Source organism: Ruoffia sp. FAM 24228 (genome assembly GCF_045528575.1).
In the GTDB taxonomy this organism is placed as follows: Bacteria; Bacillota; Bacilli; order Lactobacillales; family Aerococcaceae; genus Ruoffia; species Ruoffia halotolerans.
Genome location: NZ_JBGQQZ010000008.1, coordinates 1 through 55613 on the forward strand (window position 1 = coordinate 1; position 55613 = coordinate 55613).

Here is a 55613-nt window from a genome sequence, read left to right on the forward strand (position 1 = left end):
GTGTCATCGATTGCACACAAACGGAACACGATTCCACGGAAATCCTTACACTACCGAACACCGTTGGAAGTATTTTTGAGTTACTTAGATGAAGCAGTTTTGTCTAGCTTAATTTGACAAATCAAATTCTTAAAAATTAATAGATTACTATACGTATCTAAAGTATAATTAAAGTAAGAATTTAATAATATAGAGGTGTTTCTGTGAAAGTGAAGAAATTTTACCGAACCCAACGGGAAGTTGCAGCTGTTATTAATAAAATAGTTGATGAATATTGGTAGATAATCTAACAGATGAAGAGTTAGAAGAAAATATAATCATGATTTATAAAAATAACCAACGAAAATTAATAAAAAATGATGATTTTACCACAATACTTAAGCAACAATGCGGTAAAAATCGTTTAACAGTTGTAGCAAATATAATTACTAATTAAAAACAAAGGAGGTGGCTTCTTGAAAGAAAATAATAACTTATCGCTCTCAGATTTAAATGACTCAGCTATTTTAAGAGAAAATGAATCTCTATTAAGTTTACTGCTTAAGGATCATACCACTGGTAAGAATATAAAATGGGACACAGATAGCTATATTAATCATGGTTATTCATTCCGTAATCATTAAAAGATTTAAATTAATTTAATTAGCGGTTGGTACGAAAAAATTTATTCGGCCAAGTATAAATAAAGAAATAGATATTTAACTATAATGAGAAGACATACAAATAAAAAAGTATAATTTTTGATAGTAAGATAATGGAGTGAAAGTAAATCATGGTAAAGATATCTAAACCTGTGATACATGAAATAGATTATACAGTAGATGGATTAAAAAAGTTTAGTGAAAGTGCAGTTAATTTTAAGAAAAAAAGTAGAAAATACTTATTGGACTACCCTACAGTATATATCATTAATAACGAAGCAAGAGAAAATACATATAATGTGTATATCGGTGAAACTTCTAATATTAAAGCTAGGACTAATCAACATTTACTTACAAATGATATTAATAGGGAATTATCTAGATTACCTACTACTAATTCAGCCTCAATGTTTGTAATCGGACATGAATATTTTAATAAATCTTTAACTTTAGATATTGAAAACAAATTAATGCATTATTTATCCACTGTTGACCAAGTTGATACAGTTTATAATAGACGTACAAACCAGCAAAATAAATATTATACTTCAGAATATTTTGAAGAGATATTTTCTAAGGTGTGGCAAGAATTAAGGAAAAAAAATAAAATACTTTTCCCTTTAAAAAGCATCATTGAAGACTCGGCTTTGTTTAAAGCTTCACCTTTCCATAAATTAACACGTGAACAGATAGATGCAAAAGATAAAATTTATACTAAAGTAATTAATTCTTTAGAAAGTGATAAAGTGGGAGAACTAATTTTAGTTGCAGGGGAAGCTGGATCAGGTAAAACTGTATTAATGAGTAGTTTATTTTATGATTTAAAAAAAGAATTAGCTAGGGAAGTGGAAAGTAAAAAGGAATTAAAAGTTCATATGATTGTTAACCATGATGCTCAACTAACTGTTTATAAACAAATTGCAGAAAAATTAGGATTGACCTCAAAAAATAATTTAGAAGCTGTATTGAAACCAACTCGCTTTATTAATAATATAACCAATGAAGATCCAGTAGACGTTGTTATTATTGATGAAGCTCATTTGTTGTGGACACAAGGAAAACAAGCTTATCGAGGGAAAAATCAGCTACATGATCTTTTAGAAAGAGCCAAGGTAGTGATAGCAGTATTTGACGTGAATCAAATTTTAACAACAGAACAGTATTGGGAAGAAGATGAACTTGAAAAAATTAAAGCAATGTCTAAAAAAAATGACAACTATATATTCTTAACCAATCAAATGAGAATAGATGCTGAAGAACAAACAATCGATTGGATCAGAAATTTAGTTGATAATCAGATAGTATTAAATATTCCGAATGATGATAAGGGTTATGAAATTAAAATATTTGATGATGCAGAAAAAATGCATAATGCGATTAAAGAGAAATCAAAGAATCAAGAAAAAGGAATTTCAAGAGTAGTGGCAACATTTGACTGGAAATATGTAGATAAACGTAAACCAGAAAATGAAGAATATTGGATGGTAAAGGATAATGATTTTAAAATTCCTTGGAACTATCAATTAAAACCAAAAAATAAAAGTGTTAAATATAAAGATGTATCTTGGGCAGAACAGCCACATACTATTAATGAAGCAGGATCTACTTATACAGTACAAGGATTTGATTTAAATTATGTAGGAGTAGTAATCGGACCATCTGTAAAATACAGGAATGGCAAAATCGTGTTTGATAAAGAAGAGAGCGAAAATAGGAAAGCAAAGCAACGTAGAACTCTAAAAGATGGGAGTAAGGAGTATTTATCGGACTTCTTATTAAAAAATGAATTGAATGTATTATTAACAAGAGGAATACACGGATTATTTTTATATGCGGTAGATGATCAATTGCAAGAAGCTTTATTAAAAGCTCAGAAAGGTGAGATAAAAATTGGATGAACTGATAAAAAAAGTTAATGACTTTAGAGATGAGAGAGATTGGAGACAATTTCATAATGAAAAAGACTTAGCAATTTCTATTTCTCTTGAGGCATCAGAATTACTCGAGTTATTTCAATGGAGTTCTAGTAATGAAACTATCCAAAAAAAGCAAGCGGGATTAGAAGACGAATTAGCAGATGTTTTGATTTATTCTATTATGCTAGCGTCTGATCTTAAAGTGGATATTGAAGAAATTATTAATAACAAACTAAAGAAAAATGAAATAAAATATCCTGTTAAGAAAAGCAAAGGAAATAAGAGTAAATATACAGACTTATGATGTTATAATATGAATATATCAAGGGAGGTAATAAAATGAATAATAAAATAGATAAAGAAAAGACTGAAGAGACGGTAGCAGTAGTGAAAAACCAAGAGGGAAAAATTGTAGGTTACTTAAGACCAGAACACGAAGAAAAAGGGCTAGATATTGAATTAGACATGGCTGGCTACACGATTGAATCAATATAAGATACTCACGTAAGTATAAATGGTTAGTAAATTTTAATGTGCAAAGAGCCTTTAAAAAATCCGAAAGGCTCTTTGGCTTAAATACTACATCTACTTACCGTTAAACAATAATTTAAATTATAGTGTTTGTTAATTTATTCTGTTTAACATAAAAAAACAACTGAAAATTTATAGATAAATAATGTAAACGATTTCTACGGATAGGGTTTTTATAATTTTTTAGAATCAAGTTATAAGTGTATATGTTTTATTAGATTACTTTATTTAATAATTTTCAACAAAAATTCTAAATAGCAGGTTACTTTGAAGAGACCGAAGAGAATATTTATGACTATATTCCACCTCAAAATACCAACCAGATTTATACGCCTAAATGGGTTGTTCAAAAGATGGTACAACAATTAGAAGATGAAAATCCAGGCATTTATAATGATTCATCTAAGACCTTTATTGATCTTTATATGAAGTCGGGTTTATATATCACTGAAGTCGTTAAAAGATTGTATAACAGCGAAATAATCAAGTCTGAGATACCAAACGATCATGAGCGATTGAAACATATACTTGAGAATCAAGTGTATGGGTTAGCTCCTACAGAAATCATTTACAGAATTGCGACGAGTTTTATCTTTAGTGAATTAACTGAAGGTATTAGCCAAAAGAACTTTGCACAATTGGATGCTTATCCATATGCAGAAGCGGGAACATTAGAAGAAAAACTAGATGAAGTATTTAAATAACCTTAAAATCAGTGAGCCATACGGTTTTGTATGGCTTTTCTTCTATATATTTATAGGGGGGCTTAATAATTGAATAAAGATTGGAACAATTTAAAAAAGTCGGCTAGTGGCATACCTACTTGGGATTCCTTTATTCCTTATGTGTTAGAAGTTATAAAGAATGGTGAGGAAACAACAAGGGTGTTATTGTAAAACGTATATTAGAATACTTAGATATCCCTGAAGAAATGAGGGGTATAGAATACGATAATAGTGAGAAATCTCAATCTATTTTATATAATCGTATAGGCTTTGCATTGGCTGATTTGTATAAAGCAAAAGCAATTATACGAACAAAAAGAGCCGTTTATAAAATAACTGACGATGGACTTTCATTACTAAACGAATATGGCGATCAATTAACTACGGACATACTTCAAGAACAAACCGAGTACGTTGCGTACATGAAAGAACTCGAATCAAGAAATATAAAATCAGATAAAGATTCTGAAGATATATTGCAAGGCAATTTAAATATGAATAATTTGGAAGAACAAGAAGATCCTCAAGAAACTGTGGAGAGATTAATCAATAAAAGAAATAACGAAGTAGAAATAGAGTTATTAAATAAATTACGGGAAACTGATCCGATTTTCTTTGAGAAATTAGTTATAAAATTACTAAACACTATGGGATATAGCGGAAATAATGGGAATGTGCATGTGACAACTCAGTCAAATGATGGGGGAATCGATGGAATCATCAACCAAGACCCTTTAGGTACGAGTAGAGTTTATTTGCAAGTGAAAAGATATGCTGAAAAATGCAGTCGGACGCCCGGCCATTCAAGGCTTTTATGATGCGCTTGCTAGTGTTAACGCAGATAGAGGCGTGTTTATAACAACTTCAAGTTTCTCAAAAGCAGCTGAAGAATTTGCAAAAAAACAAGGTATTGTATTAATTGATGGTATTCAACTAACTCAATTAATGCTTGAATATAAAGTTGGCGTAGGAAAGGCACAAGAGTACACGGTCTATCAGATTAATTATGATGATTTTGAATCTGAAGATTAAATAAACTAATGTTTTTAATGCAAGTACTTTTTATTTACATATTTTTATAGACTTAATCAATAGCTCCTGTATTAGCACATATATAAAAACTTTAGAGTAGGTATTGATACATAAATTATATAGTAGTAGACACATTAGGTTTTATTGTCGTTTAGAAAATACTATCAGTAAAAAAACTTGTCAAAGGAAGCGATAGAATGAAAATAAGTGAGATATTTAATTTGAATAAGTCACAACATGAACTTGATTTTGTAGATATCGATACCTCTAATGATACGCCGTTATTTTTAGATCCTTATTTTTTATCACTAAGAAATGACAGATGGTCCGTAGATGCTCATAGAACCTTAGAAAATTATTTTCAATTTATATTGCATTTATTTGAAACTAACCATAAGGAAGAAGCACGTAGAAATTTTAAATTTACTGAGCCAAAAGAAACATGTTTAGGACTATCAAAATCAGGTACCAAAGGTAAGAGTTTAGGAGATAATGATGCAACAAAATTATTCGAATATATCCTTAATAGTAGAGTAGTTGAGTCAGGATTAGTTAATCACGTTAATGATATGAAAATTTTCGTTGATAACATTTCACATGATAAAATATCTGATTTAACAACTAATGTAATTAGGAAACCTTTAATCAAATATACACAAAACCAATGTAAGTTACATGGTTTAAAATTGACGAAAGGTGTGCCAACTAGAGAATATTGGGATACTATTACAAGAAGTTGGATTAGTACATATGAAGATATGCTGGTAATAGAAGACGAGCCAGTATTACTTGTTCCTAAATCCATTGTTATCAGGAAACAGGCATATTATTATGATTCTTCAATGTATGCTAGACATCATGTTTTAAACTTCTTGGTAACGGAAGAGTTAAGGCTTAATACTAGTTTAGTCAGAACAAAAACTTTAAAGAACGGAGAGAAACGAAAATCAGTAAATAAAGAAGAGACAGCAAAAAAATATGGAGCCTATAAAAAAGAGTTCTTAAGGAATTTTACTATAGAACACCCAGAGTTTTATGAAGATTTTAAAAATATAGCAAGTAAAAATATTGAAACACTTTCTAACGAAGTAATATTGGATGAATATAGCTATGAATTTTACTTGGCAATCATTGATAAATTAATTTCAGGGTTCCAAAATATCAATCCAGGTGCTGCGCAAGCAAATGAATATCACGACCACGTAATTGCCACAATGACGTTTTTATTTTGCCCTGACTTGATTAATCCTGTAAAAGAACAGGAGATAAATTCTGGGAGAAAGAGAATTGACTTAGTTTATGATAATGCAGCTGAAGATGGATACTTTTTCAATTTATCAACAGTAAAAGATATTCCATCTAGTTATATTTTCGTAGAATGTAAGAACTACAATAAAACTTTATCTAATCCCGATTTTGATCAACTAAATGGGAGGTTTTCAATAAATCGAGGTAAAATGGGGTTTCTAGTGTTTAGAAAAAGTGATGATGAAGAGTCATTAATTAAAAGATGTTCAGATTATTATAAGGATAATAAAAATCTGATTATACCTCTTCAAGATAGTGACTTTATAGAAATTTTGAAACAGTTGCAAAATGAAGAATTTAGCTATGGAAAAATACCACAACAAAACTTGCTGCAAAGATTAACAAGAAAAATTATTTTATCTTAATTAATAATTGTCAAATCTAAAGTTACACAATAAAAAGACGAAGATTTAATTTAAGTAGCGATAAAACATAACCAGGGGGATATAATGAATATATCTGAAATTTCTAAAAGAGATATTGTAGATTTATTGAGTGAAGGATTATACGAAGGAGAGTTTGACTATGCTGGGAGATTTGATGAAACTAGCTTTTTAAATCAACTTGTAAATTTGAATGATCTTCCTTCAGAGGACAGTAGATTTAAAACCATGTCACAAGACATCTGGCAACATACAATTAACAACGATGATTGGGATATAGACTGGGTTTTTTATGATAAAAGGTTAAACCTTCTACACAATGATGATTTATTCACTAAATTTGTTGAACAAATATTTCATCCTATAGTTAGAGATAATGATTCAAATTGGAAAGAATATTTTGACAAGATCAATGAAGTACTAGAATTTGATAAATTACATTTAATAGCTACTGAAGAAATAAGTGGCAGAGCTGTATTTACCATCGAGTCGATTAAAAATTCGGAATTAATAGCAAATTACAGTGAACAAATAAAAACTAAATTTAGCTCAGAGTATATAGATTCTCAAGTATCCATAATGTTAGAAAATATAGAAAAAAATCCAAATATTTCAATTGGGAAATCAAAAGAATTATTAGAATCATGTGCAAAGACGATTCTAAAGGAGTTAGATGTGGAGTACGATGAAACAATGAAATTTGCTCCACTATTAAGATTAGTAATGGAAAAATTAGGTTTATCTGCGAATGATCAAAATAAGGAAAATGAAGCGGGGAAAATCTCTGCAAAAATTTTAGGTAATTTAGGGGCTGTTCCACAAAGTATGGCGGAGCTTAGAAATTTATTTGGTGACGGACATGGCAAGTCAAGTACTTTTGTCTCTCTCCCACCAAGATATGCAAGGTTAGCAGTAGGCACTTCGGTAACAATAGTGTATTTTTTATGGGAAACATATCAGGATAGAAATTCTAGTTTTTGAGAGGTACAAATTTTTCTATCATGGATTTTCAAGATTAGCTATATAATGCTTGACATAAAGGAAATCTAATTAAATTAAGAATTTATCAAAGGAATGATATATAATGAACTTTCAAGACTATGAGATTTATATAGTTGAAATACAAAATTTGTTTTTACACGAATGCTTTAAAATCAATAATACTTTTATAATGTCTACAATGGATGATTATCTTGGGAAAATAAACATTTATTCTGATACCATTAACAAATGGGAAAGAGAAATGTTAGATGAGTTAACTATGAAATTTTATAGTCAGCATAAAAAAATATATAATAGATTTGAGATTTATGCATCGAGTTATGCCATATTTTTTACTAATAAAGACCACCTTAGATTTAATCAAAAAGAAGCTACATCTATCAACTATAAAAATTATTTAATTAAACTTATTTCCGATCAAGTTAATAAGGAAATTGATTATTTTCGCATGAAAGATATTGATTATAGGAGCTTAAGTCATCTACCTGGGTTACCGGGTATACCAATTTATTCTATTCAAGGTGAAACGCCTATAATGGAAGCATTTGTTTATAACCATGAAGATGATAATTGGTATCATTTAATGGGTGATATTGCAACTCAGTATTCAGTAGGTATTGGAAGCCAGTATGAAAAAGAAGATCTAAATAATAAAACGAGTGATATAGAATACCAAGTAATTACTTCCAATCGTTCAGATGAAATGTACTTGTCTTTAAGAAGTGCTATAAGAAGAATAAATGAGTCATTTTATTTTAATAACTATTCATCAATATTTATCTATTTAATGACGACTATTGAAGCATTAGCCTACAAAGAGTATAGAGGATTTAAAGAAGTCAGAATAATTATTCAACATATTATTGCCAAAGATAGACAAGATTATGATAAACTTGCCGACTATTTTAAAGAATTGAGTAAGGTATATCGTACTGAGGTAGTGCATAATGGGAAAGATCTTAATGATTTCTTTAATGATGAAGAAGAGATACAATCATTTTTAACTAAATTGCTAGATATTATAAAAGAATACATAATAAAAGTTTATGAAATGAATATTAAGTCCTTCGATGATTTATACATAGCAAAAAACAAAAGAAATAAAGAATTACATGGTTAATTTAGAAGTTATTAAGAATTGTTAAGCTCCATAAAATATAGGCGTATGCGTGAAATTTTAGTACAAATCATTACCAAAACCATTACTATCTAACTATAAACGTTGCTGTGAAGGGGAATGGACGAGCCCCCTCATCTCCACCTTAACTTTCCCGATAATTCTGAAAAAATGCTTTTAACACAAGATTTTAAAAAGAGTAAAACACTTCATAGTCTTGTGTTTTTTATACCCCAAGAAACAAAAAAGAGATGCAAACATTGCATCTCTTTTAGTCATATAATTAATTAAACACTCCAAAGATATCTCTCATGAAGTTAGTAATCGCATTGTCACGGTTGTTTTCAATTGGGGTACTATCTTCTGTCGCTGGATTTTCTTGGGCTGCTTCTTCCACTAATTCCTCAGCAGGCTCTTGTGCTTTGAGGTTAGTAGGTAGGTCAAGGTCGACCACTTCTGGATGATCTAATAAGCCATCTAACAGGATTTCGATTTCCCAGTATGAGCTCATACCTTCACCAAAAGTTCCCATCGCTACCGCAATAAAGTCACGGTCTGCTTGATTACCTGTTGCCACAAAGTTCAAGCCAGCAGCATCAGTGAAACCAGACTTCAAGCCAGTAATACCAGAACGACCATAACTACCACCTTCAAGTAATTGGTTAGAGTTATATAATACTTGTTGCTCGTCAGTTCCTTCCATATAGACATACTCACGAGTAGAAGAAATATCTAAGATTTGTGGATACTCTTCAATCGTATGTTGAGCAACAAGAGCCACGTCAGCGGCTGACATCACGTTCTCACTCATTTCGTTTGAACCAGGCATCCACCATGATTCTGGCACTTCGATGTTTGGAGCACCTGAAGTTGAGTACATCTGAGCATTCGTGATTCCCCACTCGGTAAGTTGATCTTGCATTGCTTGTACAGCGGCTTGTTCGCTACCGTAGATCTCCCACATTAATGCAGAAGTAGCATCATTAGCAGATTGTAACATGACTGCATACATTAAATCCTCAACGGGGTAAGTAATCCCTTCTACCAACCAGACGTTTGATAATTCCACATTAGATGAGATATCTTCTACTATTTCTGTTGGAATCTCGATCTCTTGGTCAAGTTTCAAAGTCCCTTCATCTAAGGCTTGATAGATTAAGTACATTGATAATACTTTCGTCATTGAAGCAATTGGGTAAGGAACATTCCCTTCACGATTGGCAAGAATTTTGTTTGTTGCTTGATCAATCACGACATACGAACGAGCGTCCATATTACTATCGTACCATTCTTGCAATTCACTAGGGTAATCTTCTGGCATTTCAACTGGTTCTGAAGGTTCTAACAATACATTGTCAGAGTTAAAGATAGGTGTTTTACTTACAGCTTGGGCTGTAGTTGGATATAGATTGGCATAACACATGCTTGATAAAGAAAGCACGGTAAGCCACTTTATTGTTCGTTTATTGAACAAAGTGATGACCTCCTCAAATTTAATACCAATTAATTATAGCGAACTATTTACGCATTTCAAATAGCCTTGGAATATTTTTACTTTATTACATATCTTTTCACACAAAATTCAAACTTTGTTTATGCATTTTCTTGAATTAGTATTATTAAAAAGTAATAAAGTAGACTATAATGTAAATAATCACATTGAGGGGGATGAGAAATGAAATCGGCTTGGAAAAAATATATTCGGCCAAATTTGTTTTATATTGTTTCTATTGCCATATTACTACCTATTTATCTTCACGCTGTTGTACTATTGCTTGCGATTACCTACTTAATATGGCAGAAACGTAGTTTAACAATGCGAACGTTTATTAAAAACAAATGGTTGAGCATATTTATACTTTATGTTCTAATCGTTTCATTAATTAATCGAAACTACATTGGTGTTTTAATCACCTTAGTCTTTTTCTTATTTGTGATTTACTTTAGTAGTTACTTGAAGTGGGTCACAGTAGAAAGATACTTGAAGACGTTGAATATATTCGTACTGGGAAGTATTCCTGTCGCTATCTATGCACTCCTTGTCTATGTCTCTTATGTATTCCGTGAAGGTTACACTTTACTCTATGTATTCCAATATGCGAATGTTCAGACGAGGGCAGAGTCGACCTTCTTTAATCCGAATTATTACGGCTTATATTGTATCTTTGCGATTAATATTGGTATGTATCTACTATTAAAGAGTGATTATGCTAAGAGATTTAAAGCCTACTATTATCTTTCATTTGTCCTGAATATCATGAGTATCTTACTAACGGCTTCGCGGATGGTGCTCCCTACAGTCGCGGTGGCGATTGTTTGGTTTGTCTTTTGGACGAAGCGGTCATATGTATGGTATATGTTGGGACTGGCAGCAGTTGGAGGGATTGCTTTATTCGTCAATCCAGACTTAATCCCTAGGTTTAGCTCGATTGCTTACGCTTTTCAGGATCGGTTTGCGCTATGGGATGTTGGTTGGCAGATTTTTATGAGTAATCCGCTGTTTGGTCGTGGGGCCATGAGTTATATGAATTTATATTACTTATATACTGACAAAGCAGATATGCATGCACATCAGTTAGGGATTAATACCTTAGCTGATTACGGTGTTATTGGGGTCATTATCTTAGGCTTTATGATGAAGGATTACTTAAAGTCTATAGTCAGATTAGCGAAGCAGATGGAGTACCGTAAGGAATTTGCTTTAATTTCAACGATGCTCGTGACTGTGATCGTCCATGGATTAATGGATGTATCAATCCTTTGGACACAAACGGGGTACATTTTCCTGGCAGTTATCATGCCAATACAACAATTAACAGAAAAAACAAAATAAATTTAAAAAAACATTGCACTTCGATAATCTATGTGGTACTATGTGTTAGTTGAGAAAACAAGTAGAAACGAGCCGTTTCTCGCCAAAGTGAATTTGGCAAATACATAGTCTGCCACTAGGAGTGGTGTGTCTATATTTAACGGCGAGTTTATATTTATTTTATAAACTTGCTTTTTTATTGTTACTTGTTTCTCAAAATACATGGAGGTGGAGATCATAAAAGAATTACCTATCAATGATGGCATTCGTGCACGTGAGGTACGTGTTATTGGAGATCAAGGCGAACAGATTGGCGTTAAGTCTCTTCAGGATGCTCTCACTATTGCCGAGTCGTTTGAATTAGATTTAGTGCTTGTGTCTCCTAACGCAAAACCCCCTGTCGCTCGAATCATGGATTACGGTAAATATCGTTATGAGCAACAGAAGAGAGAGAAAGAGCAACGTAAGAATCAAAAAACTGTCAGCTTAAAAGAAATTCGTTTAAGCCCAGGGATTGAAGACCATGACTACCAAACAAAATTACGTCAAGCAATTAAATTCCTTGAAAAAGGAGACAAAGTTAAAGTTTCAATTCGTTTCCGCGGCCGTGCAATTACACATAAAGACTTAGGACGCGACGTTATCATGGATTTCCTTGATGACGCGAATGCAGTTTCAACTGTTGAAACAAAACCTAAAATGGATGGGCGTAGCATGTTCGCAATTCTTGCTCCAATAAGTAGCGAAGAATAGAACATTATTATTTAAAACATAGGAGGATTTATCATGCCAAAACAAAAAACACATCGTGGATTAGCAAAGCGTGTTAAAAAGACAGGTTCAGGGAAATTAAAACGCTCTAGAGCCTTTACTTCTCACCGTTTCCACGGTAAAACTAAGAAACAACGTCGTCAATTACGTAAAGCAGCGTTAGTATCTAGTTCAGATTTCAAACGCATCAAACAACAAATTTCACAACTATAATATCAACGAACTAAAAGGAGGAATTCACAATGGCACGTGTTAAAGGTGGATACGTTACTCGTCAACGTCGTAAACGTACAATTAAATTAGCAAAAGGTTATTACGGAGCAAAAAGTATTTCATTCAAGATGGCTAAACAACAAGTCATGAAATCTCATACTTACGCTTACCGTGACCGTCGTCAGAAAAAACGCAACTTCCGTCGTTTATGGATTACGCGTATTAACGCAGCAGCTCGTATGAACGGAATGAGCTATAGTGTATTAATGAATGGTCTAAAAAAAGCAGGTATCGAAATGAACCGTAAAATGTTAGCTGACTTAGCAGTTAACGATGAAGCAGCTTTCTCAGCTTTAGTAGAGCAAGCAAAAGCAGCTTTAGCTTAATCTAAGATTTGAGTCTCAGTAATGAGACTCCTTTTTTATTGTTAAAAATACCAAAAAAATGAAATTTTACATCTGTATTTATTGCCATAATAAATACGGATGTTTAAGATAGAACTTAGACAAAGGAGGAATCATATGAATTATATTTGGCGTTATATTAAGAATTATCCCGGACTGCTTGCATTAGATGTGTTCGGAAGCCTTTTTTTTGTATTAGTAAACTTAGGCTTACCTACAGTGCTATCAATTATGATTGACCAAGCAATTATTCCAGGGGATCAAAGTTTATTATTTACCCTAGCTATGGTGATGTTAGGGATTATTATATTGGGTGCACTTGGACGTATTCTATTATCCTATGCCTCAAGTAAATTAACCAATATTATGATCCGAGATATGCGTAATGACATCTTCGATTATACGCAAAAGTTCTCACATGAAGAATTTGAAAAGATTGGTGTTCCATCTTTAGTAACGCGTGTAACAAACGATGCGTTCGTGTTAATGCAGTTCGCTGAGATGTCACTGCGTTTAGGTGTGAATACACCGTTAATGTTCTTCGGAAGTATTGTGATGATCATTATAACCAGTCCGTCATTGGCTTGGATTGTAGCTGCGTCAATGCCGTTTCTGTTAGTTGCGATTTATGTCATTGCTAAGAAATCTAGACCGTTATCTGAAGCGCAACAAACGTCTCTAGATACAATTAACCAATATGCGAGAGAGAATTTAACAGGACTACGTGTGATTCGTTCTTTTGCTCGTGAGAAGTATCAAGAAGATCGTTTCAATAAAGAAAGTCGTCATTATTCAAATATCGCCACGCGTTTATTCAAATTAATGGCAGCAGCAAACCCAATCTTCATGCATATCCTCGTTTGGATGATTGTTCTTATTATGGGACTATCGCTACAACCTTTAGCAGTTGGAGAATTACAAGTAGGTAACTTGGTTGCTTTTGTGGAATATGCCTTTCACGCTTTATTTTCAGTGATGATGTTCTCACAATTATTCATTATGTATCCAAGAATGAACGTTTCTTCGAATCGTTTACAGGAAATAATGAATACCGAGATTTCGATCTCTGTGAATGAAGACGGTATAACTCAAACTGAAACACATGGTTACGTAACTTTTGATAATGTGACATTCGCTTATCCAGGAGAAACTGAGAATCCAGTCCTTCATAATATTAGTTTTGAAGCGAAACCTGGAGAAATGGTTGCCTTTATCGGAAGTACCGGAAGTGGTAAGTCGACTTTAGTTCAACTTATTCCGCGTTTCTTCGATGTTACTTTAGGACGTATCATAATCGATGGTGTGGATGTACGTGATTATAACTTAAAAGCTTTACGTCAAAAGATTGGTTTCATTCCTCAGAAAGCATTGTTATTCACTGGAACGATTGGAGAAAACTTACGTTACGGGAAATACAATGCAACGGAAAACGAATTAGAACGTGCCAGTGATGTGGCGCAAGCAAGTGACTTTATCCATAAGACTCAAGAACGTTACCACTCATTCTTAGCTGAAGGTGGAACAAACTTATCTGGTGGACAAAAGCAACGACTATCGATTGCGCGTGCAGTTGTGAAACAGCCCGATGTATATATCTTTGATGATAGTTTCTCTGCACTGGATTATAAGACTGACGCGGAATTACGTCGTCGCTTGAAAGAAGTGACAACAAATTCAACGGTATTAGTCGTTGCTCAACGTGTAAGCTCAATTATGAACGCTGATCAAATCATCGTTTTAAACGAAGGTGAGATTATCGGACGCGGAACGCATGAAGAATTAATGGTTGAGAATGAGATTTACCGTGATATTGCAAATTCACAAATGAAAAATCCAACCATAGAAGAGTAAAGGAGTGAGCTAGATGAAAGAAATAAAAACATTTGGAAACTTATGGAAATACTTAAAAACATATAATAAACAACTAATCCTAGCCCTCGCACTCTTAATCATTAACGTTTTAATGACAGTGGTTGAGCCGTTCGTATTAGGATTAGCTATTACGGAAATTACTCAAAACGTCGTGGATATCGCCCGTGGAGCTGAAGGAGCGGCAATCAATTATGAATATATTATTACCATTCTAATTGTTTATGTCATTCGTGGATTCATAGTTCAAGGGACAAATTATGGATCGAACGTCTACATTACAATTGCGGTTCAGAACATGACCCGTGATTTACGTGATGATATCATCCGTAAGATTCACCGTCTCCCCGTGGCTTATTTTGACCGTAACCAATTTGGAGATATCTTAGGACGTATTACTAGTGACGTTGAGACAGTTTCCAACTCACTGCAACAAGGAATAATTCAAGTGACAACGGCATTCTTTTCGATTATCTTTGTCACGATTATGATGTTGACTTTGAATTGGCAATTAGCGCTCATTGTCTTTATTAGTATGCCGATATCTTACTTTGTTGCTCAAAGTGTAGTGAAGATTTCTCAACAACACTTCAAGAAACAAGCGGATGTCTTAGGTAGAATGAACGGTTTCGTTCAAGAGAACTTTACTGGGTTTAATATTATTCGTTTATATGGGCGTGAAGATAGTTCTGTAGAGGAGTTCCGTACGATTACGGGAGAGTTAGCAGATATCGGCTTTAAAGCAAGCTTCTTATCAAGTTTAATGATGCCCTTAGTATCCGTCGTATCTCACTTAGCTTACTTAGTTGTTGCGGTGGTCGGTGGTATGTTCACGATTGCAGGACGCCTAACAGTTGGTAACTTACAAGCCTTTACTCAATATGTATGGCAAATTAACCAACCGATTCAAATGGTGACTCAAATTACGGGGTTATTACAAGCGGCTGTTGCTGCAACGCAACGTATTTGGGAAGTATTAGACCAAGAAGAAGAATTGAACGAAGTAACGGAAGAAATACCTTCACCTGTTACAGGGCAAGTGACTTTCGATGATGTTTCTTTCCAATACACTCCAACAAAACCATTAATTAGAGATTTCTCTGTAAAGGTTAAACCGGGTGAAACGATTGCGATTGTTGGTCCAACAGGTGCAGGTAAGACAACGATGATTAACTTACTGATGCGCTTTTATGATGTGGATAAAGGGTCGATTCGATTGGACGGCGTAGACAACCGAGCCGTTTCAAGACAAAAATATCGCGAGCAATTCGGGATGGTATTACAAGATGCTTGGTTGTTCGAAGGAACGATTAAAGAAAATTTACGTTTCGGTAATTTAGATGCGACAGACGAGCAAATTGTTGAAGCTGCCAAAGCGGCTAACGTAGATCATTTTATCCGTACGTTACCAGGTGGTTATGAGAATCGTATGAACCAAGAGTCGAGTAACATTTCTCTCGGTCAAAAACAATTACTAACGATTGCACGTGCTTTATTATCTGATCCTAAAATCTTGATTCTAGACGAGGCGACAAGTTCGGTGGATACTCGACTAGAGCAGTTGATTCAAAAAGCGATGGAACGCTTGATGGAAGGGCGTACGAGTTTCGTTATTGCCCACCGCCTTTCAACCATCCAAGATGCCGATCGTATCTTAGTGATGAAAGATGGTCAAATCATTGAACATGGTAACCATGAGCAATTATTAAAACAAAAAGGCTTCTACTATGACTTATATCAAAGCCAATTTAATACTTAATATATAAAGATTGAATGTAACCTTTCATTTAATGCTAATTTCGATTACAATATTAGCAATAGTTAATGGAAAGTGACATTGAATACAATAAACCCACAGTCACTCATCAGAGCAATCTGAGTGACTGTGGATTTTTATTTTTGGGGGAATTTGGATGCGTATAGGATATCAAGGTATTGCCGGTTCTTATAGTGAGGCAACGTTACAAGATTATATAAAGACATTGACTGATACAACGACAGAGGCCATACCAGTACCTTATGGAGATTTTAAATCGGTCGTGAATGATTTATTAGATGACAAGTTGGATTTAATTGTCGTCCCAGTTGAGAACTCAACGACCGGCATCATTGCTCGTGTCACAGATTTACTGCGTTATAAGCCTGTCATGGCGATTGCAGAGGCTTACCAACCTGTTCGACATACTTTATGGGGAGTGGAAGGAAGTCGCTTAGAAGACATTCAGATGGTATATTCACATCCTGAAGCCTTGTCGCAATGTCAGGTGTTCTTTAATTCGTATCCACTGATTGAAAGCAAGGTATATGAAGACACTGCCAAAGCTGCGTCATATATTCAATCTTTAAATCGACGGGATATTGCTGCAATTGCGAGTCCTCGAGCAGGGGAGTTACATCATTTAGTTCCATTAATGGAGAATGTGCAAGACGAATCAACAAACACGACCCGTTTCTATGTGATTGAAAAGATTCAAGAAAGAGAATATACCGGGACTTGCTTAAGTCTATATGTTGAGACTCGTCACGAATCGGGTGCTTTATCTAAGTTGCTTCAAGTATTTGATATTTTCAATTGCAACTTACAAAACTTAAGCGCCAGACCGATTGAGAATCAGCCATTTACTTATGGATTCTTTATAGAAGTGTCGATTAAAGAGATGAGTTCACCCGTGAACATATTGATTCAGACTTTATATCAAGTATCAGAATACCTTCAAATCATGGGGCAATATGATCAAGTGTCAAAAAGTATTTATTTAGACGTTTAGGAAGGGGATAAAAATGCAAAAGATTGCAATTGTTGGTTTAGGTGTCATCGGAGGTTCCTTTGCGAAAGCATTTAAGGCTTCGGATAGTTCGAATTATTATGTGATGGGAATTGATAGAAACCAAGCGACACTCGACAAAGCCCTGGAAGCCGGTGTGATTGCAGAAGGTGAAGTTGAGAATGAAACGATTCTACAACGTGCTGATATCGTTATTATTGCCCTATACCCTGAGAATATTAAAGAATTTATCCTACAAAACTCAGACGCTTTCAAAGAGGGTGCCATCCTAACTGAAACGACAGGGATTAAACAATATGTGATTGACAGTATCTTGCCAATTTTACCTAAACAAGTCGACTTTATCTTTGGACACCCAATGGCAGGGCGAGAATCACAAGGCTTTGAATACTCAGACCACACAGCCTTTATAGGAGCGAATTATATATTAACACCACTCGCTTCGAATAAGTCAGAGAACCTGGAAGTATTTAAAGCCCTTCTTAAGAAAATTGGCTTCCAAAGATTAACCCAAGTAACGCCAATCGTTCATGACGAATTAATCGCTTATACGAGCCAATTATGCCATTGTATTGCAGCGGCGTTAATTAATAGTGATCAACCTGAACGTAATACGGTTCAATTCATCGGTGACAGTTACCGAGATTTAACTCGAATTGCGAAACTAAATGAGAATCTGTGGTCAGAATTGATGTTAAATAATAAGGATGTGCTTGTTCAAGTTATTAGCGAATTTGAAGCAGAAATGACAAAAATTAAAGAATCGCTCTTAACGAATAATAAACGTGAATTAGAAGAAGTCTTTATTGAAGCCACTCGCCGCCGTGAAGATTTTGAAAAGAATGACTTAATGATTTAATTTCAATTTAAAGTATTAAATTCCTTGCAATTAGAATCTAAGTGAGTTATATTATAATCACATTAAAAATAAATGATAAAAGAGGTTATCTTATGTTTACCCATTTCAACAATATTATTATTGTCATTCAAAGACCGGACTTGTTAAATTGATTTTATAATCAGTTTAAAAAGTCCTATTCGTCTTGAATGAATGGGAACAGATAACAAACCCCCATTCTAGTAATCTAGAGTGGGGGTTTTTATTATTCAAAGGAGTGGTAAAACGATGAGTGACATTGAAAGCGACGTCCATATTTATCAAATTACACAGAAAACAATAGGAGGATTCATCCATGAATTTATTTAAACAATTTAATAGCGCTTTTACAAGTAACCTGTCAATGTTCGTAGTATTAACGGCTTTATTAGCCTTAATGTTCCCAAGTTTTTTCACACCTTTAAGTGGTTATGTGAGTGTATTACTTCAAATCATTATGTTCACCATGGGCTTGACATTGAAAGCATCTGACTTTTCTCATGTTCTTAAAAACCCAACGAGCGTGATTATGGTTTCTGCCATCCAATACTTATTTATGCCACTGAGCGCTTTTGCAATTGCGAAATTATTCGGTCTATCAGGTGATGTGGCTTTAGGTTTAATCATAGTTGGATCAGTTCCTGGAGGGACCGCATCGAACATTATGGCTCTCTTAGCTAATGGGAATGTGCCACTTTCAGTGAGTGCTACAACGGTGTCTACATTATTATCCCCATTCGTTACACCACTTCTGATCGCGACTTATGGCGGAGCATTTATTGAAATTTCTTTTTGGCCAATGTTCTTATCCATCACACAAATCGTCTTAGTGCCAATTGTCTTAGGATTAGTTGTGTCTCATCTCTTAGGGGACAAGTCAGAAAAGATCAAGACAGCGATGCCATCATTCTCATCGATGGCGGTACTGTTAGTTCTCGCTGGAACAGTATCAGTGAACCGTGAGAATTTACTAACCGGTGGTCTAACGGTTGTCCTAGCAGTATTAGTTCATCATTTATTAGCTTATGCAATTGTTTACTTTATCTATGGGTTATTCAATGCTTCTGCGATAACAAAACGTACGTGTGCGATTGAAGTTGCGGCACAAAATACAGGACTATCCGCAAGTTTAGGTTTAACGCATTTTTCACCAGAAGCAGCCTTAGCGGGTGCAGCTGGAACGATCGTCCATACACTTGTTGGAATGATGTTTGGTAGTTTATGTGCTAAGAAAGATGTGAAAGAAGCCGAGGGAGGAAAAGCTACAGTACGAGCAAGTCGTGCTAGAGCGACTGCGTTACAAAGACCAAATTAAGTTAGGAAAGTATTTTGAAAGTGAATTGGTGGAGGAATAACACACACCCACTCAAACAAAAAGGCTCAGCAAGCATGGTGATTTTTGACCACAGTTGTTGAGCCTCTTGTTATGCGCATAAAAAAGAGGGGCGATACGTCAGCCCCTGTTAAATTAAGTTTTATAGAAGTCGTAATGTTGCCACATTCGCACCTGATTCTTCATGATTAGTGCCATCACATATTAAAGCATCAATCTCATCTAAGATTGTTTCTAAAGTTATTGGATAGCCTTCTAATAACCTTGCTTCGCCTGTGACGTATTCATAAATAACTAGAGAAGGGGTAGATTCAACTGACATATCGATGGCAGTCTTTTGGTCTTTTAAGAACAAATGTTTAACAAAATCCGACTGCATATCTTGTTGAAATATCTCGACATCTAGTCCAACGTCATTGGCAAGATCAATTGCGAATTCTTCACTAAATTTAGAAATATCGCCATTGATTGTCTCCTGAAGGCGCATTAAGAAATAACGACCTAATCGTTTCCCTTGCATACATGCTGCTTTATATGCGAGAGATGCCCGGTATACCGATTGAAAGATGTAATTTCTCTCCTGCAAGTTTGTTTTTTTGATACCAAGTTGTTGCATATAGTCTTCAACTAAACGTTGATTATGAAAAGGTAGGATGTGCAAATCTATGTTTGACGTTACTAAATCAATTAATTTTAAAACTTCATGTTGACAAGTGTAACAATTTTTCCCTAATGGATTAACGAATAAAAATAATTCAAATACACTTGGAACGCCATTGTGTCTATATTCGATTTGATATTGACTCATTTAGAAATTCCTCCTCCTTTCTTATATTTGGTATAGTTAATATTAACAATAAAGTAAACTATTAGCGAATGATAGGCTTGTTCATTTATTCATTTGTAGAGTATCGATGTGCGCGTGATAACTTCGTTTCTGCTTGTTTGTAAGATATATCAACACTCGCTAACAGTGAATTAAATTGTTCTAAAGCAACTTCAATATCTTGAGATTCAAGTTCCAATTCGTAATCTTCAGCTTGCGGATATTGAGTATAGTCTAACGCATATAATCCATAAGGAACGTCGATATTATAACGTTCTGTAATGAGACTCATTGTTCTTTTAATATCAGTCCAGACGATATTTCTTGAAGCAATAAACTCTTGGATATCCGCTGAATAAATAATGTCTTCATTCAATGATTGTGGCACGTCTATCACTTTCTCTCGATTGAATTGAGTAAGTTCAATCGATTCAAGTTCAGACACTCTCTCTTTAATTGTCCATTCACTCGAACCATTATCAAACACTCTTAATCTCAGCGCTGAATTATTTTGCTTGAAAATTTCATCTGCTGTATCATAATAGTAATTGGATTGAATGATTTTTGGTTGATTTTGTAAATTAAAATAAGTATAAAGCTTTTCATACTCAGCTTTACTTAGTAGTGTTTTTAATTCTCTTTCAATTGAAGATACCATGTATATATCCTTTCTTAGCTAAATTATGTACAATGTAATATATACAAAAAATAAAAAAACTGTATGTCCATTACAGTCCGTCATATATCCTATAATAATTCATTACTATAAGCAAATAAATATACTTATACAAAAATAAGAAAGTCGGTGACTAAATTGATAGAAGATAATTTTATCGAGAATTGGGACTTATTCTTAGCTCCTTATGAACAAGCTGTAGAAGAATTAAAGCTGAAACTAAAGAATATTCGAAAAGAATACCGAACTTTACACCGCCATACGCCGATAGAGTTCGTTACAGGACGTGTGAAGACACGCGAGAGTATTCTCGAGAAGATGGAAATGCGAGAAATCGAACCTGAAGATATGTTAATTGGTGTTCAAGATATTGCTGGAATCCGTATCATGTGTCAATTTGTTGAGGATATCTATGAAGTAGCCGAATTAATAAAAGAGCGGACGGATTTCAAAGTATTATTGATTCGTGACTACATTCACCACCATAAGCCCAGTGGCTACCGATCATATCACATGGTTATTGAATATCCTGTACAACGCGCAAAGAATGTGGATACCGTCATTGTAGAGGTTCAAATAAGAACATTAGCAATGAATTTCTGGGCGACAATCGAGCATTCGCTGAACTATAAGTATCAAGGAGAGTATCCAAAGCACATTCTTGAACGACTGGAAAGAGCTTCAGAAGCAGCATTTATGCTGGATCAAGAAATGTCAGAGATTCGAGAAGAGATTCGCGAAGCGACACAATTCTTCGAACAAAGATATGAGGACCCCGATACAGCAATAAATAAAGGGAATTATGAGGTAAATCAATGAAACCAACGGTACTAATTTATTCAAATACAAAACCTCAATCTCAATCTATTAAAACAGAGCTCACAAACAAATTAAATAAACACCAGATTGAAATTGTGGATGAACGTGAACAACCAGACTTTATTATATCAATTGGAGGAGACGGAACCTTCTTATCTGCCTTTCATCATTTCGAACAATATATTGAACATTCGAGATTCGTCGGAATTCATACTGGCCATCTAGGCTTCTATACGGATTGGCTTAGCAATGAAGTGGATGCGGTTGTGGATGGATTATTAAATGCATCCGATCAATCGGTGTCTTATCCTTTACTCAATGTCGAAATTTATTTAGAAGATGGGCGGTGCAAGAAGATGTTAGCCTTAAATGAATTCTCCATCCGTTCAACGATGGGAACCATGGTGAGTGACGTCTATATTAAAGACCACTTCTTCGAGACTTTCCGAGGAGATGGCATTAATATTTCAACACCAACCGGATCAACAGGCTTGAATAAATCATTAGGGGGAGCAGTCATCCATCCGCGCCTAGATGCGATTCAAATGACTGAGATGGCTTCAATAAATAATCGAGTGTATCGTACCTTAAGTTCTCCAATTATTATCCCTTCTGATGAATGGTTTACTTTGAAACCAGAGAATACGCAATCTGCGATTCTTTCCGTGGATAATCAAAGTTGGTTGAATTATGAAGTATCCAGAGTGACTTGTCAGGTTGCTAAACAACGGATCCATTTCGGAAGCTTCAAACATACCCACTTTTGGGATCGGGTTGAAAATGCGTTTATTGGGAGAAAACAATCACTTTAAAGGAGAATATTATAAATGCAGCGGATTTTGAAAGTTATAGGTCTAGTCATGACGGTTGGTTTGGTAGTGGCTTGTAGTAGCCAGAGCGATGAGTTTGAATATACCGCACTCGCCGGAGTTGAGCGAATCAACGCACCAGTTACTATTTCAGAAGATACGACGTTCTTAACAATGAATGAGGACGCAAAAGGCAAGATCTATGATTCTCTAGATAAGATAGGGACATTTGCCGAAGGAACGCAATCTCCAGTGGATTATTCACAGATTGAAGCGGTTCAAACAGAAGCAGATTATATTGAGTTTCTGCAAGAGACGAGTGACCAAGCGAAGTTATTATATATTGGCTTTGATGAATGCCCTTGGTGTAAAGCTTTATCACCTAAGATTAACCAAATTGCTAGTGAATTAAACGTTCCAATCTATTACTATAATACTCGATTACACGAACACGATGCGACCTTCCAAGGAGCCATGCAAACATTTGGTGTCGAGACTGTTCCGTATGTCTTTGTGATGGAAGATGGCGAAGCAAAAGAGCGAATCAGTCATGAGTCATCAATGGAACAAATTGAACAATTCTTCACGCTCTATACTGAAGAATACCAATAGAAAATTTTAACAAGTTAGGAAGATAATGTGATTTTAACATGGGAGTATCAAGATACTTTAGAACAAACGATTAAACACTTTTTACACTTTGAAGGGATACCAAGAAATTTTGTAAAAGCGGTGAAGCACAACGGTGGGCAGATCTTACTTAATCAAGAAGAAGTGACCGTGAGAGCAACTTTAAACCAAGGTGATGTATTAACACTCATTGCACCGGATGAACACGGACATGAAACGGTAGCACCGTCAGATATCCCGATTGATGTCGTTTACGAAGACCGTGATTTCTTGATTGTGAACAAACCGAGTGCTTCGGTTTCCATTCCTTCAAAGCAAAATCCAGATAGCTCGATGGCAAATCGTATTAAAGGTTATTATGTAAGAGAAGAATATAAAGACCAAGTGATTCATATCGTCACTCGTTTAGACCGTGATACGACCGGGTTGATGTTGATTGCTAAACACCGTCTTGCCCATGCATACATGGACCGGATGATCCAAAGCAAAGGTTTAACTAAAATCTATTATGGTTTGTCACATAAAGTGGATTGGGATAAACATGGTTATATCGATGCACCGATTGGCCGTAATCCAGAATCAATTATCAGTCGAATAGTGGATCCAGCAGGGCAAGCTGCTTTAACTGAGTATTGGTTAAAAGAACAAGTAGAAGAGGCAAGTTTACTAAGAATGCAGCTTCACACAGGACGTACACATCAAATCAGAGTTCACTTAGCCCACAAGGGTGGGCCTTTAGTTGGCGATGATTTATATGGCGGAGTAAAAGATTCCGTGATATCAAGACAAGCCTTGCATTGTGGTGAGTTACAGTTTGTTCATCCATTTACAGGAGAAGACATCCACATCAAACAAGCCATACCAGAAGATATGCACACGTGGTTAAATATCAGAAAAGAGGAGATAGAAAATGGAAATATTTGAAAGATCTCTTGAAGAGAGTATCGAAACGTTTAAAAAATTATTGAACGAAAACCGAATGACTCGATTTAGAACCGAGTATCTAGCCTTACATAATTATGAGCAAAGTATGATATTTGCGAATTTGGAAAAAGAGGATCGTGAAAAGATTTATCAATATTTATCTCCTTCAGAATTAGCAGATGTCTTCGACATGCTCGAATCGCAAGACGAGACGATTGATATCTACTTTGAAGAGATGTCTCCACCTTATGCTGCGTCAGTTCTAGGCGAGATGTATGCCGATAATGCGGTTGATGTGTTGAATAGCTTAAAAAACCGTGAACGTATTAATCTCTATATGAACCTAATGCCTGCAGAAAGTGCTCGTGAAATCAGCTCGCTGATTAATTATTTAGACGAGACAGCTGGGGCGATTATGACGACTGAATTTATCTCTGTTCAAGAAGGCTTAACTCTAGGTGCCGCTTATCACAGACTGAGAGAGCAAGCGATTAAAGCTGAGACAATTTACTATGTATATGTTGTAGATGAAAATGATCGTCTCGTTGGTGTAATCTCATTAAAGGATTTAATTATTAATGATGAAGATAAGCTGATTCATGACGTGATGAATACGCGTGTGATTTCGGTTCAAGTAAATGATAACCAAGAAGAAGTAGCCAAGATGGTTCAAGATTATGACCTATTAGCGCTTCCTGTTGTTGGTTTTGACCGTGAATTACTCGGTGTCATTACGGTTGATGATGTCTTAGATGTTATACAAGATGAGGCAGATAGTGACTACTCTGGTTTAGCGGCGGTTGACGTTAGAGAGAGTCATGACACGCCACTATCAGCGGCAAGAAGTCGTCTTCCTTGGTTGGTCACTTTACTATTCTTAGGAATGGGAACAGCGACTTTAATTAGTCAGTATGATGCGCTAATTTCTGAAGCAAGTGTCTTATCTGCTTTTGTTACTTTAATTACTGGTACAGCCGGAAATGCTGGGACACAGTCATTGGCCGTAGCTGTAAGGAAATTGACAAATAAATACGATGACGAGAACTTCTTTACTTCATTAATGTTTGAATTAATTACTGGCGCGATTACTGGACTCATTGTCGGAATTACAGTGATGTTAATCATCTTAGTCTGGCAACAAAATCTTGTTCTAGGTGCAGTGATTGGAATAGCGATGATGGCTGCAATTATTGTAGCAAATCTTGCAGGTTCATTTATACCGAAGATTATGGACAGACTTGGTTTTGACCCTGCAGTTGCGAGTGGACCATTTATCTCAACGCTGAGTGACTTAACATCAGTATTTATCTACTTTAGTATTGCTCAATTATTCTTATCAGCTATTATTTAAAGCAATACATAACGAACGACCCTTTGACTATTTTAAAACAGTCAAAGGGTCGTTTTTTAATTGAGTTGTTTTTCCATGTCATGATGAGGGATGTTGGCATCCAAATAGCCTTTTTCATTAGTGATTCTGTAATTTAGTTTCTCATAGAAGGGGATGGCTGAATCTTGAGCAGATAAGCTGAGTACTTCGATGGGAGGGTTGTTTTTTTTAGCCCATCTTTCAATTTCCTCCATTAATTCAAAACCTAAGCCCTGCCCTCTATGTTCTTTGATGACAGCCACACGTTGGATTTTAGCTTTAGTTTTAGTATCATTAAGATTGATGCGTGCGGTTGCGACGGGACGATTGTCAATATATCCGATAAGGTGAATTAGTTGTTGATCCAAACCATCTAATTCAATTCCCGGATCAACATTTTGTTCGTAAATAAAGACTTTCTTACGAATATCGAATGCATCCTTTAGAATCGAAGTGTCTCCATCTAATACCCAAGTAAATTTCATTTAAAACCCTCCACGATTTCATGTATAATTAATTTCAGTGACATTATTGACGTTATTTTACTATAATAGAGAATATAAATACAATGAGCAAAGGGTGTTTTTTATGACAGAAATAAAAGAAGTATCAAAAAAACGATTAGAAAATGTAAAAAACTTAACGACAATTCCATCACCAACGGGCTATACAGCAGATATTATCCAATATATTTGTGGTTTGTTTGATGAGATGGGTGTCAGTTATGAAGTGACGCCCAAGGGCGGGTTACTTGTAAGTATCGATGGTAAGAATAAAGAAAGTCACCGCTTTGTGACAGCTCATGTGGATACTTTGGGTGGAATGGTTCGAGCGGTTAAACCGAATGGACGCTTAAAACTGGATTTGATTGGTGGCTTTACTTTTAACGCGATTGAAGGAGAGTACTGTACCGTTCATTCTAGTTTAAAAGATAAAAAATATAACGGAACAATCCTCATGCACCAAACGAGTGTTCACGTCTATAAGGACGCGCGTACAGCCGAACGGAATCAAGATAATATGGAAATTCGCTTAGATTATAAAGTGAAGAACCAAGAAGATGTTGAAAAACTTGGTATTCAAGTGGGTGATTTTATCTCATTTGACCCAAGAGCTACAATTACGGACGAAGGCTTTATTAAATCCCGTCATTTAGATGATAAAGTCAGTGTCGCTTTATTAATTGAATTGGTTGAGAATATTCACCGTAATCAAATTGAGTTAGCACATACGACGCACTTCTATATCTCAACCAACGAAGAGATTGGTTACGGAGGGAATTCTAATATTGCTTCTGAAGTCAAAGAATATCTTGCGGTAGATATGGGAGCTATGGGAGATGACCAACGAACGGATGAATATAGTGTCTCGATTTGTGCTAAAGACGGATCAGGTCCATATCACTTAGGCTTGCGTAATCAGTTCGTTAATATTTGTAAAGCAAAGGATATTCCATATCAATTAGATATTTATCCATTCTATTCAAGTGATGCATCCGCAGCTATGAGAGCTGGAGCAGATGTTCGCCACGGTTTAATCGGTGCTGGAATAGATTCTAGTCATGCATATGAACGTACACACTACGAATCAGTAGATGCGACATATGAGTTAATTGCAAGATATTTAGAATCAGAAATGATTGATTAAATTAATAGGTAAAAAGAACGTGTAAAATGCTTTAAAATTTGCTACTATAAGAAGTACATAACAGTGAGTGAGTTAGAGTGTAGAGGAGTGATATGAGTGGTAGATATACCGAAAAGTTTATTTGGCTATAACACGAGTCAAGTAGATTCGATGATGAGTCAACAGAAAAGTAAAATTGACGAGTTGGAAAAGAAGATTGAAAGCTTAGAAAGCCAACTTGCAACCTATATTGAATTAGAGTCAGCCTTAAAAGAAGGTATCGTTGATGCTAGACAAAAAGGTTCACAAATAGTCGAAGAATCAGCTGGACAAGCGGAGCAAATCATTAATAAAGCGAATGAACAAGCAGCTCAATTAAAAGAGGAAACAATCAATCGCGGGAATGATTTATTGAACGGTGGGAATGCTTTAAGAGATCGCTTAACATTCATGAAAGATGAGATGCGTGAAATGGTTGATCAAGTATCAGAGTTTATTGATGGCACAGATTTTGAATCACTATTCCCCAAAAGTGAAGTGGATCAATATACGATGCAGATTAGCGAATTTTCAGACGGCAAAGTCGAAAAACGCAAAGAAAACGAAGAAGTGTCAGTATCTGAGAGTACATTAACCGATGAAGAGAAACGTGAATTAGAAAAATTAATTCATGAAGTGATTGCCAATGATGCAGCTTCAAAAGAGACTCAAGGTCCTGAGCGTAATATCGAGAAAAAATTAATCGAGTTGAGAACACTCAACGGATAATTTTTATGTTATGAACAATGCAATGATGAACTCAATCACATTGCATTGTTCCATTTTTTTGAAACGGACAATAACGAAAGGAAGTAACTATTTGGTAAATAATTTAGAGCAAGAAGTCAAAAGAAGACGTACGTTTGCAATTATCTCCCATCCGGATGCGGGTAAGACAACCATTACCGAAGCGATGCTGTTATACAGTGGAGCCATTCGTGAAGCAGGAACAGTTAAGGCAAAGGGTAAAAAATCAAACAAATTCGCAAAATCTGACTGGATGGAAATCGAGAAACAAAGAGGGATCTCTGTGACCAGTTCGGTAATGCAAGTAGACTATGACGGACATCAAGTCAATATTGTCGATACGCCGGGACATGAGGATTTCTCAGAGGATACGTATCGTACATTAATGGCCGTGGATGCGGCAGTCATGGTCGTTGACTCTGGTAAAGGGATTGAGCCACAGACGAAACGATTATTCGAAGTTGTTAGTCACCGTGGAATTCCAATCTTCACCTTTATTAACAAATTAGACCGTGATGGTCGTGAGCCCTTAGAGTTAGTGGCTGAATTGGAAGAAGTCTTAGGTATTGATGCGTATCCAATGAATTGGCCGATGGGTATGGGACGTAACTTAATCGGTCTTTATGATTTATATAATGAACGTGTTGAATTAAGAGGGAATGATGAGGAAGAGGTTGATATCTTTATTCCATTAGATGAAGACGGAGAAGCTCAAGGTGAGCATTCGTTTAAAGAATCATCAATCTATTCTCAAGCTTTAGAAGATGCACAATTATTGCATGAAGCAGGAAACGAATTTGATTTAGACAAGATTGCTAACGGTAAGTTAACGCCCGTCTTCTTCGGATCAGCTTTAACTGGTTTTGGTGTTCAAACATTCTTAGATGCTTTCGTAGAGTTAGCTCCAGCACCGAAAGCGATTGAACTTGAAAGTGGCGATGAAGTCGATCCAGTTGAAGATGACTTCACAGGCTTTGTCTTCAAGATTCAAGCAAACATGAACCCGGCACACCGAGATCGTATTGCCTTTATTCGGATTGCTTCTGGGCAGTTTGAACCGGGAATGAATGTGACCTTAAATCGTACACAAAAGAAAATTCGCATGGCACATACGACTCAATTCATGGCAGATACTCGTGAAGAAGTGAGTACAGCCGTTGCTGGTGATATTATTGGTCTGTATGATACTGGAAATCTGCAAATTGGAGATACTTTGTATTCAGGAAAGAAGGCTGTCGCTTTCCCACCTTTACCACAATTTACGCCTGAGATGTTCATGAAGGTCAGCCCTAGAAATGTTATGAAACAAAAATCATTCCATAAAGGAATTGAACAATTAGTTCAAGAAGGTGCGATTCAGTTATACAAAACATATCATACGGAAGAATATATTATCGGTGCCGTTGGACAACTTCAATTCGAAGTCTTCCAATACCGCTTATTAAATGAATATAATGCTGAAGTTGATATGACTCCAATGGGGAGTAAAATTGCGCGTTGGATTAAAGAGGAAGATTTGGATCCAAGTATGTCTTCAAGTCGTAACTTACTAGTTCGTGACCGCTTTGGAGCTCCAGTGTTCTTATTTGAGAATCAATTTGCTGAGCGTTGGTTCCAAGATAAATATCCAGATATTGAGTTAGAACAACTATTATAAACACAGTTAGCCGTTGCTAACTTATACATTAAAGGCATCTTTAAACATTAAAGTTTATAAATCGATAGGTTTATATTGTTGAAACGCTTAAAAAATGGTATTCTTATATATGTAAGAGTTTTATTTATTGAAACTCATATTAAAATTTCATTTATAAAGGAGATTTTTCGAATGGAAAAGAAAGAATTTAACGTAATTGCTGAGACTGGGATTCACGCACGTCCCGCGACATTATTGGTGCAAACGGCAAGTAAATTTGCTTCAGACATTAACTTAGAGTATAAAGGTAAATCAGTTAACCTTAAGTCTATCATGGGGGTTATGTCTTTAGGTGTTGGGCAAGGTGCTGATGTTGTAATCACTGCTGAAGGTGACGACGAAAAAGAAGCCATTGAAGCTGTTGCAGAGACGTTGAAAAACGAAGGATTATCTGCATAATGACAAAAATCGAAGTTACTGGGATTGCTGCTAGTGATGGTATTGCAATTGCGCCAGTGTATCTATTAACAGAACCAGATTTAACTTTTGATCGTACTACAGTGGAAGATGCTGAAGCAGAAGCAGTTCGCTTTGATACAGCGGTTGAACAAGCGACAGCTGAAATCACACAAATTCGCTCAATTGCTGAAAAATCATTAGGTGAAGAAGAAGCACAAGTCTTCGATGCTCACTTAATGTTCTTATCTGACCCAGAATTTACTGGACAAGTAAGAGAAAAAGTTTCGAGCGAAGGAATCAACGCTGAAGCTGCATTAGGCGACGTGAGTGATATGTTCATTCAAATGTTTAGTGCAATGGAAGATAACGCTTATATGCAAGAACGTGCTGCAGACGTTAAAGACGTTTCAACACGTATTCTTGCTGCATTATTAGGTGTTAAATTACCTAGCCCAGCGACAATTAGCGAAGAAGTTGTTATTATTGCCCATGATTTAACACCAAGTGATACTGCTCAATTAAACAAGCAGTTTGTGAAAGCGTTCGTTACAAATATTGGTGGACGTACTTCTCACTCGGCAATCATGGCGCGTTCTTTAGAGATTCCAGCAATTGTTGGTACAAACTCAATTGTATCTCAAGTTAAAGATGGCGATTTAGTTATCGTTGACGCAATGGAAGGTCACATTATTGTTGATCCGACAGAAGAACAAGTGAAAGAATACGAAGAAAAAGCACAAGCTTTTGAAGAACAAAAAGCAGAATGGGCTAAACTTGTGGATTCGCCATCAGAAACTAAAGATGGCCACGCAGTTGAACTCGCTGCCAACATTGGTACTCCTAAAGACGTGACGGCTGTTCTTGAGAATGGTGCCGAAGCGATTGGTTTATACCGTACTGAGTTCTTATATATGGATTCTTCTGACTTCCCAACTGAAGACGAACAATACGACGCATACCGTGAAGTGCTAGAAGCAATGGATGGTAAAGCAGTTGTTGTTCGTACGATGGATATTGGTGGAGACAAAGAGTTACCATATTTAGAATTGCCAGAAGAGATGAACCCATTCTTAGGATACCGAGCAATTCGTATCTCGTTAGACAAGAAAGACATGTTCAAAACTCAATTACGTGCTTTATTACGTGCATCTGTACATGGTAAGTTACGTATTATGTTCCCGATGATTGCTACTTTACAAGAATTCCGTGAAGCAAAATCATTCTTACTAGAAGTTAAAGAAGAATTATTATCTGAAGGTGTAGAAGTTTCAGAAGATATTCAAATTGGTATTATGGTTGAAATTCCTGCAGCAGCAATGTTAGCGGATCAATTCGCCAAAGAAGTTGACTTCTTCAGTATAGGAACAAACGACTTAATTCAATATTCAATGGCAGCAGACCGTATGAATGAACGTGTCTCATACTTATACCAACCATATAACCCATCAATTCTACGTTTAATTAAGAACGTGATTGATGCTTCACACGCTGAAGGTAAATGGACAGGTATGTGTGGTGAGATGGCAGGAGATCAAACGGCTGTACCATTATTACTTGGTTTAGGCTTAGATGATTTCTCTATGAGTGCTTCAAGTGTATTAAAAACACGTAGTTTAGTGAGACGTTTAAACTTAACTGATATGCAAGCATTGGCTGAAAAAGCAATTAATGAATGTACATCATCTGAAGAAGTGGTCGCATTAGTTGAAGAAGCAATAAAATAAATTTAATATAGCATCCTAGGTTATTTACTTAGCCTAGGATTTTATTATTCATTCTACGTCAACCGTTTATAAAAACAAGTTGACCAAAGGAGTAAAAAATGACACTAAAAAATAAATTATTAAAGAAATTATCTGAAGGAAACAGTACAGTCCATTCAGGTCAAGAATTAGCCACTGAATTTGCTGTCACACGAAGTGCTGTTTGGAAAGCAATCGAAGAGTTACGTGATCAAGGTTATGTGATTCAAAGTATCCCTAGAAAAGGGTATCAGTACATTCAAAGTTCGAAAAGTATTGATCCAGAACAAATAAGTTTATTACTAGGCGAACATGGATCAGACTTAAAAATCACACTTTATGATGAAGTCACTTCAACGGATGATGTCGCAAAAGTACATGCAGCTAACCATCCGAACGAAAGTAAGTATGTGATCTCAAGAAAGCAAACGAAAGGAAGAGGTCGATACGGCAAGACTTTTCATTCAACTATCAAAGAAGGACTTTACTCATCTTTACTCGTTCCAGTTAACCAAACACGACCAGAACATATTCCATTATTCACGATTGCAACGGCTACAGCGATGTCAGAAGCGATTGAGGAAGTCACTGGGAAAGTCATTGATATCAAATGGGTTAATGACTTATTTTATGAAGGAAAAAAAGTCAGCGGGATTCTATGTGAAGCAATCAGTGATATCGAAAGTGGCCAGATTACATCGGTAGTTATAGGTTTAGGGCTGAATCTAGCAGGTGACTTCGATGAAGCTGATGAGATGACACAAGGTGTTGCAGGAACCTTGTATGGGAGTGAGTTACCTAAAGAACTAAACTTAAATGTATTACTCTCAACTTACGTCTATCGCCTCCTCACTTATATTAAAGAGATTGATAAGAAAGAATATTTACCTTACTATTCGACTCATCTATTAGGGATTAACAAACCTGTGACGTATTCCGTTAAAGCTGAGGAAAGACATGGTATCATACGCGGAATAAACGAAGAAGGTCACTTAATTGTGGAGTTGCCTTCAGGTGAGATGGAAGAATTATTCGGACAAGAAATTCATTTATCAAGTAGTCAGTTTGCTAAGGGAGGAAACTAAATGAAAACAAGACAATTGACACAAATGGCTTTAATGCTAGCTTTACTAATTATATGTTCACAACTAACCATTCCTTTTGGTCCGGTCCCATTAACATTACAAACATTTGCAATATTAATGATAGGTTTAGTATTACCAGCGAAATACGCGGGATTAACGACGTTAATTTATTTAGTTATTGGACTATTCGGACTGCCTGTATTTAGTGGTGGAACTGGAGGGTTTGGATCATTCATATCGCCATCCTTTGGGTTTGTGATTGGTTTTATTCCAGCGAGTTTTATTATTAGTTATCTCAAACAACGATTGAGACCTGAAACAAATTCGAAACTGATTGGTATCACATTAATTGGAACGGTTATTTTATATATAATTGGTTTAAGTTACATGTATATTATCTTTCGAAACGTATTAGATATTGAAACTGGCTTTACGCATGTTTTACAACTAGGGTTGATACCTTTTATCCCAGGAGATATATTTAAAGCGCTCTTAGCGATCTTTGTCTATAAGAGACTTAAACGCATCTTATAAATGTAAATCTACACATTGAAAATACCTTGTGATACAATAGGTCTACACTTTAAAAAGTACTATAATTTATATGAAAAATTATAGTTGAGAGGGGTATTTGATGCGAATTGGCATGTTTACTGACACATATTTTCCACAAGTAAGTGGAGTATCGACTTCAATCAAGATACTTTGTGATCAGTTAAGAAAAGTTGGCCATGAAGTCATAATATTTACAACATCAGATCCAGAAGCACGGCCAGAAAATGGCGTAGTTAGATTACCAAGTATACCTTTTGCGAGTTTTGAAGATCGCCGAATAGCTTTTGGTGGTTTAGATCGATGCGTAAAGATATCAAGAGAATATGACTTAGATATAATCCATACACATACAGAATTCAGCTTAGGTTTAGCTGGTAAATATGTAGCAAGCAGATTAAAAATTCCGACAGTTCATACTTATCATACGATGTATGAAAATTACACTCACTACATTTGGGATGGGCGCTTAATTAAACGGCAACACGTACGTTGGTTTTCAAAACTATTCTGTGGACAAGCAGATGGAGTGATTACACCAAGTGAATTAACTTATGCTACGTTAAAAGACTATGGTGTTGAAGCGCCGATGCGAATTATTCCAACCGGAGTTTTTTTACCAGAATTCAACGAAAATTATCGTGCGATGACCCGTAAGAAATTGAATATACCACATGATGCACCGGTATTACTATCATTATCGCGCTTATCGAAAGAGAAGTCTTTAGACGAGGTTATTATGGCATTCCCGGCGGTTCAAGAAGCGTATCCAGCGGCTCATTTAGTCATAGTTGGAGACGGACCTTACCGAGAGACTCTAGAAACCATTGCTAAAGGATATGAATTGGAGAATGTTCACTTCATAGGTGAAATTTCACATAATGAAGTCAATCAATATTACCAAATGGCTGATTTATACATAAATGCGAGTGAATCGGAGTCCCAAGGTTTAACATACTTAGAGTCAATCGCGAATCGATTGCCAATTGTGGCGAAAGAAAATGATTACTTAAACTTAATTATTCAAACAGGAGAATTCGGACAACTCTATGCACCGAATGGGTCATTATCAGAAGCCATCGTTAAATATTTAAACAAGAAGTACGCGGGTGAAATTGAGAATATTAATCCTGAATCATTAGAAAGTATCTCTGCTGAACGCTTTGCAGAGAATGTTTATGCGTTCTATGATAATATCATTCAAAACACAGATCAGTCACGATCAAATTTCTTTGATAGAATGTTAAGTGAGATTAAAGAACCGTGGAGTAATATGTAACTTATGCAGTAGATGTAGAAAAATAAGAATGAATCAAAAATAGTTTATGTAACTTCTTGCAATTTCAATGCATTTTGTTAACATATACTATATTGAAAAACTAACCTAGTTTAGTTTTGCTGCTCACATATTGAGCAATTCTGTTAACGAAAGGAATCAACTATGAAAACTTCAGTTTTGACAGGTATTATCCAACGCTTAGAAGCAATGGTAAATGCTAATAATAGTGAACCAGAGGTTCGCCGTTTTGAATTAGATGGTGTTGAAAAATGCCAAGTAACTTATCATGCAGATGATAAAGCATTCGAATTATCAGATAGTCAACGAGGAACAACTTACCGTTTCGACGATATCGATTTAGTAGCAATTGAAATTTACGAATTATTAGGTTAATTAAACTCAGCAAATAATCCCAATAAATTATTCAATGTTATAGATTTATAACATGAAGTAATAATTTATTAGGATTATTTTTTTGTTAGATAGAGGTTTTATTTGTCAATGTGATCAAATAGTGTTCAGTACTCTGATTTAATATGTTATTATAGTATGTTGGAATAATATGTTATAATATCAAAGACAATATAAGAATTTAAAAGGGGACTATATGAAAAAATTATTGACTCCAACCTGGACCATCAATTCAATTTACGCAATTAAGCCAGATGATTTATTGAGACATGATATTAAAGCAATCATATGCGACTTAGATAATACGCTTATTGCGTGGAATCAGTGGGAGCATACTGAAGAGATGGCTGAATGGTTAACAAGATTTAAAGACGCAGGGATTGGTATTTATCTCTTATCAAACAACAACTATGATCGAGTACTTAAAGTAGCAGAACCATTAGAGTTAAGGTTTACTTCTAGTGCTTTAAAACCACGCAGAAAGCATTTTGTACTTGCTATCGAGGATTTACAAGTACCTAAGGAGAATGTCGCTGTTATTGGAGATCAAGTTATGACAGATGTGATTGGTGCGAATCGTAATCATCTTAAGAGTATCTTAGTCAAACCGATTGCACCAAATGACAATATATATACAATAATTAATCGTATGTTAGAAAAGCTAGCATTTAAAATCGTCGGCATAGACCGAACAGGTGATTGGGGGAATACGCTTGAGTGAGCAAGAAACATTTCAATGTATCGGTTGCGGGGCAACCATTCAAACAGAGAATCCAGATGAGATAGGTTACTTACCACAATCTGCGTTAAATAAAGGAATTGAAAAAGGTGAATTTTACTGCCAACGTTGTTTTAAACTAAGACATTACAATCAATTACAAGATTTAGATATTGATGATGATGTATTCTTAAATAAATTGGGTGAAATTGCTAATGATGATGCCTTTGTTGTATTAGTCGTAGATATCTTTGATGTTGAAGGAAGTTTAATCTCTGGTTTACATCGATTTATCGGGAACCAACCATTTATCATTGCAGCAAACAAATTTGATTTACTTCCTAAAGTAACGCGTAAATCAAAAGTAAAAGATTGGATAAGACAAACAGTAAACCGTCATGGTTTGTATCCTGAAGATATCGTATTAACTTACGGGACAAAGCGCGCGGGGATTTATTCTTTAGCTGAGAAGATTGAAGAAGTGATTAGCGATCGCAATGTTTATATCGTAGGGGTGACGAACGTTGGAAAATCAACATTGATTAATCAATTGATTGGTTACTACGGTGGAGATAAAGAAGTGATTACAACGTCAAACCATCCTGGTACAACGTTGGATTTAATTCAAATTCCATTAACGGATGCACATGCTATCATTGATACACCAGGTATCATCCGTCGTACTCAATTAGCACATCATTTAAGTCGTTCTGACAACCAAAAAGTGTTACCAAATAAACCTATCAAACCAAAAACCTTCCAATTAAACGAAGGACAAACAATCTTTTTAGCCGGTGTGGGGCGAGTGGATCTCGTTCAATCAGAAGTTGAAAAGACAGCGATGACTTTTTACGTTTCAACTGATCTGTACTTACATCGGACTAAAACTGAGAATGCAGATGAGTTGTATCAGAAACATGTTGGTGAGATGTTAACACCACCAAGCAAGGATTATGTAGATGAGTATCCAGAGCTGGAAGAACAAACATTCACACTCGACCCAACCCAAGACATTAGTATCACAGGTTTAGGTTGGTTAACAGTAAATGCAAAAGCAGAAATAAAAGTTTGGCTACCTAAAGAAATTAGCGTATCTAAACGTACAGCAATTATTTAAACGAAGGGAATTAATATGATTACATTAAACAAAGCACAAACAAAATTTTTGCGTAAATACTCGCATAATTTAAAACCTCTTTTCCAGATGGGGAAATTAGGATTAACAGATGTATTTATCGAGCAAGTGGACAACGCAATTGAAAAGCGTGAATTAATTAAATTTGTCATCTTACAAAACAGTGATGAAGATTTAGATGACGTTGCTAACAAAATTGCGGATGAAATCGGTGGTGTTATTATTCAAACAATCGGAAGTACAGCGATATTATACCGTCCATCATCAAAAGAAAAACATCAGGAAATCAGTCAACAAGTAAATCGATTAAGCTAAGGGGACGTGTAGAATGGGTATTTCAAATGGCACATTAAATGCGCAAGAGTTTATGTCAATTGAAGAAGCACTCGAACCGATTATTCTGAGCCAATTTACTCCGGATTCATCGGGAGATGAGCGTAAACGGATTGGTATTTTAGGTGGAACATTTAATCCACCTCATCTCGGTCATTTATTAATGGCAGAACAAGTTGGGAACCAATTGGAATTAGATGAAGTTTGGTTTATGCCTACAGCGAAACCGCCTCATGCACCTGGAAAGACAACAATTGCTTCACAACATCGTGTTCAAATGATTCAATTAGCAATTGAAAACAATCCACTATTCAAAGTTCAACCTTATGAAATTCATCGTGGTGGCGTGAATTATACTGTTGATACAATGAGACATTTCGTTGAGACTTATCCAGAATCTGATTTTTATTTCATTATCGGTTCGGATAGCGCGAACGATTTATCAACTTGGAAGCAAATTGATGAATTAGTTCAATTAGTTCAATTTGTTGGAGTCAGACGTCCAGGTGAATTTCCATACCAAGGTCAATATCCTATTCTTTGGGTCGATTCACCTTTGATTGAATTGAGTTCAACAGAGATACGACTCAGAGTATACTTAGAACAATCAATCCGCTATCAGGTTCCAAGTAAAGTGGCCGCCTATATCCAAGAACACAGACTTTATGAGATAGATTAAAGAAAGAGGGCAAGAGTTTGGTATCAGAAATTCTATACACGAAAGATTATATAAACGTGACGCGTGAAGAATTAATTAATAATCTTAAAGAAGAACTCAAACCAAAAAGATTTAAACATGTTCTTCGTGTCGAAGAAACAGCGTTAGAATTAGCAGGACAATATGATTACAAAAATCTAGAAAAAGTGAGTATCTCTGCTTTAATGCATGATCATTGTAAAGAATATACAGACGAAAAGATGTATCAACTTGCGACAATGTATGCACCGTATGAGTCTTTAAGAGTTGCGAATGAAGCAGTATGGCACGGCCTAGCTGCGGCAGAATTAGCGCGTGCGAAATATAGTGTGTTCGACGATGAAATCATTCATGCCATTGCACAACACACGATTGGCGCGAAGGAAATGAGCTTACTGAGCAAATTACTCTTTGTGGCAGATTATATTGAACCTGGTCGCAACTTTGATGGGGTGGATGAAGCTCGAAAATTAGCCGAAACAGATTTGGATGCAGTTGTCTTTTACAAGATGAGAGAAACAATCAAACATCTTGTTGAAACGAATAAGAAAGTATATGTTGAAAGTGTGGTTATTTATAACCACTGGGCAAAAAAACAGGAGGGTTAATTATTATAAACACAAAAGAAAAATTAGAAGTCATTGTACGCGCCGCAGATGATCGTTTAGCACAGGACATCATGGTTTTAGACGTCGCACAATTGACACCATTAGCAGAGTACTTTGTCGTGATGGATGCAAAAAATGAACGACAATTATCAGCAATTGTTAATGAAATTACTAGCGTGATTGAAGAGAATAATTTCGAATTAAAAAACGTTGAAGGTAAAAACGGTGGTAAATGGGTATTAATCGATATGAATGATATTATTATTCATGTGTTCCACTATTCTGAACGTGCAAATTATAACTTAGAAAAAATTTGGCAAGATGCATCATTAGTTGATGTCAGCGAATGGATCACAGAACAATGAGTTTCAGCCAAATAGCAGATGTATATGATCGATTTAATGATCTATCTGTGTATGAATATTGGGTAGACTATACTTTAAATAGTTTAGATCGTAAGCCTAAAAAAATGTTAGACATCGCCTGTGGAACAGGTTGGTTTACGCAACTGATGATCCCTTTCGTTGATTCAGTCACTGGGATTGATATTGATGAGGATATGTTAGAGGTTGCACGTCAAGAAGTAGTTAATTTACCGAATGTTGAATTCAAGTATGGTGATATGACGCGTTTGTCAGCGGATTTAAGGGGCTTTGACTTGGTTACTTGTTACTTGGATTCGCTATGCTTTCTAAACGACTACGAGGCCATTAAAGAGGCGTTTAAAGGGATGTATCGCACTTTGTCTGAGCAAGGAACGTTATTGTTTGATGTTTGGACACCGTATCAAATGACGGATGTCTTTTCTGACTTTGAATACTTTGATCAAGACGAGTCAGCAACTTTAATTTGGGAAAGCGCCAGTGATGCTGAATCACTTAGCGTTGAGCATTACTTGACTGTCTATAGACAAGTTGAGGGGGCGCAGTTTGAACGTGTCGATGTTGAACTTCAAGAGCAAACTTTCCCATTAGAGAAGTATATGGATGCTTTAATTGAAGCAGGCTTTCAACCGGATAAGATTGAAGTGTTTGTTGATTACGGAAGTAAATATTATGACAAGAGAACAGATGAAGAGGCAGACCGTTGGTTCTTTAGATGTAGTAAGTAAGAGTTGGGGAGTGTTATAAGATGAAGCTTGTTTCAGTCATTGCCGAATATAATCCTTTCCATCTTGGCCACCAATATCAATTAGAACAAATGAAGCAAAGAACTTCGGCAGATGCGCTCGTTGTATTGATGAGTGGAAATGTTGTTCAACGCGGAGAATTTGCTGTAATTGATAAATGGCAAAGAGCTGAGATTGCATTGGAATACGGTGCTGACCTCGTCTTAGAGTTACCACTCTTAGCAAGTTTACAAGCAGCGGATTACTTCGCGTATTGGGCGGTTAAGACACTAGAATTATTAGGTTCAGATCAGCTTGTTTTTGGAACAGAATCTGCTACCTACGAAGCCTTGAATTCTTATGTTGATTGGTTAGTTGAGAATGAAGAAGCAATCGATAGAAGTGTTAAAACTTATCTCAACGACGGCTATTCTTATGCAGCGAGTTATCAATCTGCTTTAGAAGCTATAGATAACTCTTCTGAAAAGGCGAAACTTTTAACAGACTCACCGAATCATTTATTAGGGATTCAATACATTAAGGCATTGAAGCAATTAAATTCTAAGATGGATGTTATAGCTATTTCTAGAATTAAACACAATGAAAATATGCAAGAAGTCTTAAGTGGCAGCCAAATAAGAGAATTGAATCGTCAACAATTAGTCACCGAGGATACTGTACCTAAGCGGATGTTTCAAAAACTAGTGAGTCATCCAAACGTGCAACTTGCTGATTATTATGATTTACTAAAGTACCAAGTACAAAGTCAAAGTGCTGAACGCTTAACTCAATATCAAGGCATTGATTATGGTGTTGAACATTATATTTATCAGAAAATTTTGGAAACTAGTAATTTTGAATCTTTAATTGATGCACTCACATCTAAAAGATGGACGAAAGCATCCATCCAAAGAAAGCTAATGATGATTTTGTTGAATATAACAAATAAGGAATGGCAGGAAAGCATTGATTTAAATAATGAAGAGCTGACTATTCGAGTGTTAGGTTACACAGATGTAGGAAGAAAAGTACTTAAGATGAAGCGAAACCAAACTGGATTAAAATTATTTAGTAATTTGACTCAAGACAACGCACAAAATTATCAATTAAATTTACGTGCGGATACAGTCTTTTCACTCAATCCAAAACATAGAATAATGCAACAAAACACTGGAAGATTCCCAATTCACTATTAATTGAAAAGGAATCGTGTTAATATTAAAATAATCTTGACAAGAATTGTAAACTTCAATATAATAAATCTTGTCGTTTTAGAGGTGATAATAGATGAAATGGACAATCCGCCAATTAAAAGATCATCCTGATGATATGATTAATTTTGAAGAATCTTTAGATATAAAAGAACAGCTCATGGAGCGAAACCCTTCAATCTTAGATGTGGAATCAGTGATTGTAAACGGATATTTCGTACCTTCTAATGAAGATATCATTCTTCATGGTCAAATCGATACTCGACTGACGGTGCCGTCATCGAGATCATTAGAACCAGTATCATTACACTTAAACATTCCAATTAGCGAACGTTATGTGTATGAGGAATATGATGGAAACGTCGGGGAATATGAAGAGACTACGATTGTACTTCAGTATGATTATATTGATTTAGATGCAGCAGTGACTGATAACATCGCGATTAATATACCTACAAGAGTATTGAAACCAGGAGAAGAAGACGGAGATTTACCGTCGGGTAATGATTGGACAGTCGTCACCGAAGAAGAATACGAGCAAAACTTAGCGGAAGAGAAAGCCGAAACGGTTGATCCTCGCTTTGCAGCCTTAAAAACGCTATTAGATAACGAAGATGAGGAAGAATAACCTCAAACATCAACTAGGAGGTGTAGAGAATGGCAGTACCTAAACGTAAAACATCAAAAGCAAAGAAAAGAGCACGTCGTACACACTACAAGTTACAAGTACCAGGAATGAATACTTGTGCTAACTGTGGAGAATTAAAATTAAGCCACCGTGTATGTTCATCATGTGGACACTACGATGGAAAAGAAGTTGTATCTAATACAGCTGAATAATTTTGTTGAGCTAATCTTTTTGATTAGCTCTATTTTTTTTGCTTTAAATTCAGAATAGTATAAAAACACTGTATTTATGAAACTTTGTAAAGTTTACGTAACATTTACATAGAATTTACATTGTATTTACAATGGCTTGTTAAACTATATTTATAAGCACTGTGGATAGCTTATAAAAATATGAGGAGGATTTCAAAGAATGAAAAATTTAAGTCTTAAGAAATTGATCACTGGATCATTACTTGCTGCTCAATTACTCTCACCAGTAGCGACATTAGCACAAGATATTGAACGAAGTGAAGAAAAGCCAACTGTAGCGGAGGTAGCACCTAATAATACGCCAAACCGTCTTATTACTACGTTTAATGGTGATCCTAGTACGCAAATGGGATTCAACTGGTACACAACTGAATTAGCTGAAGATGCTAAAGTTTGGGTTTCTACTAATGAAGATTTAAGTGACGCCTTAGAATTTGAAGCGACTGCAGAAGAAGTAGTAAACACTTATGGTGAACGTGATGAGAATGGTTACTTTATCTTTGCTGACATCGAATATGATGAAGAAGGCGAAGTAGTCACTGACGATAACGGCGAACCACAAGTTAACGGATACTATACTGACGAGAATGTTTCAGGTCCAGAATGGACTTCAGGTTCAGCTGTTGGATCGATGGATTTAGTAGAAGTGACTGAATATTCATATAAAGCAAATGCAGAAGGCTTAGAGCCAAACACAACTTACTACTATCAAGTAGGTAGTGAAGCAGGAGAAACAAGTGAAGTAGGTACTTTCACAACTGCTGGTGAAGCAGGAGAAGAATTTACATTCGTACAATATACAGATACTCAAAACGCATACTGGAATGAGCATGTATATAACGAAGCAGCATTTGGTGCTGACACTGTTGCTACAGCATTAGAAGAAACTGAAGCAGATTTCGTATTACATACAGGTGACGTGGTTGAAGTTGCTGAAGTTGAAGATGAGTGGGTTGACATCTTAGAGCAATCTAAAGAGTCTATCTTACAAGTACCATTCGCTGTTGCAGCAGGTAACCACGATGAGTATGCCTTATCATATGGAGATCCTCAATTAACAACTAAATTTAATGAGCATATTAACGTTCCAGCTGAAAACGATGCTGTCGATGGTGGATCATACTACTCATTCGATTATAACGGTGTTCACTTTGTTGTAGCAAACACTAACGACAACAAAGAATCTGAAGATAATCCAGAAGGAAAAGCTTTAGGACAAGAACAAATTGATTGGATCAGAAATGACGTTGAAGAAGCACGTGCTAATGGTGCTGAGTGGGTTGTATTATCTTACCACAAACCATTATTCTCTAAATCATATCACTCATTACAAGATACAGATGTTCAATTAGTTCGTGAAGAATTCATGGAATTAATTGACGAGTTAGATGTTGATTTAGCTTTACAAGGTCATGACCACGTAATTTCACGTACTAAACCATTAAACTATGTTCCAACTGATGAGAACTTCTCTAACGGTGTTGTGGATGAAGCTGAAACGACTACAGAAGGTGATGTAGAGTATTACGTAAATCCTCAAGGAACAATCTTCGTATTACCAAACACTGATGGTACTAAAGAGTATGACGATATTTATTCTAAAGGTGTAGAACACGTACACACTGTTCGACCTAACTTAGATTGGATGACTCAAGAAGACGTTGATTACTATAACAACTTATTCGCATTCGGTGGACAACCACAAGAATCAGAAGCATTCGATACAAGTCATTCAAACAACCGTGATTCAGCAGTTCAAAACTTCGCTGCATATACTGTAAGTGGAGATGAATTAAGAGTAGATATCTACCAAATCGAAGGTAACTTACACGAAGGTGAAGAACGTACAGTATCAATCGTTCACTCATTCGGAATTACTAAAGGTGGAGAAACTACAGAAGAAGGTACTGAAGAAGCAGCTTCAGAAGAAACATCTGAAGAGAGCTCAGAAGAAAGTTCAGAAGAGTCATCTGAAGAAAGCTCAGAAGAATCTTCAACTGAAGAAGAAACATCTGAAGAAAGTTCAGAAGAATCTGAAGAGTCTGCAGAATAATCAAGATTGATAAAGAACTAATCAGAAGCTGAGTGTAAAAACTCGGCTTCTTTATTTTTGTATATTAGTACGTCGATATAAGGGGTAAATAATGCAAAAAATCTTACCGAGTAATATTCTTGACCTTTATTGACCTATGAGTTATACTTGGTTAGAAAGTTGTTTAACAGCTTTAAATTCGCGAAGGAGGAATACTATGAATTTAGTACCTACAGTAATAGAACAAACATCACGTGGAGAACGTGCTTATGATATTTATTCACGTTTACTAAAAGACAGAATTATTATGTTAAGTGGTCAAATCGATGATAACGTAGCAAACTCAGTGATTGCTCAACTTTTATTCTTGGACGCACAAGATCCAGAAAAAGATATCTTCCTATATATTAACTCACCAGGTGGGAGTGTAACAGCTGGGATGGCTATGTACGATACAATGAACTTTATTAATGCAGATGTACAAACAATTGTTATCGGTATGGCAGCATCAATGGCTTCAGTTTTATTAGCAGCCGGAGAGAAAGGTAAACGCTGGGCTTTACCAAATGCTGAGGTAATGATTCACCAACCATTAGGTGGCGCACAAGGACAAGCAACAGAGATTGAAATTGCTGCTCGTCATATACTTAAAACTCGTGAGCGTTTAAATAAAATCTTAAGTGACAAAACAGGTCAACCAATTGAAGTCATTGAGCAAGATACTGATCGTGATAATTTCAAAACAGCTGAAGAAGCACTTGAATACGGCTTAATTGATGGAATCATGGAAAGTAGCAAAGCTTTAAATAAAAAATAATATGACATAGATAAATAATCTATAATTTATACGTCCGTTCAATGGATATTACTCGCAATACTTAGGTATTTCGTGCGATAATAGCATTGTACGGGCGTATTTGTTTGGTTTTATTCCTAATAAATTAATAATAACTGACCTCGTTGGACATATTGTGACCCGTTAGGTTGTTTTTTAGCCAGGATAAAGAGCTTTTCAGTTGCAAGGTGACTCAAGTCATGGTATGATAATGACATGGTGTGAGACTCATTTAGATTTTCTGAGTGAGTTGTAGCTCTGTATGTAATGGTCGCCTTTTGACCATCTAGGAGGGAATTAATGGCCGATATATTCACAATTATTCAGTCAATTGTTCCTGAAGTGAGTGATTTGTTAGCTGAGAGGCTCGCAGTATTACGTGTTTTGGATGATGTAAACAAACGAATTGGTCGTAAGTTTATTTCACAACAGACTAATTTCACTGAAAGAACGGTAAGAACGATATTAGAGATGCTGAAAAGTCAATCACTCGTATCCGTAAACCGTAGTGGCGTAAAACTAACACAACAAGGGAGAGACCTTATTGTGATGATTGATGAGCATTTGCTTAATCAACAACAACATAAGTTTTACGAAGTGGAAGAGGCTGTAAAGAGAAAGCTTAATATTGAACATTGTCGGATTGTACCAGGTGATGCAGATAAAGATGCATCAGTTTATCAGTTCTTAGGTCAAGTCGTTCATTTAATTTTGGACAAACACTTACCTGAAGGTGATAATGTGGTTGCAGTTACAGGTGGATCTACTTTATCTAAAGTAGCAGAATCATTCACACCAGAATTATCAGATGGAAGAAGTATTACATTCGTTCCTTCACGTGGAGGATTGGGAAGTTCGATTAATATCCAATCAAATAGCGTGGGGAGCTTAATGGCGCAGCAAACAGACTCTAAGTATATTCCGTTGTTTATACCTGAGAATTTAGGTAAAGAAACTTCGGAGATATTGCTCAAAGATCCAATGATTAAAGAAGTCATTGATATGAGTAAGAGTGCAAATTGCTTGTTATTAAGTATAGGAACTGCTAATGTAATGGCGGAACGTAGAGAGATTACAGACGAACAACAAGAAATTATCGAGAATGGACACGCCGTTGGAGAAGCATTTGGTATATTTTTCGATTCTTATGGAGAAACGGTTTTACGTTATCCTAGGATAGGGTTGAAATTTAAAGATTTATCTAATATACCTTTGTTACTTACAATCGTGGGAGGATCTTCTAAGGCGAAAGCTTTAGAAGCGTTCTTTCAAAAAGCCCCGAGTCATGGATGGTTAATCTGTGATGAAGGTTTAGCAAATATGGTTTTAAATGGGGAGACCCTTTGAAATAAAATCCTTAAGGAGGAATTTTTTAATGGCAGTAAAAGTTGGTATTAATGGTTTTGGACGTATCGGACGTTTAGTATTCCGTCGTATTTTAGAAACAAACGCAGATTTAGAGGTTGTTGCAGTTAACGATTTAACTGATAATGATAACTTAGCTTACTTATTAAAATATGATACAGCTCACGGACGTTTTGATCACGATGTTGAATTACAAGGTGAAAGTTTAGTAGTTGACGGTAAAGAAATTAAAGTATTTGCTGAAAAAGATGCTAATAACTTACCATGGGGAGACCTTGGAGTAGATATCGTCATCGAAAGTACTGGATTCTACACTTCAGCTGAAAAATCACAAGCACATATCAATGCAGGTGCTAAACGTGTAGTTATCTCTGCACCAGCTAAAGATGCAGATACTAAAACAATTGTATTCGGTGTTAACGAAGATATCTTATCTTCTGATGACGTTATTATTTCAGCAGCATCATGTACAACTAACTCATTAGCTCCAGTAGTTAATGTATTACATAATGAATATGGAATTAAAGCTGGTAACATGGTTACAGTTCATGCTTACACTTCATCACAAGTATTACAAGATTCACCAAGCGGAAGCTTCCGTGATGGACGTGCAGCAGCACAAAACATTATCCCATCATCTACTGGTGCTGCAAAAGCAATCGGTAAAGTAATCCCAGAAGTTAATGGATTATTAGATGGATCAGCATTACGTGTTCCAACAATCACTGGTTCACACACAATCTTCTATTCATTATTAGAGAAAAACACTACTGTTGATGAAATCAACGCAGCTATGAAAAAAGCTTCAAACGATTCATTTGCATACAATGAAGATGCAATTGTTTCTTCAGATATTATTTCAACACATGCAGGATCAATCTTTGATTCTACATTAACTGAAATCCAAGAAGCAGCTGATGGATCTCAATTAGTTAAAACTGTTGCTTGGTATGACAACGAAGCTGGCTTCGTAGGAAACATGGTTCGTACTTTAGAATACTTCGCTAAATTATAATTAATTGCATAGCGTTTATACCTAAGCGTCTATCCAAAATAGCGGGGAGGCTTAAGCTTCCCCGCTATTATTTTTTTAAGGACTTTATATAGGAGGATATATAATGGCAAAGAAAACATTAAATGATATTCAAGTAAATGGTAAGACAGTCTTAGTCCGCGTTGACTTCAACGTACCTATGGCTGATGGAAAAATCACCAACGATAACCGTATCGAAGCGGCTTTACCAACAATCAATTATTTAATAGAAAACAATGCGAAAGTAGTATTGTTCTCTCACTTAGGACGTATTAAAACTGAAGAAGATAAAGCTAACAACAGTTTAGAACCAGTTGCAAAACGTTTAAGCGAGTTATTAGATAAAGAAGTTCTTTTCTCAGACAAAACACGTGGAGAAGAATTAGAAGAAGCAGTAGCTAACCTATCTGAGGGTGGCGTTTTATTAGTTCAAAACACTCGCTACGAAGATTTAGAAGGTAAGAAAGAATCTAAGAATGATCCAGAATTAGGTAAATACTGGGCTTCATTAGGTGACTTATTCGTAAACGATGCATTCGGAACAACTCACCGTGCTCACGCATCAAACGTTGGAATTGCATCAAACTTAGACTCTGCTGTAGGATTCTTAGTTGAAAAAGAATTAAAATTCTTAGGAGACGCAGTTGATAATCCTGAACGTCCATTTGTAGCTATCTTAGGTGGTGCGAAAGTATCTGATAAGATTAAAGTTATCGAATCATTATTAAACAAAGCTGATAAAGTAATTATCGGTGGAGGAATGGCTTACACATTCTTGAAAGCACAAGGTAAAGAAGTTGGAGAATCATTATTAGAGGAAGACCGTATTCCTTTAGCTAAAGAATTACTAGAAACTGCTGGAGACAAAATTGTTTTACCAGTAGATGTAGTCATTGCAGATGATTTTTCAAATGACGCAAATACAGACGTTGTTTCTGTAGATGATATCCCTGCTGACTGGCAAGGATTAGACTGTGGACCAGAATCTGTTAAAGTATTCGAAGATGTATTAAAAGATGCTAAAACAGTTGTATGGAATGGCCCAATGGGTGTATTCGAGATGGAATCATTCGCAAAAGGAACCATTGGTGTTTGTGAAGCCATTGCTGATCTAGAAAACGCGACGACAATTGTTGGTGGGGGAGATTCAGCAACTGCGGTCGCACAATTAGGTTATGAAGATAAATTCTCACACATCTCAACAGGTGGAGGAGCTTCATTAAACTATCTAGAAGGTACTGAATTACCAGGTGTTACTTCAATCGACGAGAAATAATTACTGAGACTTTAAATTAAGGAGAGTATATATATGTCACGTAAACCAATTATTGCTGGTAACTGGAAAATGAACAAAACAGCTCAAGAAGCTGCAGATTTTGTTGAAGCAGTTAAAGGGAAAATCCCTTCAGCGGATGCTGTAGATTCTGTCGTAGGTGCACCAGCACTATTTTTAGAAACAATTAAACGTTTAAGTGAAGGTACTGAATTAAGAACAGCTGCACAAAACAGCTACTTCGAAGATGAAGGTGCATTCACTGGGGAAACAAGTCCTAAAGCATTGGCTGATTTAGGTGTTGAATATGTAATTATCGGACACTCCGAACGTAGAGAATACTTTGGAGAAACTGACGAAGACATCAACAAAAAAGCAAAAGCAATCTTACGTAACGGTATGTTACCAATCATTTGCTGTGGAGAAACTTTAGAGCAACGTGAAGCTGGAGAAACAGCTGACTTTGTATCTGGACAAGTAAAAGCAGCATTAGAAGGTTTAACTGAAGAACAAATCGCTTCATCAGTTGTTGCTTACGAACCAATCTGGGCAATCGGAACAGGTAAATCATCATCTGCTGAATTAGCAAATGAAACTTGTGGCGTAGTTCGTAAAGCTATTGCAGAAGTTACATCAGAAGAAACAGCTGAAAAAGTACGTATTCAATACGGTGGATCTGTAAAACCAAATAATATTGCTGAATATATGGCACAAGAACATATTGACGGTGCATTAGTTGGAGGAGCAAGTCTAGAAGCTGATTCATTCATCGAATTATTGGAGGCAGTAAAATAATGAGTAAAATCCCATATGCCTTAATTATCTTAGACGGATTCGCAATTCGCGATGAAGTCAGTGGTAATGCGGTAAAAGCAGCGAAAAAACCTAACTTTGATCGTTATTGGAACCAGTTTCCACATAACCAATTAAAAGCATCAGGACGAGACGTCGGTTTACCTGATGGCCAAATGGGGAACTCTGAAGTTGGTCATTTAAACATCGGTGCAGGTCGTATAGTATACCAATCTTTAACTCGTATTAATTTAGCGATTGAAGACGAATCATTTTACGAAGTGCCTGAATTAGTTAAAGCTGTTGAAGAAGCAAAAAGAAAAGGAACAGCTTTACATTTAATGGGGCTATTATCTGACGGTGGTGTCCACTCACATTACAAACATTTAATTGCTTTAGTTAAATTAGCTAAAAAGTATGGATTAGAAGAAGTATATGTTCATGGTTTCCTTGATGGGCGTGATGTTGGACCGAGAACCGCTGTGAAATATATTGATGATTCTGAGAAAGCATTCGAAGAAATTGGCGTAGGTAAATTCGCAACAATTTCAGGTCGTTACTATGCAATGGACCGTGACAATCGTTGGGAACGTGTTCAGTTAGCTTATGATGCAATCGTTCATGGTGAAGGTAGAACAGCTTCTTCAGCTAAAGAAGGCGTAGAGCGTTCTTACGAAGAAGATATTGTTGATGAGTTTGTTGTTCCATTTACAATTAAAGATGAAAACGACAAACCAGTCGGTACAGTAAACGATGGTGACTCAATCGTATTCTTCAACTTCCGACCTGACCGTGCGATTCAATTAGCTACAGCTTTATCAAACCCAGGTTTTAAAGATTTTGACCGTGGTGAAACTCCAACGGACAACTACATGACAACATTCTCACCTTACAGTGATACGGTTGTAGCAGAAGTTGCATTCAAGAAAGAAGACTTAGTCAATACTGTTGGGGAAGTATTAGCAGATGCTGATAAGACACAACTAAGAATTGCTGAGACTGAGAAATATCCACACGTTACATTCTTTATGAGTGGGGGACGTCATAAAGAGTATGCAGGTGAAGAACGTATCCTAATCCCTTCACCAAAAGTAGCGACTTATGACCTACAACCTGAAATGTCAGCTTACGAGGTGAAAGATGCCTTAGTGCAAAAAATCAACGAAGAAACGATCGATGCGATTATCTTAAACTTTGCAAATCCTGATATGGTTGGACATAGTGGTATGTTAGAACCTACTGTGAAAGCAATTGAAGCAGTAGACGAGTGTCTTGGTGCTGTGGTTGATTTAATACTAGAAAAAGGTGGAGCTGCGATTATTACAGCTGACCACGGTAACTCTGATGAAGTGATTGATATCGAAGGAAATCCAATGACAGCTCATACAACAAACCCAGTTCCAGTGATTGTGACTAAGGAAGGTGTTGAATTAAGAGACGGAGGTCGCTTAGCTGACCTTGCTCCAACATTATTAGACTTAGTTGGTGTTGAAAAACCTGAAGACATGACAGGAACAAGCTTAATTAAATAAGCAAAACATCCGATATGCTTTGCTTTTTGAGTAAATAATTTATAGAATAGAAGAGTAAGGTATGGAGTCAATTCATGCCTAACAAACTAAAGGAGAGAATAAAATATGCCATTTATTACAGATATTTATGCAAGAGAAGTTTTAGACTCACGTGGAAACCCTACAGTTGAGGTAGAAGTTTATACAGAAAGCGGAGCTTTTGGTCGCGGAATCGTACCTTCAGGTGCGTCAACTGGTGAACACGAAGCTGTTGAGTTACGTGATGGAGACAAAGACCGTTATTTAGGTAAAGGTGTCCTTAAAGCTGTTGATAACGTGAATAACGTAATCGCTGAAGCATTATTAGGCTATGATGTATTAGAACAACAAGCCATTGATAAATTAATGATCGAGTTAGATGGTACTCCGAACAAAGGTAAATTAGGAGCTAACGCTATCTTAGGTGTATCGATTGCTGTTGCACGTGCAGCTGCAGATTTCTTAAATATTCCTTTATACCAATATTTAGGTGGATTTAACACTAAATTATTACCAACACCAATGATGAACATCATTAACGGTGGATCTCACTCAGATGCACCAATCGCTTTCCAAGAATTCATGATTATTCCTTCTGGAGCAGAAAGTTTCAAAGAAGCTCTACGTTGGGGTGCTGAAATCTTCCACGCACTTAAATCATTATTAAGCGAACGTGGATTAGAAACTTCTGTTGGTGACGAAGGTGGATTCGCGCCGCGTTTCGAAGGTACAGAAGATGGTGTTGAAACAATCTTAGCAGCAATCAAAAAAGCTGGTTTAGAACCAGGTAAAGATGTATTCTTAGGATTCGACGTTGCTTCTTCAGAATTCTACGAAGATGGCGTATACAACTATGCTAAATTCGAAGGTGAAAACGGAGCAAAACGTTCTGCTGAAGAACAAGTTGACTACTTAGAAGAATTAGTTAATAAATACCCAATCATCTCTATCGAAGATGGTATGGACGAAAACGACTGGGACGGATGGAAATTACTTACTGAACGTTTAGGAAGTAAAGTTCAATTAGTTGGTGACGATTTATTCGTTACAAATACTGAAGTTCTTGCTCGCGGTATCAAAGAAAACGTTGGTAACTCAATCTTAATCAAAGTTAACCAAATCGGTACTTTAACTGAAACATTTGACGCGATTGAAATGGCTAAAAAAGCTGGTTATACAGCAGTAATTTCTCACCGTTCAGGAGAGACAGAAGATACAACTATCTCTGACATTGCTGTTGCAACTAATGCTGGTCAAATTAAGACTGGTTCATTATCACGTACTGACCGTGTTGCTAAATACAACCAATTATTACGTATCGAAGATATGTTAGCTGATGTTGCAGCTTACGACGGAAAAGACGCATTCTACAACTTAGATAACAAATAATTATTTGCAAGGTAGAAAAGGGCGACTAGCTAAGCTAGTTGCTCTTTTTTTGTGGTTCATAATTTCTATGTCGAAAACACTTACAATTTTAAGTGAACCTTCATACAATAGTCATACTTGTCATGCATACTAAAGGTAGTAGAGAAGTAAGAAAATGTATATCTACCTTTAAGGAGGTCATAAAAAATGAAAATCAATACAAAATTCAATAAAAAACTTCTCACAATTCTGTCCCTTTCTGCACTGGCAAATGTTGCTCCTTTGGCACCAAATGACGGTTTAGCAAGTAACTTAGCACTTGTAGAAGCGCAAGCTTCAAGTGAAACAAATGCAAGTGATATCGAAGCAATTAAACAATCAATGATAGATGCAACTCCTATAACAGAAAATCAATTTGCGCAAATCTCTGAAGATGCGTGGTTGGCTTATGTTGAACAAGGTAATAATCAAGGAGGAGACCCAAGTGCAGTTTATGACTGGGCCATCGAAGATTATCCAGAAGTATTTGAACCAGAAGCGACAAATTTCCGTATAGCAATGGTTGAAAACTATAATCTTGATGAAGAAAGCTTAAATACTGTAAGTGATCGAGATTTATTATGGTTAGAATACCAAATTTGGGTGGCTGCAGACGGTCAAGAAGATTTACCAGCGCTGGCTGATGCTTTAGTGGAAGACTTCGGAGTAGAATACGGCCAAGATGATAATGAACGAGTAGAAGCATTGAAAGAAACGATGTTAGCTTCTACACCTTTAACAGATGAACAGTTTGATGCGATTCCTGCTCAAGATTGGTTAGGTTATGCTGATGAAGTCAATGAAGGTGGTGGAGACCCAAGTACAGTTTATAATAATGCTGTCGAAGATTATCCAGAAGTGTTTGAGGAAACTTTGAATTATATTTGTGGAACTTTAGTTTCAGACTATAACTTAAATGAGGAATCTTTAAACTCAGTATCGGATATTGACTTACTATGGTTAGAATATTCAGTATGGGTTGATGCAGGTAACACTGAAGACTTTGAAACATTAGCACAACGTCTAATTGACGAGCATGATGTTACTCAAGATGATGACGAAGAATCGCCTGGCGATGAACGTCTAGAAGCGATCAAACAATCGATGATTGATGCAACACCTTTAACAGATGACCAATTTGAAGCCATTCCAGCAACTAGCTGGTTAGAGTATTCAGATCGAGTGAATGAAGGTGGTGGAGACCCAAGTACCGTTTATAATTGGGCTGTCGAAGATTATCCAGAAGTGTTTGAAGATACCATTGCTTATATTCGTGGAACATTAGTTTCAGATTATAATTTAAATGAGGAGTCTTTAAACTCAGTATCAGATATTGACTTACTGTGGTTAGAATATTCGGTATGGGTGGAAGCAGGTAACACCGAAGACTTTGAAACATTAGCACAACGTCTAATTGAGGAACATGATGTTATTCAAGATGACGAAGAGACACCTGGAGAAACTGAACTTGAAAGAATTAGAACGGTGATGATTGAGTCAACACCAATTACACCAGACCAATTCGAAGCGATTCCGGCAACAACTTGGATTTCATATACAGAGCAAATTAATGAAGAAGGTGGAGACCCAAGTACTGCTTATAACTGGGCATTACGTGATTATCCTGAAGTATTCGAAGATACGATTGCTTACATTCGTGGAGAATTAATCAACCGTTATAATCTAGAAGAAGCTTCATTGAATGAACGTGTATCTGACCAAGAATTATTATGGGAAGAGTATACCGTTTGGTTACAGAACGGTGAAGAGAATTTAGAAGCATTAAGTCAAGTCTTAGTTCAGGAATACGGAGTGCGTACAACATCGACTCAAGTTCCTGATGAAGATGAGGAAAATACAGCACCAACATTACCGAATACAGGTGAAACTAGAACAAGTTATAGCACATATATTATGATTGCTATTGTAGGACTAGTTGGAGCTGCCCTCTTATTGAGAGATTACTTTGTGAATAATAAAGAAGCTTAACGAATCTCAAGTCGCTAGTTAAGGCTAGCGGCTTTTTTATTTTGCTATTTTTAGCTCTCAAATACAGTGCAAGAATTTTGAAGTGTTGCGTATTTTCGATATAATTAAGGAGGATTTGTTTAAACCGTATTATAGTATATTCAGATGAAAAAGAGCTATTATGCAATATTACGATCAACACTTACACACATATTTTTCTCCCGATTCAAAAGAACAATTTGAGAATTATTTATCTCAAGGCGAATTGCCTGTTGTAACGACAGAGCACATTGATTTCTATAGTCCAGATCAATCGCACGATGATGTGATTCCAGATTACGAAGGTTATTCGAAGAAGATTGCTGAGTTGAACGAAGAATATGATAATCGTCTTCTTCGAGGGATTGAGATTGGGTTTACTTATGCCGATCGAGATAAGATTGAACAGTTTTTAGAAGGAAAAGACTATGATATTAAGTTACTCAGTATCCATCATAACGGAAGACATGGTTTTATGACCTTAAACCACGATGTAAAGGACTTGAAGACACATCTAGAGGAATACTTCGGTTTGATGCTGGAAGCCGTTAGAAACGCTCCATATGCGAATGTTTTAGCGCATTTTGATTTTGGGCTGAGAGGCTACGATGCAGTGAAGGTTGAAGATTTACATGATAGTGAGGACTTACTTCTTCAAATCTTTGAAACCATGGTGTCAAATGAACAAGCATTAGAATTAAATACTCGAAGTATGTATCGTTATGACAACGACCATCTTTATGACTATGCGATTGATTTATATAAAAGTGCTGGGGGAGACATGTTCACAGTAAGTTCTGATGCGCATGTGGCCGGAGATTATCAGTTAGGGTTTGAAGAAGCTTTTAACAAATTGAGAAATCATGATGTGAATCAATTAGTTGTATTCCAAAAAGGTGTCCCACATTACGTTGATATACCCCAATAATAAATAAAACCTTCTTGCTGAGGCAAGAAGGCTTTTTTTAATCGAATTCAATTTTAAATGACTCATCTTTATGTGCACGCCAGCATAGTTCTATTTGTTCATAAGTTGTTTTGCCGTCATTTAACGTTGGTAAATGGTCCATATCGAAAAAGTCCATGCCGATTGTTTCACTGTTTAGTTTGAATTCACCGTTAATATAGTGACATTCTACGAAAATTTTAATAATATTTGATTTGTCAAATTAAGCTAGACAAAACTGCTTCATCTAAGTAACTCAAAAATACTTCCAACGGTGTTCGGTAGTGTAAGGATTTCCGTGGAATCGTGTTCCGTTTGTGTGCAATCGATGACAC

General features: G+C 35.9%; 58 protein-coding genes and 3 pseudogenes. 56 read left to right on the forward strand and 5 right to left on the reverse strand.

The window, feature by feature from the left end:
• The 13 genes and pseudogenes from ACEN33_RS02270 to ACEN33_RS02330 all read left to right on the forward strand — a co-directional run.
• Positions 1-117, forward strand: a pseudogene (locus ACEN33_RS02270) (IS30 family transposase); the annotation flags it as partial.
• A gap of 157 nt (positions 118-274) precedes the next feature.
• A complete protein-coding gene (locus ACEN33_RS02275; RefSeq protein ID WP_212746678.1) occupies positions 275-436 on the forward strand; it encodes a TIGR04540 family protein in 162 nt (53 codons plus the stop codon).
• A gap of 19 nt (positions 437-455) precedes the next feature.
• Positions 456-623: a hypothetical protein gene (locus tag ACEN33_RS02280; protein WP_171031318.1), complete on the forward strand. Its 168-nt coding sequence runs from the start codon at positions 456-458 to the stop codon at positions 621-623.
• Between the two features lie 149 nt (positions 624-772).
• Positions 773-2539 carry a DUF2075 domain-containing protein gene (locus ACEN33_RS02285; protein ID WP_138404685.1) on the forward strand — a complete coding sequence of 589 codons (1767 nt, stop codon included), beginning with the start codon at positions 773-775 and terminating at the stop codon, positions 2537-2539.
• Positions 2532-2861 carry a nucleotide pyrophosphohydrolase gene (locus ACEN33_RS02290; protein WP_138404686.1) on the forward strand — a complete coding sequence of 110 codons (330 nt, stop codon included), beginning with the start codon at positions 2532-2534 and terminating at the stop codon, positions 2859-2861. Before ACEN33_RS02285 ends, ACEN33_RS02290 begins: the two co-directional genes overlap by 8 nt.
• Before the next feature lie 35 nt (positions 2862-2896).
• Positions 2897-3052: a hypothetical protein gene (locus ACEN33_RS02295; protein ID WP_171031319.1), complete on the forward strand. Its 156-nt coding sequence runs from the start codon at positions 2897-2899 to the stop codon at positions 3050-3052.
• Between the two features lie 290 nt (positions 3053-3342).
• Positions 3343-3792: pseudogene (locus ACEN33_RS02300) on the forward strand (restriction endonuclease); the annotation flags it as partial.
• A gap of 69 nt (positions 3793-3861) precedes the next feature.
• The gene (locus tag ACEN33_RS02305) at positions 3862-3984 is read left to right on the forward strand and encodes a hypothetical protein (RefSeq protein WP_268951512.1); all 123 of its coding nucleotides are present in this window, start codon (positions 3862-3864) and stop codon (positions 3982-3984) included.
• A gap of 35 nt (positions 3985-4019) precedes the next feature.
• Positions 4020-4631, forward strand: a complete 612-nt coding sequence (locus ACEN33_RS02310; protein WP_268951513.1) for a restriction endonuclease — start codon at positions 4020-4022, stop codon at positions 4629-4631.
• Positions 4585-4845 (forward strand): restriction endonuclease, encoded by a 261-nt coding sequence (locus tag ACEN33_RS02315; protein ID WP_268951514.1) that lies wholly within the window; start codon positions 4585-4587, stop codon positions 4843-4845. Before ACEN33_RS02310 ends, ACEN33_RS02315 begins: the two co-directional genes overlap by 47 nt.
• Before the next feature lie 197 nt (positions 4846-5042).
• On the forward strand, positions 5043-6518 hold the full coding sequence (locus ACEN33_RS02320; protein ID WP_407094461.1) for a hypothetical protein: 1476 nt from the start codon (positions 5043-5045) through the stop codon (positions 6516-6518).
• 84 nt (positions 6519-6602) lie between these two features.
• Entirely contained in the window at positions 6603-7517 is a 915-nt protein-coding gene (locus ACEN33_RS02325) for an abortive infection family protein (protein ID WP_138405585.1), read from the forward strand.
• Between the two features lie 103 nt (positions 7518-7620).
• Positions 7621-8658: a hypothetical protein gene (locus ACEN33_RS02330; protein WP_138405584.1), complete on the forward strand. Its 1038-nt coding sequence runs from the start codon at positions 7621-7623 to the stop codon at positions 8656-8658.
• A 280-nt stretch (positions 8659-8938) separates the two neighbouring features.
• Here ACEN33_RS02330 and ACEN33_RS02335 read toward each other — a convergent pair whose 3' ends face one another.
• Positions 8939-10129: a D-alanyl-D-alanine carboxypeptidase family protein gene (locus tag ACEN33_RS02335; protein ID WP_407094462.1), complete on the reverse strand. Its 1191-nt coding sequence runs from the start codon at positions 10127-10129 to the stop codon at positions 8939-8941.
• A gap of 201 nt (positions 10130-10330) precedes the next feature.
• Here ACEN33_RS02335 and ACEN33_RS02340 point away from each other — a divergent pair, with 201 nt between their 5' ends.
• From ACEN33_RS02340 to ACEN33_RS02380, 9 genes are all read left to right on the forward strand, one after another.
• Positions 10331-11488, forward strand: coding sequence for an O-antigen ligase family protein (locus ACEN33_RS02340; protein ID WP_407094463.1), 1158 nt, complete (start codon positions 10331-10333; stop codon positions 11486-11488).
• Positions 11489-11689: 201 nt separating this feature from the next.
• The gene (infC, locus tag ACEN33_RS02345) at positions 11690-12220 is read left to right on the forward strand and encodes a translation initiation factor IF-3 (RefSeq protein ID WP_407094464.1); all 531 of its coding nucleotides are present in this window, start codon (positions 11690-11692) and stop codon (positions 12218-12220) included.
• A gap of 33 nt (positions 12221-12253) precedes the next feature.
• The gene (gene rpmI, locus ACEN33_RS02350) at positions 12254-12451 is read left to right on the forward strand and encodes a 50S ribosomal protein L35 (protein ID WP_138404822.1); all 198 of its coding nucleotides are present in this window, start codon (positions 12254-12256) and stop codon (positions 12449-12451) included.
• A 29-nt stretch (positions 12452-12480) separates the two neighbouring features.
• Positions 12481-12837: a 50S ribosomal protein L20 gene (gene rplT / locus ACEN33_RS02355; protein ID WP_138404823.1), complete on the forward strand. Its 357-nt coding sequence runs from the start codon at positions 12481-12483 to the stop codon at positions 12835-12837.
• Positions 12838-12972: 135 nt separating this feature from the next.
• The gene (locus ACEN33_RS02360) at positions 12973-14706 is read left to right on the forward strand and encodes an ABC transporter ATP-binding protein (protein ID WP_407094465.1); all 1734 of its coding nucleotides are present in this window, start codon (positions 12973-12975) and stop codon (positions 14704-14706) included.
• Between the two features lie 13 nt (positions 14707-14719).
• On the forward strand, positions 14720-16483 hold the full coding sequence (locus ACEN33_RS02365) for an ABC transporter ATP-binding protein (protein WP_407094466.1): 1764 nt from the start codon (positions 14720-14722) through the stop codon (positions 16481-16483).
• Between the two features lie 154 nt (positions 16484-16637).
• Positions 16638-17492 carry a prephenate dehydratase gene (locus ACEN33_RS02370; RefSeq protein WP_407094467.1) on the forward strand — a complete coding sequence of 285 codons (855 nt, stop codon included), beginning with the start codon at positions 16638-16640 and terminating at the stop codon, positions 17490-17492.
• Between the two features lie 13 nt (positions 17493-17505).
• Complete coding sequence (locus ACEN33_RS02375; protein WP_407094468.1) at positions 17506-18369, forward strand: prephenate dehydrogenase; 864 nt, start codon at positions 17506-17508, stop codon at positions 18367-18369.
• Between the two features lie 334 nt (positions 18370-18703).
• Entirely contained in the window at positions 18704-19702 is a 999-nt protein-coding gene (locus ACEN33_RS02380) for a bile acid:sodium symporter family protein (RefSeq protein ID WP_407094469.1), read from the forward strand.
• A gap of 160 nt (positions 19703-19862) precedes the next feature.
• Here the strand turns inward: ACEN33_RS02380 and ACEN33_RS02385 are convergent, their stop codons facing one another.
• Both ACEN33_RS02385 and ACEN33_RS02390 read right to left on the reverse strand, forming a co-directional pair.
• Positions 19863-20528: a DsbA family protein gene (locus ACEN33_RS02385; RefSeq protein ID WP_407094470.1), complete on the reverse strand. Its 666-nt coding sequence runs from the start codon at positions 20526-20528 to the stop codon at positions 19863-19865.
• A gap of 85 nt (positions 20529-20613) precedes the next feature.
• Entirely contained in the window at positions 20614-21204 is a 591-nt protein-coding gene (locus tag ACEN33_RS02390; RefSeq protein ID WP_407089251.1) for a CYTH domain-containing protein, read from the reverse strand.
• 156 nt (positions 21205-21360) lie between these two features.
• Between ACEN33_RS02390 and ACEN33_RS02395 the strand changes: the two genes are divergently transcribed.
• Genes ACEN33_RS02395 through mgtE form a run of 5 tightly spaced genes read left to right on the forward strand, consistent with a single transcriptional unit; the run spans position 21361 to position 25755 of the window.
• Complete coding sequence (locus ACEN33_RS02395; RefSeq protein ID WP_407089250.1) at positions 21361-22041, forward strand: GTP pyrophosphokinase family protein; 681 nt, start codon at positions 21361-21363, stop codon at positions 22039-22041.
• Positions 22038-22853 carry an NAD kinase gene (locus ACEN33_RS02400; RefSeq protein WP_407094471.1) on the forward strand — a complete coding sequence of 272 codons (816 nt, stop codon included), beginning with the start codon at positions 22038-22040 and terminating at the stop codon, positions 22851-22853. The genes ACEN33_RS02395 and ACEN33_RS02400 overlap by 4 nt, the downstream gene beginning before the upstream one ends.
• A 15-nt stretch (positions 22854-22868) precedes the next feature.
• The gene (locus ACEN33_RS02405) at positions 22869-23462 is read left to right on the forward strand and encodes a thioredoxin family protein (RefSeq protein WP_407094472.1); all 594 of its coding nucleotides are present in this window, start codon (positions 22869-22871) and stop codon (positions 23460-23462) included.
• Positions 23463-23489: 27 nt separating this feature from the next.
• On the forward strand, positions 23490-24404 hold the full coding sequence (locus ACEN33_RS02410) for an RluA family pseudouridine synthase (protein WP_407089247.1): 915 nt from the start codon (positions 23490-23492) through the stop codon (positions 24402-24404).
• A complete protein-coding gene (gene mgtE / locus ACEN33_RS02415; protein ID WP_407094473.1) occupies positions 24391-25755 on the forward strand; it encodes a magnesium transporter in 1365 nt (454 codons plus the stop codon). Before ACEN33_RS02410 ends, mgtE begins: the two co-directional genes overlap by 14 nt.
• 56 nt (positions 25756-25811) lie before the next feature.
• On the opposite strand, the gene ACEN33_RS02420 is transcribed toward mgtE, so the two are convergent.
• Complete coding sequence (locus tag ACEN33_RS02420) at positions 25812-26258, reverse strand: GNAT family N-acetyltransferase (RefSeq protein ID WP_407093598.1); 447 nt, start codon at positions 26256-26258, stop codon at positions 25812-25814.
• A 103-nt stretch (positions 26259-26361) separates the two neighbouring features.
• On the opposite strand from ACEN33_RS02420, the gene ACEN33_RS02425 reads away from it, so the two are divergent.
• The 29 genes from ACEN33_RS02425 (at position 26362) to ACEN33_RS02565 (ending at position 55260) form a co-directional block, all read left to right on the forward strand.
• Complete coding sequence (locus ACEN33_RS02425) at positions 26362-27420, forward strand: M42 family metallopeptidase (RefSeq protein WP_407094474.1); 1059 nt, start codon at positions 26362-26364, stop codon at positions 27418-27420.
• 96 nt (positions 27421-27516) lie between these two features.
• Positions 27517-28167, forward strand: a complete 651-nt coding sequence (locus ACEN33_RS02430) for a DivIVA domain-containing protein (RefSeq protein WP_407094475.1) — start codon at positions 27517-27519, stop codon at positions 28165-28167.
• A 91-nt stretch (positions 28168-28258) separates the two neighbouring features.
• Positions 28259-29842: a peptide chain release factor 3 gene (locus ACEN33_RS02435; RefSeq protein WP_407094476.1), complete on the forward strand. Its 1584-nt coding sequence runs from the start codon at positions 28259-28261 to the stop codon at positions 29840-29842.
• Between the two features lie 171 nt (positions 29843-30013).
• The gene (locus ACEN33_RS02440; RefSeq protein WP_407094477.1) at positions 30014-30280 is read left to right on the forward strand and encodes a phosphocarrier protein HPr; all 267 of its coding nucleotides are present in this window, start codon (positions 30014-30016) and stop codon (positions 30278-30280) included.
• Positions 30280-32004 carry a phosphoenolpyruvate--protein phosphotransferase gene (gene ptsP, locus ACEN33_RS02445; RefSeq protein WP_407094478.1) on the forward strand — a complete coding sequence of 575 codons (1725 nt, stop codon included), beginning with the start codon at positions 30280-30282 and terminating at the stop codon, positions 32002-32004. Before ACEN33_RS02440 ends, ptsP begins: the two co-directional genes overlap by 1 nt.
• 98 nt (positions 32005-32102) lie before the next feature.
• Positions 32103-33107 (forward strand): biotin--[acetyl-CoA-carboxylase] ligase, encoded by a 1005-nt coding sequence (locus ACEN33_RS02450; protein ID WP_407094479.1) that lies wholly within the window; start codon positions 32103-32105, stop codon positions 33105-33107.
• Positions 33108-33641 carry a biotin transporter BioY gene (locus ACEN33_RS02455; protein ID WP_407094480.1) on the forward strand — a complete coding sequence of 178 codons (534 nt, stop codon included), beginning with the start codon at positions 33108-33110 and terminating at the stop codon, positions 33639-33641.
• A 100-nt stretch (positions 33642-33741) separates the two neighbouring features.
• Positions 33742-34938, forward strand: coding sequence for a glycosyltransferase family 4 protein (locus ACEN33_RS02460; protein WP_407094481.1), 1197 nt, complete (start codon positions 33742-33744; stop codon positions 34936-34938).
• Positions 34939-35100: 162 nt separating this feature from the next.
• The gene (locus tag ACEN33_RS02465) at positions 35101-35331 is read left to right on the forward strand and encodes a YkuJ family protein (RefSeq protein WP_138404844.1); all 231 of its coding nucleotides are present in this window, start codon (positions 35101-35103) and stop codon (positions 35329-35331) included.
• A 214-nt stretch (positions 35332-35545) separates the two neighbouring features.
• The gene (locus ACEN33_RS02470) at positions 35546-36070 is read left to right on the forward strand and encodes a YqeG family HAD IIIA-type phosphatase (RefSeq protein ID WP_407089239.1); all 525 of its coding nucleotides are present in this window, start codon (positions 35546-35548) and stop codon (positions 36068-36070) included.
• Positions 36063-37184, forward strand: a complete 1122-nt coding sequence (gene yqeH / locus ACEN33_RS02475) for a ribosome biogenesis GTPase YqeH (RefSeq protein WP_407089238.1) — start codon at positions 36063-36065, stop codon at positions 37182-37184. The genes ACEN33_RS02470 and yqeH overlap by 8 nt, the downstream gene beginning before the upstream one ends.
• 15 nt (positions 37185-37199) lie before the next feature.
• Complete coding sequence (gene yhbY / locus ACEN33_RS02480; RefSeq protein WP_407089237.1) at positions 37200-37517, forward strand: ribosome assembly RNA-binding protein YhbY; 318 nt, start codon at positions 37200-37202, stop codon at positions 37515-37517.
• Positions 37518-37530: 13 nt separating this feature from the next.
• A complete protein-coding gene (locus ACEN33_RS02485; protein WP_407094482.1) occupies positions 37531-38214 on the forward strand; it encodes a nicotinate-nucleotide adenylyltransferase in 684 nt (227 codons plus the stop codon).
• A gap of 17 nt (positions 38215-38231) precedes the next feature.
• On the forward strand, positions 38232-38840 hold the full coding sequence (gene yqeK, locus ACEN33_RS02490; RefSeq protein WP_407094483.1) for a bis(5'-nucleosyl)-tetraphosphatase (symmetrical) YqeK: 609 nt from the start codon (positions 38232-38234) through the stop codon (positions 38838-38840).
• Between the two features lie 2 nt (positions 38841-38842).
• Complete coding sequence (gene rsfS / locus ACEN33_RS02495) at positions 38843-39205, forward strand: ribosome silencing factor (RefSeq protein WP_407094486.1); 363 nt, start codon at positions 38843-38845, stop codon at positions 39203-39205.
• The gene (locus ACEN33_RS02500) at positions 39187-39951 is read left to right on the forward strand and encodes a class I SAM-dependent DNA methyltransferase (protein ID WP_407094484.1); all 765 of its coding nucleotides are present in this window, start codon (positions 39187-39189) and stop codon (positions 39949-39951) included. Before rsfS ends, ACEN33_RS02500 begins: the two co-directional genes overlap by 19 nt.
• A gap of 20 nt (positions 39952-39971) precedes the next feature.
• Positions 39972-41144: a nucleotidyltransferase family protein gene (locus tag ACEN33_RS02505; RefSeq protein ID WP_407094485.1), complete on the forward strand. Its 1173-nt coding sequence runs from the start codon at positions 39972-39974 to the stop codon at positions 41142-41144.
• Positions 41145-41235: 91 nt separating this feature from the next.
• Positions 41236-41787, forward strand: coding sequence for a YceD family protein (locus tag ACEN33_RS02510; RefSeq protein ID WP_407089231.1), 552 nt, complete (start codon positions 41236-41238; stop codon positions 41785-41787).
• Between the two features lie 29 nt (positions 41788-41816).
• Positions 41817-41999: a 50S ribosomal protein L32 gene (gene rpmF / locus ACEN33_RS02515; RefSeq protein WP_138404853.1), complete on the forward strand. Its 183-nt coding sequence runs from the start codon at positions 41817-41819 to the stop codon at positions 41997-41999.
• A 199-nt stretch (positions 42000-42198) separates the two neighbouring features.
• Positions 42199-44091, forward strand: coding sequence for a metallophosphoesterase (locus ACEN33_RS02520; RefSeq protein WP_407089230.1), 1893 nt, complete (start codon positions 42199-42201; stop codon positions 44089-44091).
• Between the two features lie 196 nt (positions 44092-44287).
• The gene (gene clpP / locus ACEN33_RS02525; protein WP_138405480.1) at positions 44288-44887 is read left to right on the forward strand and encodes an ATP-dependent Clp endopeptidase proteolytic subunit ClpP; all 600 of its coding nucleotides are present in this window, start codon (positions 44288-44290) and stop codon (positions 44885-44887) included.
• A gap of 318 nt (positions 44888-45205) precedes the next feature.
• Positions 45206-46252 carry a sugar-binding transcriptional regulator gene (locus ACEN33_RS02530; protein ID WP_407089229.1) on the forward strand — a complete coding sequence of 349 codons (1047 nt, stop codon included), beginning with the start codon at positions 45206-45208 and terminating at the stop codon, positions 46250-46252.
• A gap of 28 nt (positions 46253-46280) precedes the next feature.
• Positions 46281-47285 (forward strand): type I glyceraldehyde-3-phosphate dehydrogenase, encoded by a 1005-nt coding sequence (gap, locus tag ACEN33_RS02535; RefSeq protein ID WP_138405478.1) that lies wholly within the window; start codon positions 46281-46283, stop codon positions 47283-47285.
• Positions 47286-47388: 103 nt separating this feature from the next.
• Positions 47389-48579 (forward strand): phosphoglycerate kinase, encoded by a 1191-nt coding sequence (locus ACEN33_RS02540; RefSeq protein ID WP_209494335.1) that lies wholly within the window; start codon positions 47389-47391, stop codon positions 48577-48579.
• A gap of 33 nt (positions 48580-48612) precedes the next feature.
• Positions 48613-49371: a triose-phosphate isomerase gene (gene tpiA / locus ACEN33_RS02545; protein ID WP_138405476.1), complete on the forward strand. Its 759-nt coding sequence runs from the start codon at positions 48613-48615 to the stop codon at positions 49369-49371.
• The gene (gpmI, locus tag ACEN33_RS02550; protein ID WP_407089228.1) at positions 49371-50900 is read left to right on the forward strand and encodes a 2,3-bisphosphoglycerate-independent phosphoglycerate mutase; all 1530 of its coding nucleotides are present in this window, start codon (positions 49371-49373) and stop codon (positions 50898-50900) included. Before tpiA ends, gpmI begins: the two co-directional genes overlap by 1 nt.
• Before the next feature lie 105 nt (positions 50901-51005).
• On the forward strand, positions 51006-52307 hold the full coding sequence (gene eno, locus ACEN33_RS02555; RefSeq protein ID WP_407089227.1) for a phosphopyruvate hydratase: 1302 nt from the start codon (positions 51006-51008) through the stop codon (positions 52305-52307).
• 186 nt (positions 52308-52493) lie between these two features.
• On the forward strand, positions 52494-54314 hold the full coding sequence (locus ACEN33_RS02560) for an LPXTG cell wall anchor domain-containing protein (protein WP_407089226.1): 1821 nt from the start codon (positions 52494-52496) through the stop codon (positions 54312-54314).
• A gap of 160 nt (positions 54315-54474) precedes the next feature.
• Positions 54475-55260: a PHP domain-containing protein gene (locus tag ACEN33_RS02565; RefSeq protein WP_407089225.1), complete on the forward strand. Its 786-nt coding sequence runs from the start codon at positions 54475-54477 to the stop codon at positions 55258-55260.
• 236 nt (positions 55261-55496) lie between these two features.
• On the opposite strand, the pseudogene ACEN33_RS02570 reads toward ACEN33_RS02565, so the two are convergent.
• A pseudogene (locus ACEN33_RS02570) lies at positions 55497-55613 on the reverse strand (IS30 family transposase); the annotation flags it as partial.

What these genes read in the sequence shown, in the direction of transcription:
- gap (WP_138405478.1), top strand. Translation starts at nt 46,281, where the DNA reads ATGGCAGTAAAAGTTGGTATTAATGGTTTTGGACGTATCGGACGTTTA.
- rpmF (WP_138404853.1), top strand. Translation starts at nt 41,817, where the DNA reads ATGGCAGTACCTAAACGTAAAACATCAAAAGCAAAGAAAAGAGCACGT.
- ACEN33_RS02390 (WP_407089251.1), bottom strand. Translation starts at nt 21,204, where the DNA reads ATGGTATCTTCAATTGAAAGAGAATTAAAAACACTACTAAGTAAAGCT.
- ACEN33_RS02560 (WP_407089226.1), top strand. Translation starts at nt 52,494, where the DNA reads ATGAAAATCAATACAAAATTCAATAAAAAACTTCTCACAATTCTGTCC.
- ACEN33_RS02320 (WP_407094461.1), top strand. Translation starts at nt 5,043, where the DNA reads ATGAAAATAAGTGAGATATTTAATTTGAATAAGTCACAACATGAACTT.
- infC (WP_407094464.1), top strand. Translation starts at nt 11,690, where the DNA reads ATGGAGGTGGAGATCATAAAAGAATTACCTATCAATGATGGCATTCGT.
- ACEN33_RS02375 (WP_407094468.1), top strand. Translation starts at nt 17,506, where the DNA reads ATGCAAAAGATTGCAATTGTTGGTTTAGGTGTCATCGGAGGTTCCTTT.
- ACEN33_RS02400 (WP_407094471.1), top strand. Translation starts at nt 22,038, where the DNA reads ATGAAACCAACGGTACTAATTTATTCAAATACAAAACCTCAATCTCAA.
- ACEN33_RS02565 (WP_407089225.1), top strand. Translation starts at nt 54,475, where the DNA reads ATGCAATATTACGATCAACACTTACACACATATTTTTCTCCCGATTCA.
- ACEN33_RS02470 (WP_407089239.1), top strand. Translation starts at nt 35,546, where the DNA reads ATGAAAAAATTATTGACTCCAACCTGGACCATCAATTCAATTTACGCA.
- ACEN33_RS02505 (WP_407094485.1), top strand. Translation starts at nt 39,972, where the DNA reads ATGAAGCTTGTTTCAGTCATTGCCGAATATAATCCTTTCCATCTTGGC.
- gpmI (WP_407089228.1), top strand. Translation starts at nt 49,371, where the DNA reads ATGAGTAAAATCCCATATGCCTTAATTATCTTAGACGGATTCGCAATT.
- ACEN33_RS02340 (WP_407094463.1), top strand. Translation starts at nt 10,331, where the DNA reads ATGAAATCGGCTTGGAAAAAATATATTCGGCCAAATTTGTTTTATATT.
- yhbY (WP_407089237.1), top strand. Translation starts at nt 37,200, where the DNA reads ATGATTACATTAAACAAAGCACAAACAAAATTTTTGCGTAAATACTCG.
- ACEN33_RS02465 (WP_138404844.1), top strand. Translation starts at nt 35,101, where the DNA reads ATGAAAACTTCAGTTTTGACAGGTATTATCCAACGCTTAGAAGCAATG.
- ACEN33_RS02385 (WP_407094470.1), bottom strand. Translation starts at nt 20,528, where the DNA reads ATGAGTCAATATCAAATCGAATATAGACACAATGGCGTTCCAAGTGTA.
- ACEN33_RS02315 (WP_268951514.1), top strand. Translation starts at nt 4,585, where the DNA reads ATGCTGAAAAATGCAGTCGGACGCCCGGCCATTCAAGGCTTTTATGAT.
- ACEN33_RS02450 (WP_407094479.1), top strand. Translation starts at nt 32,103, where the DNA reads ATGACACTAAAAAATAAATTATTAAAGAAATTATCTGAAGGAAACAGT.
- ACEN33_RS02405 (WP_407094472.1), top strand. Translation starts at nt 22,869, where the DNA reads ATGCAGCGGATTTTGAAAGTTATAGGTCTAGTCATGACGGTTGGTTTG.
- clpP (WP_138405480.1), top strand. Translation starts at nt 44,288, where the DNA reads ATGAATTTAGTACCTACAGTAATAGAACAAACATCACGTGGAGAACGT.
- ACEN33_RS02440 (WP_407094477.1), top strand. Translation starts at nt 30,014, where the DNA reads ATGGAAAAGAAAGAATTTAACGTAATTGCTGAGACTGGGATTCACGCA.
- ACEN33_RS02420 (WP_407093598.1), bottom strand. Translation starts at nt 26,258, where the DNA reads ATGAAATTTACTTGGGTATTAGATGGAGACACTTCGATTCTAAAGGAT.
- ACEN33_RS02380 (WP_407094469.1), top strand. Translation starts at nt 18,704, where the DNA reads ATGAATTTATTTAAACAATTTAATAGCGCTTTTACAAGTAACCTGTCA.
- ACEN33_RS02285 (WP_138404685.1), top strand. Translation starts at nt 773, where the DNA reads ATGGTAAAGATATCTAAACCTGTGATACATGAAATAGATTATACAGTA.
- ACEN33_RS02455 (WP_407094480.1), top strand. Translation starts at nt 33,108, where the DNA reads ATGAAAACAAGACAATTGACACAAATGGCTTTAATGCTAGCTTTACTA.
- rplT (WP_138404823.1), top strand. Translation starts at nt 12,481, where the DNA reads ATGGCACGTGTTAAAGGTGGATACGTTACTCGTCAACGTCGTAAACGT.
- ACEN33_RS02370 (WP_407094467.1), top strand. Translation starts at nt 16,638, where the DNA reads ATGCGTATAGGATATCAAGGTATTGCCGGTTCTTATAGTGAGGCAACG.
- ACEN33_RS02510 (WP_407089231.1), top strand. Translation starts at nt 41,236, where the DNA reads ATGAAATGGACAATCCGCCAATTAAAAGATCATCCTGATGATATGATT.
- mgtE (WP_407094473.1), top strand. Translation starts at nt 24,391, where the DNA reads ATGGAAATATTTGAAAGATCTCTTGAAGAGAGTATCGAAACGTTTAAA.
- rpmI (WP_138404822.1), top strand. Translation starts at nt 12,254, where the DNA reads ATGCCAAAACAAAAAACACATCGTGGATTAGCAAAGCGTGTTAAAAAG.
- ptsP (WP_407094478.1), top strand. Translation starts at nt 30,280, where the DNA reads ATGACAAAAATCGAAGTTACTGGGATTGCTGCTAGTGATGGTATTGCA.
- ACEN33_RS02500 (WP_407094484.1), top strand. Translation starts at nt 39,187, where the DNA reads ATGGATCACAGAACAATGAGTTTCAGCCAAATAGCAGATGTATATGAT.
- ACEN33_RS02325 (WP_138405585.1), top strand. Translation starts at nt 6,603, where the DNA reads ATGAATATATCTGAAATTTCTAAAAGAGATATTGTAGATTTATTGAGT.
- ACEN33_RS02330 (WP_138405584.1), top strand. Translation starts at nt 7,621, where the DNA reads ATGAACTTTCAAGACTATGAGATTTATATAGTTGAAATACAAAATTTG.
- ACEN33_RS02310 (WP_268951513.1), top strand. Translation starts at nt 4,020, where the DNA reads ATGAGGGGTATAGAATACGATAATAGTGAGAAATCTCAATCTATTTTA.
- ACEN33_RS02425 (WP_407094474.1), top strand. Translation starts at nt 26,362, where the DNA reads ATGACAGAAATAAAAGAAGTATCAAAAAAACGATTAGAAAATGTAAAA.
- ACEN33_RS02295 (WP_171031319.1), top strand. Translation starts at nt 2,897, where the DNA reads ATGAATAATAAAATAGATAAAGAAAAGACTGAAGAGACGGTAGCAGTA.
- ACEN33_RS02485 (WP_407094482.1), top strand. Translation starts at nt 37,531, where the DNA reads ATGGGTATTTCAAATGGCACATTAAATGCGCAAGAGTTTATGTCAATT.
- ACEN33_RS02530 (WP_407089229.1), top strand. Translation starts at nt 45,206, where the DNA reads ATGGCCGATATATTCACAATTATTCAGTCAATTGTTCCTGAAGTGAGT.
- ACEN33_RS02460 (WP_407094481.1), top strand. Translation starts at nt 33,742, where the DNA reads ATGCGAATTGGCATGTTTACTGACACATATTTTCCACAAGTAAGTGGA.
- eno (WP_407089227.1), top strand. Translation starts at nt 51,006, where the DNA reads ATGCCATTTATTACAGATATTTATGCAAGAGAAGTTTTAGACTCACGT.
- tpiA (WP_138405476.1), top strand. Translation starts at nt 48,613, where the DNA reads ATGTCACGTAAACCAATTATTGCTGGTAACTGGAAAATGAACAAAACA.
- ACEN33_RS02365 (WP_407094466.1), top strand. Translation starts at nt 14,720, where the DNA reads ATGAAAGAAATAAAAACATTTGGAAACTTATGGAAATACTTAAAAACA.
- ACEN33_RS02360 (WP_407094465.1), top strand. Translation starts at nt 12,973, where the DNA reads ATGAATTATATTTGGCGTTATATTAAGAATTATCCCGGACTGCTTGCA.
- ACEN33_RS02520 (WP_407089230.1), top strand. Translation starts at nt 42,199, where the DNA reads ATGAAAAATTTAAGTCTTAAGAAATTGATCACTGGATCATTACTTGCT.
- ACEN33_RS02540 (WP_209494335.1), top strand. Translation starts at nt 47,389, where the DNA reads ATGGCAAAGAAAACATTAAATGATATTCAAGTAAATGGTAAGACAGTC.